The organism is Paraburkholderia sp. BR13439 (assembly GCF_040948805.1).
Lineage (GTDB): Bacteria > Pseudomonadota > Gammaproteobacteria > Burkholderiales > Burkholderiaceae > Paraburkholderia > Paraburkholderia youngii.
In genome coordinates, this window is the sequence record NZ_JBFPKN010000033.1 from 1 (window position 1) to 57,093 (window position 57,093).

Genomic DNA, 57,093 nt, shown 5'->3' on the forward strand with positions numbered 1-57,093 from the left:
GTGTCCACAGTCCGTCATCAACAATCGGCGCGCCCATCCTTGGTTCCAGTTGTTCAGGTGGCCAAGGTTAACAGCTTGCCGAGAAGGTTAACAGCCCCCAGTGGGTCTTTTTGATTCCGTCTCTAAGCGTTGGAGCCTGCGCATTTACGTGGGCGGGCGGCATGGAAAGGCCGTCCTGCAGCATTCTTAACGAATCCGTCGCGTTGGCATGGTTAATGCTCTATTAGCGCCGCCATTGCAATAAAGGTGGCGCATTGGCGCTTATGGGCGCTTTATCTCGCCAACGAGCCGACAGTGCTGCCGTAGTCTTTTCTAATCGTTCCGAACGTCGTCTGCGGACATCCAATTAGGACTCCGCACGGCAAAACTCGTTCTCTAATTAGAGGATTCCACGCAAATGAAAAGCCTTTTACTTCCTGCCGCAATCGTCGCCTTCTTCGCGGGAAGTTCCGCTCATGCACAGAGCAGCGTCACCTTATACGGTGTCCTCGACACAGGTATCAATTTCACATCGAATGCGGGCGGCCACCATGCGTGGGCAATGGTCAGCGGCGATGTGTCGGAGACGCGCTTTGGTCTGAAGGGAACCGAAGACCTGGGTGGCGGGCTGAGTGCTATTTTCACTCTGGAAAATGGCACGAATTTGAACAACGGCCAATTGAATGAGGGCGGCCGCCTTTTCGGGCGTCAAGCCTTTGTCGGTTTGAACTCGGCGAGCTATGGCACATTTACGATGGGGCGGCAGTACGACGCAACCGTTGACATGTGGAGTTCGTTTACGGGGGCAGGCAACGCTATCGGCGACCTTGCCGCTCACCCATTCGATAACGACAACGCCGACTACGACTATCGCTTGAACAATTCGGTCAAGTACCTCAGTCCAACGATTGCGGGCTTCCAGTTCGAAGGCGTGTACGGCTTCAGCAACTCGACGAACTTTGCTGACAACCGGGCATACAGCGCAGGGGTCACCTACGCAACGGGGCCGTTCTCCGCCGCGGTGGCATACATACGCCAGAATGGCAGCAACCTCACCACCACAGGTGCGGTAGCAGGCGACGGCGTCTTTACCGGTTCGCATCAGCAGAACATCGACGCCGGCGTCAAGTGGACGTTTAGCGACGGGTCGAACGTCGCGCTGGCTTACTCGCACGTCGACGTCTACAACCCGACGGCCAACGGGTACGCGCCGAACATCGGCACGCAGACATGGACCTCCTGGAAATTCGATAACGTGGAGGTCAACGGGACATATTTCTTGAACCCCGCGTTGTTCCTCGCCGGCGCGTATACCTATACGCACGGGAATCTGAACGACACAGGCGGCGGCTCGAGTCAGAACTGGCATCAGGTGTCGCTGATGCTGAACTATTTGCTCAGCAAGCGGACGTCCGTGTATGTGCAGGGTGCTTATCAGCACACGAACGGAAAAACCGGTACAGACCTGGACTCGGCGCATATCATCGGCTCATCAGACCTCTCTTCCACAGGCAATCAGATGGTCTATCGCGTAGCCTTGATGCATACGTTCTGACGAGTCTCAATGCATTGTGAGACGGGGCAAAGGCTCCGTCTCAATGCTGCTGCGGCGAAGTCGCAAAATTGAGACAAACGCATGAGTTCCGAGAAGTGATGCCAGCTGCACCCATAGAATCAAAGACTTGCAGGGAGACGCGCCGCTTGGCACGATGCTTGTATGTATAAAGTAGAAGACAGTGTAGCGCTCCCAGCAGCGCTTACGGAGTGCGCGGAGACGACTGCCAGCGCTAATGCACGAGGCGGCCGATGCTTTTCTTAGGAGGGTTTTGTGGTTGATTACATTGTTGTCGGAGGCGGCCCAGCTGGTTGCGCAACCGCCGGTCGCTTGACCGAGGATTCGAATGTCTCCGTCCTGTTGTTTGAGCAGGGGCCGCGCGACGTCAATCCCTACATTCACATGCCGGCAACGTATTTCAAGACAGCCAAGGGCAATCTGCTGACCCGTTACCGCCTGCAGCCGCAGCGACAACAGAACATGGTCACACCAGAGATGGTGCAAGGCCGCGTGCTTGGCGGTGGAAGCTCCGTCAACGCGATGGTCTACATGCGCGGATGCCCGGAAGACTACGACGGCTGGGCTTCGATGGGCCTCGATGGCTGGAGCTATGCCGATGTTTTGCCTTATTTCCGAAAGGCAGAGGACAACGAGCGCTTCGCCGGCCCAGAGCATGGTACGGGCGGCCCGCTGGGAGTTTCTGACCAGCGCTACACCCACTATCTGACCAAAGCCTGGTTGCGAGCGTGTCAGGAAATGGGCATCAACTACAACCAGGACTTTAACTCCGGAAAGCAGGCGGGTTGCGGTCTCTACCAGACGATGACGCGGGATGGAAAGCGATGCAGCGCCGCGGTCGCGTATCTCAATCCGGCGCGCAACCGGAAGAACCTGACCATCAAGACCGATTCCCGCGTGGTGCGCATCGTCGTCGAGAACGGACGGGCGGTTGGCGTGGAGCACGTCGAAAATGGTCAACGGAAGATTGTCCGCGCGGAGCGCGAAGTCATCATCTCCGCTGGCGCAATCGGCTCCCCCCATCTGTTGATGCTTTCCGGCATCGGTCCGGCTGAACAACTTCGCAAGGCCGGCGTGTCGGTGGTACATGACCTCCCGGGCGTGGGCGAGAACTTCCAGGACCACATGGATATGTTCCTCATTTACGACCTGACCGGTGAGCACAGTTACGACCGCTACAAGAAATTCCGCAACCAGGTCAGCGCGGGTCTCGAATACGCGCTGTTCCGTAGCGGCCCGGTGAGTTCCAACATCTGCGAAGGCGGACTCGTCTGGTACGGCGCCGAGGATGACCCTCTTCCTAATCTGCAGTATCACTTTCTGCCGGGCGCTGGCGTCGAAGAAGGTGCAGACGAGACACCGAGCGGCAACGGTCTGACGCTGAACGTGTACCAGACACGTCCGCGCTCACGCGGCACGATACGCATCGCCAGCGCCGACCCTGCAGTGCCGCCTCTCGTCGACCCGAACTACCTGTCGGACCCGTACGATGCCGAAGTGCTGGCGGAAGGCGTCCGGATTGGTCAGGAGACGCTTGCACAGAAAGCCATGAGCAAGTACGTGAGGGCACCGTATCGTCCTGGCGGTATTCTTCGCACAAAGGAAGAGCGAATCCGTTTCGTCCGCGAGACGGGGCAAGGCGCACTTCACCCGTCAGGCGCCTGCCGGATGGGCACGGACGACATGTCGGTTGTGGATACGACGTTCCGTGTTCACGGGCTGGAAGGCCTCCGTGTAACCGACACGTCGGTCTTGCCAGCACTCGTCTCGGGGAACACGACTGCTCCGACGATTATGCTCGCCGAACGACTCGCCGACTTCATCAAACGGGGCGCGACATCGGCGGTGTCGGAAACGACCGAGATGCCGAGCGTCGACCTGGAACGATTCCGACGCGCCAAGATGCCTTCCTGAATTGAAAGCCGAAGGCGAAAAACCGTGACGCTCGGACCGGATGCGTTCAGGGGTTTCGCCTGCGGTGCAGCACTGATATCTCATTGCGAACACGGGAGAGACCGCTGATTCAACAGCGGCGCCGACGGAGCAACCGCCCCGGAAACTCTCAGGCCAAAGGACCGTGTCGCATCAACATCTGGAGAGCGGCGCATCAGGCGCCCACCGAAGGAGATTCTCTGGTTGAAACCCCGGAGAAGGAAACTCTCAGGTACATGGACAGATGGGGCATGCGGATTACGCCGCATTAGCTTTGACTGGACGTGTGCAAATGAAAAAAGTTGCAGTTATCGGCGCCGGCATCACCGGGGTGACCACCGCTTACGCACTCGCGAAACGCGGTCTCGACGTGACCGTGTACGAAAAGAATCGCTATGCGGCCATGGAAACGTCGTTCGCGAATGGTGGGCAACTTTCGGCGAGTAACGCGGAAGTCTGGAATAGTACGGCCACCGTACTCAAAGGACTCAAATGGATGACGACAGCGGACGCTCCGCTCTTACTCAACCCTGCGCCTTCCTGGCACAAGTACTCGTGGATGGGCGAATTCTTGCGCCAGATTCCGAATTACAAGTCCAACACGGTCGATACAGTGCGCCTCGCCATCATGGCGCGCGAGCATCTGTACGCAATCGCCGAGCAGGAAGGCTTTGACTTCAACCTCGAGAAGCGGGGCATTCTGCACATTTACGCGGACCGCGCCGGTTTCGAGGCTGCGTCTGCGGTCAACGTCCTGCTGCGTGAGGGTGGCCTCGACCGCAGGTCGGTCACCCCACGGGAAATGAAGCAGATTGAGCCGACCCTCCGGGGCGAGTTCTACGGCGGCTTCTTCACACCCTCGGATTCCACCGGTGACATCCACAAATTCACGCGGGGTTTGGCCGAAGCTTGTCGTCGCAAGGGCGTCCATTTCCACTACGACACTGACATCACCTCAATCGCCCGCGAAACCGACGGCTTACGGATCCACTCGACTGCTGGTGGCGACCGCCGACGAAACGATGTGGTCGACGGGGTGGTTGTATGTGCAGGGGTTCACAGCCGCCGATTTGCAGCCATGTTCGGGGACCACGTGAACATCTATCCTGTGAAGGGATATTCGATTACGGTCAACCTCGATGACGAAAAGAGTCAACAGGCAGCCCCTTGGGTAAGCCTGCTCGATGATGCGGCCAAAATCGTGACGAGCCGATTGGGTGTCGACCGCTTCCGGGTCGCAGGCACCGCGGAGATCAACGGCTTCAACAAGGATATCCGGGCTGACCGCGTCGCGCCCCTCACCGACTGGGTACGGCGCTATTTCCCCGACTGCTCGACCGCACGCGTTATTCCATGGGCGGGGCTGCGCCCGATGATGCCCAACATGCTTCCCAAGGTTGGTCCTGGCAAACAGGACGGCGTGTTCTACAACACCGGACACGGACACCTCGGCTGGACGCTCTCGTGCGCAACAGCGGAGTTGCTGGCAGACAGCGTTGAGTCCTCCCACCTCCGCTCAGTGCGTGCGGCCGTAAGCGCCTGACCTTGCCCGACGTATCGCCACTCGCCTGACCTTGTCTTTTGACGCGGTCACGCGGGTGGCGCTCGCGTATCTGAACTCAATCCAAAGACTACGGGACCGCGTCCCGTCGAACGCCGCTCAGTCGCCAGCGGCCAGAACAGACGACGCGCAAAACGCGCGAGGTGACCTATGTATAACAAAAAAAAGGTGACGCTCAAGGCCAAAATGCTCGCGGCCGTCGCGCTTGCCGTAACAGCCGGATTCTTTGTTTGCATCGCGAGCATCAGTATCCGTGTAGGTGCCTCCCAGAAAGATGCGGCTGTTCGGTACGCACAGGAGCTTGCTCGCACCAACGCCGTTCAGGTCGCCGGGGAACTCGACGCGACGATGGATATCGCAGCCAACCTGGCTGATTCGTTGGTGGCAATGCGAACCCGGGGCATTGCTGACCGCCATGTGGCGGATGACATGCTCCGGTCGGCACTCGAATCCCACAAGTCATTCCTGGGCATCGCCGGAGCCGAATGCGTTCGATGGCAAAGACCAGATGTACGTCGGCACACCCGGGACTAATACTACCGGACGGTACCTGCCCTACTGGAATCGCGCCGCTGGCTCCATAGCGGTGGAGGCCAGTACGAACTACGACTCGCAAAATCAGGACGGCGAGTAATACCAGATTCCGAAGAAAACAGGCCACCCGCTTGACACGGAACCGTACACCGGACAAGCCGGCGGCAAGCAGGTCATGATGACGACCCTGTGACGCAGCAGTACGCGGATGAGCGCGCCCCCGAATCAGGCTTCCTGGACGGCGGGTTTGCCGAAGCGCGCTGCAGAGAATCGCCCAAGTTGGTCCCTCTGCGGCGGCCGGCCTGTCACGCAGTCCGCGATAATCTTGGCTGTGGGAGCTGAACCAGTCAGCCCAAGGTGGCCGTGTCCGAAGGCAAGCCAGAGATTTTTTCGGTCAGGTGCCTGACCCAGAACGGGCATTGAATCGGGCATGCAGGGACGGTGTCCCATCCACGTGGTCGCGCCACGCGTCGTATTCAACGATGGCAGTCCTGCCCGGGCATGGTGTTCGAGAAGGGTTGCTCGCCGCTCATTACCCGGGCGCTGAGTGCCGCCAAATTCGACTGTGCCTGCAATACGCAGACCGCTTTCCATCGGCGTGATAAAGACCTTCCTGTCAGCAAGCACGATTGTGCGCGAGAGATGCGTATCCGATTGGGGGACATGCAGGTGGTACCCGCGCTGAGTTTCCAGCGGCACTGAAAGGCCGACAGAGCGCAGTAGTACGTTCGACCACGCGCCCGACGCGAGAACCACGTGCGTGGCGCTGAACACGCGGTCGCCCGCGCGAACCACCCAGTTCAGCGCGTTCGATTCAAGCGTCGTGACGCTGGCCCGTTCAAACGCGACACCACGCAGACGGGCCGCGTCTGCGATTGCGCGCGCATAGGCGAGCGGGTCGCGAAGCCAGTGGTCGTCCGGAAGGAGGAGGCCGACAACGTAGTCTGGCGACACATCACGCTCAATTTCTCGAATCGACTTTCGGTCGAGCTTCTGCATACGCATCCCAAGCTGGGACTTTAGCGCCCAGGCAAACGCGTCTTTTGCTAGCGATACTTCTGAGGGGTAGAGATGCAACTGCCCAGTCTGGCGCATCTGCTGCGCAAAGCCGACATCGGTTGCCAGCTCTTTGTGGTCGCGTGGCGCATGGTGAAGCAGCCATTCCAGTGACTCGGCAGTTTTGTACACGCGAGCTGGCTCGGCCGACTTTACGAACTGGAACAACCATGACGCAGCGAACGGGAAATAGAGCGGTGGGACATACAGCGGCCCCTTCGGGTTGCACATCATCTTGATGGCACCCGACAGAACTCCGGGAAGGGCGAGCGGCGCAAAGGAATGATACGAAAGCGCGCCTGCGTTGCCGCCCGAACATTCACCGGCGGGCTCTCCTTTGTCCACGACCGTTACAGCCAGGTTGCGCTTTGCCAGTTCGTGCGCGATAGCGAGGCCAACGATTCCGGCGCCCACGACTATCACATCATTTTTGTTTGCATACATGAATGAGAGGGGCTATTCAACAAGAGCGGCTGCACGTGAGCAACCGGCTGATTAGATCGTTGTGTGTCTGTGCCGGATGAACCGACGGTTCTCAAACCTAGACGGGTTCGAAATCGACGTCAGTCCTACGCGCGAAGGCGAGCAATGCCCCGGCTCAACGAAGCTCCGGCATCGGGCCGGTACATGCACGTCAAGCCGCACGTTCGATGGCCAGAAAGGCCGGACGGCCGCCACGCTGCGGATAAACCTGCCAGGAGCCGTCACCGTGTCTGAAGAAAATGATGGCGTACGGACTGTCGATGCGTGACACGGTGACGCTCCTCTTCTGGTTAGTGGCGCCGCGTGAGATACGAATCGAGGTCCGCTGAGCACCGCCAAACCATTTTTCGATTTGCCCGTGAAGCGAAGTTGAGGCGGTAGTCATTGCAATCTCCTGAAGGCCGCAACCGGAAGCATTCGAGGAGGACTCGAACCTCGCGGTTGGCGTGAGGATTTCTGCAAGCTTTATGCCGATTTCGCGAGGAGATGCGGAATGGTGATGTGTGAGAGCCCTTGGGCTTCGCCGGCTAGGGGCCGGCGAGTTTCATTGAATGTCCCGTTCGAGGCTCACCGTGAGATTTCTCAGGCATGAGACGAGTCAGGCAGCGACGGGCGTCTCAAAGATGATTTCGTAAGACTCCGACAATTTGCCCCGAACTCTCGCGAAGCCCCGCGGAGCGGGCAGGCACAAGCAGAGAAGGATTTAGGGACGCATCAAAAGCAGATTGGCATGGACGTTGCAGTAGAGACGCATAAAAAAGGCGTAACGAAAACGTCTTCCCTTTCTGTGTCGCGGTCGAATTCTTTTTTGTCAGGCCGTGGCCCTACACTATCAGGAGATGCTGGAATGTCGTCAGGAGATATTGTGAGCGAGCGTCGTACAGAAGATATCCTGCGTGAAGACGCAGAGACGCTGCACCGCTTCGGCTATGCTCAGGAGTTGTCGCGGCGTATGTCCGCGTTCGGGAATTTCGCCGTTTCGTTTATGGTTATCGGCGTGTTCTTCGGCGTCTCGGTGAACATGCAACAAGGACTCGGCACGGCCGGGATGTTCGGGCTGACCGTGATGTGGCTGGTGGGCGGTGTTATTGCACTCGCGACGGCCCTTTCGCTAGGTGAAATCAGCTCGGCCATCCCCACGGCAGGCGGCCTCTATCACTGGTCATCTGTTCTCGGTGGTCGCGGCTGGGGATGGGCGACGTCGTGGATAAATCTGCTTGCCTACGTCTTCTCGATGGGCGGTACGGCCGTCGCCACGTATCTGGTCTTCAACCAGATGATTCTCAATGAGATTTTCCAGATTGATACGTCGCACTGGGGCTACTGGGAACAGTTGCTCGGCGTGTCAGTGCTGATGGTGACCTGGGCGATTTTCAACCACGTAGGCGTGAAGACGCTGTCCCGGCTCGTGGAGATTGGTGCCTACATCACCTTCGTCGGAGCGACTGCGCTGTGCGGGATGATGCTTTATAACATTCACCCCGCGAACCTCACGCACCTGTTCGACTTCGTCAACAACACGGGTGCAGCCGGCGGCGATGTCGTTCCGCGTACAACGAATCCCCTGCTCATCTGCGGATACGCTTTGCTGCTCCCGATGTGGCTGGTTACCAGTTACGACGCATCTGCGCACGTTTCCGAAGAAACTGTGGACGCTACTCGCGCCGTTCCTCGTGCGATGAAGAACTCGGTGCTGTTCTCCGTCATCCTCGGACTCGCGCTGTTTGTGATTTTTGGCCTCGCAATGCACGACCCCGCTGAGATTGCGAAGAAGGGGCCCGATGGATTCCTGAAGCTCTACCAAGAAGTTGTGGCACCGCAATGGCTAAAGCACTTCGTCGCGGCTTCCATCACGATTTCTGTGTACATGTGCGGTGCAAGCTGCATGACCGGCTTCTCGCGGGCACTGTATTCGTTTGCTCGCGACGGCGGACTCCCCAAAGGCTTTGCCAAGGTCTCGCCCAGCTTTCGTACGCCGGCCTCGGCAATCTGGTTTGGCGCGATTGCCGGGGTGGCCGTGACGCTCTATTCGTCGGCATTTGCGGCCCTGACAGCTGGCACGGCGCTCTTTTATCAGATTTGCTACGGTATGGCGATTCTCGCGGCGCTGTTCGCGAAGAATCGCAAATATGGTCCGTTCCGCCTCGGTGTCTGGTCGAAGCCATGCGGAATCGTCGCCGTTGTAGGTGGCGTCTTTATCGTCTGGGTTGGATTGCAACCGCCGACCGAAATCCTTCGTCAGTACTTCATCGGCCTCTTCGCCCTGCTCATCGTTGGCTGGTTCGGACTTGAGCGCCGCCGCTTTCGCGGGCCCCCCGTCGGAGTTGGGGCGGTCGAACAGTGCCAGCGCGAGGTTGAGTTGCAAGAGGTGGCGCTGAGTCACATGAAGTCGTAATGCAGAACGAGCGTGTGGACCACCACACGCTCTTTTTTGCTGACGAGAAACGCGCCGCGCAAAGCGAAGACCTACATGTCTGCCTTCCGAGACGCCTGTAGCGTTCCAGACTCAAAATAAGCGCCGCTCTACAAGTTCGCATGGACAAGACGTTACTCAAGGGACTGCACGTCCTTGAAGCAGTAGCAGATACGAATGGACGAGGTCGGACCGCCCGTGAGATTGCTGAGTTGACTGGCCTCTCGCTGTGCAATGTGCATCGAACCTTGCGGACCCTCGTTCACGCCGACTTCATCTCCCGCGAGGAAGCGACGGGCCGCTATTTCACTGGATTCAAGGTCCTCTCGATGGGCGGTCGCGGGATTGTTGATATCGACATACGACGCCTCGCCGCGCCACTCCTGGCTGAGCTTTCGCACCTTACTGGGGAGACTGCGTTCCTTGCGCTTCTTCAAGGAGACTCGATTTGTTGTGTCGATAGCGTTAGCGCGCGTGACCGTGTCTCTGCATCCCTGAGCATTGGGACCTCGGCGCCGGCCGACTCGACCGCGGCAGGTTTGGTCATCTTGGAGGCAAAGGCTGGCGGACCTCGAACGCCTGAAAGTCGCGACTGCTACCGACCAGGCGGCACGCCGGAAACCGCAATGTCGCCGTGGTCAGGCGCATTCGTCTGTATGGGAGGGTGGCGCCCTGCAATCGGGGAAATTGCCGCTGCCGTCTTCGACGGTCTCGGCGAGGCCAAGGCATCTGTTGGAATCTTCGCACCTGCGGACAGGATTGATGACGCTCGAGCGTCCATCGTCGCTCAGCATGTGCTGGGAATCGCCGCTGCAATATCTGAACGTTGGGGCTTCACGCAGCGTTCGTGAGGCCCAACCCCGGCTTTTCCTTGCATTTGCCTGCCTTTTGCGTACTGGAGAACAAAACTCCCTGCTTCCTCTGCGTCAGTACATGGCTGGGCGCTTGCCCCCGCCATCGCTTCTAGCGACGTCATCATCGGTTCGCTTGCCTTCGTCCATCTATGTCGCGTTTCACGGAGCCGCGCGCGCTCTGCTTTCAGTGCCGGTGAGTCACCCACGCGAATCGTCCCGCAACCACAATCTCGATAGCTGAACCAGAACAGGCTTAAGCATCTTACGCCGGCTGCCGTCCCGAAGACGGGGCATTCATCTCAGGGTAGGCCGAGATGCCGGCCCATCTCTCAATTCTGGCGTCTCACCTCTGAGATTTCTCACTGCCAGGCTCAATGCTTTCCTCAAGCAACGTAGCGAATAGCCCGACACAGCGGTGCCGGTGAGTGCAGAGATACTCAAAAGAAAGTTGGCATGCTCTCTGCAGATAGTCGAGCGGGTAACACTGAAACACGGTAATCGAAATGTGCTATTTAATGCGACAGAATTGCTGGGAAAGCGATATTCAACTGGTAGTTGGCTTGCATCCGGTCACGCGTCGCCGCGGCTACACGCATCACGGAATCTACGTGGGCGAAGGCAAGGTGGTCCACTACGCCGGTCTCTGGACGTCGCTTCGCAGGGGCCCCCGTTTGCGAGTCGTCAATCGAAGCGTTCTGGAATGGGAACGCAATCTGGATTGAACTTCCCGACGATGCGCCCTGCCGGGGCGATGAAGTGGTCCGACGTGCTTATTTGCGCATTGGCGAAAACCGCTATCGGCTCTTCACAAATAACCGCGAGCATTTTTGCACGTGGTGCTTATACGGACAGGGTCGGAGCACCCAAATTGAGCGAATTACCAAGACAACCGCGTACCAATAACGTCCGCCTTGCTTCCCAACGTAGCCGTCGGGTTTCACGGACAAACGTAGCGACACAGATTGAAAGGTGGATTAATGAGTTCGTCGGTAAAACGCTCGGTTGAGTTGGATTTTCTAAGAGGAGTCGTTCTGATAATCATTGCGCTCGACCACAATCTTAGCGGCCTTCTTCAGCACGTAATGCTGCACACCTATGCCTATTGCGATGCCGCCGAAGTTTTTGTCTTTTTTGGTGGCTATGCATCGGCTTCCGCCTATCTCAGTGTTGCGTCAAACAAGGGAGAAGCCGCGGCGCGGCTGCGCTTCCTGAAGCGCGCCTTCGAGATATACCACGCTTACCTGCTAACCGCCGTATTGATGCTTGCCTGTAGTGCGGTTCTCACGCTCATGCCGGTTCCATACATTGTTGCTGGCGCCAGTTGGCCAAGCTTCTTATTGCACCCAATGCGAACGCTGTTTGACATCGCACTCTTCCGTCAACAACCGTTTCTCTCAGCCGTTCTGCCGATGTATGTGGTCTTCGCGCTCTGTGTCCCGCTAACCGTGCCCCTGGCACGACGCTCGCAGTCGACAGCGCTTGTCATAAGTTTCGTAGTCTGGCTTGCAGCGCCATGGCTGGGGACGACAATGCCCAGTGCAAGCGGAGAAGGCTGGCCCTTCAATCCCTTTGCCTGGCAATTGATGTTCACCTTCGGTACGTTGTGCCGCCTGCGTCCGATTCCGTGCGATGTTCATATCTCGGACCGGGGCAAGCAGTTGACCAGTGCCGCCCTCGCGGTCGGACTAACGATAGCGTTGGTAAGGCTCTGTGGCGATGTGCATCCGACGCCGGGCTATATGAAGCAGAACTTGTCGAGTGTCCGCATCGTCAGCTTTCTCTCAATTGCTTGGCTCTGCGCGCAGGCGGTACGCTTAGGATGGGTTCGGGCACTCGCCGAACGTATGTCATGCGTAGTTACCGTGGGTAGGCAAGGATTGGTCTGCTTCGTAGGCGGTACGATATTATCGATATCGGCAGACGTTAGCCTTCATGTTGCAGAATTGAACACGAGGCACTGGCACACGTTCTGGCCGATGCGGCTCATCGCGGACGGTTTGGTAATCGCGACATTGTTAGCGTTAGGGAGCGTTGCTAGCCGATTTAAGCATGCACGGGCGATTGCTCTAGTTCAACAAGGCACCAACAATCTGCCGCCCGGTATGAATGCACCTGCGACCCAGTATAGCGACAACAGAGGAATAATTCCCCCGACTTGATGCGGCGGCAGATCGCGAGCCCCACATCGGTTCTGTAAGTGAAGGTTCCACTTTTCCAGTCCAGTGTAGCTCGAGGCGCTTGCCTGACGTGATCGGAAATGGGCGGCCGGCACGTCGTTGATGCGCACATTCCTGCGAATCGAAATGTGCACCACCGACGCCTGTTGGGACTGAGCGGTGGGCGGCCGTGGTGCTGGCTCTATCAAGGCGTCGATGGTCAGTTTGTTGCCCGCTGGGAAAACGCCCGCCTGCAGGTCTGCGCCGCGACGCCGGCTGCCGCCATCGCGGGACTGCGGCGCTGCGCGACGAGATGCCCGCACATTGGTGGTAACGCACTCCCCTACCCCGCTTTGGCGCCAGTTGTCAGAGCCAGCCCGATGTCCACGACCCTCGCAGCCGACTATCGGCTGTTCATCCACTGCGCGAAGGCCCGTCGCGGTTGGTGGAGCGAAGCCGGGAAACTGGCGGCCGGCGGCTATCGTTGTGCGCGCGCGGTGGCGGACCAGACACGGCGTAGCCGCGGGATAGCCTAAACAGGGTAATCACGTTGATCGACCGGCCGCGCCGGGCGGTAGTAACACCCATTAGACAGTATGACTCCGCGAGGCAGGGGCTGGCCCCTCGTGAGGAATCAGACGCGAGTTAGCATCTCTGCCAGAGCCGCACGATGTGGACTGGGCCACACCCGGCAATGCCTGAGACGGAGGCCAGCATGGAACACGATAGCATTTTGTACGTAGGTCTGGACGTTCATAAGGACTCGATCACGGTTGCCTATGCACTGGGCGCAGGTGAAGTTGAGGTGCTCGGCAAGGTCGGCGCGACGAAGGCCGATTCAATCGCCTGTGCAAGCGCCTGCAGTCCAAAGCACGCGATATACGCCTCGTCTACGAAGCCGGACCGTGCGGCGATGGGCTGTACCGCCAGCTTGTACAAAAGGGGTTCGACTGCATGGTATGCGCGCCGTCACTCATTCCGCGCAAGCCCGGTGAGCGCGTGAAGACCGATCGACGTGACGCCATCAAGCTCGTGCGATCATTGCGCGCCGGAGATCTTTCAGCCGTGTACGTGCCCACCGTCGAGGATGAGGCATTCCGCGACCCGGCGCGTGCGCCCGAAGCGCCTGTGACGAGAACATATTGACCATGAAGTTTTTGATTCAACTGCCCTTCCTTCCAAAGACGGTGGACTCGCATGTCAGCGCACAGCACCGGAATCCTTCTGCATATCGCTGCCGAGCAGCAGCACATCCCCGCTTCCCGCTCTGACGCGTACCCGGACATACCGATAGCCGATCGTCGAAAAACAACCTCAAGCGCCCTGCGCATCTCGCGCCGATTACAACAGCGCGATCGATTCCGTCATGTTCTGACGCATGTAGTCGAGGAAGCGCTTCTGGAACAACATCGTGTGCTCGTGCGCAAGCCGTTCCGCCGCCTCAGCGTCCTTGCGTGCAATCGCGCCGATCAATTCCGCGTGATCACGCCCGAGCTTCGTCGCGGTCTGTGACGTTACCGTGTAGTCGAAATGCAGATGCAGCAGCCGTTGCCCCTCGCCGAGCAGACGCTCGTAATAGCCCACGAAGTACGGATTGTTCGCGGCATGCGCGATGGCCATGTGCAATGCCTTGTTTGTTTCCGACATCGCCTGGAAGTCGCCGCTATCGACCGCCTGCATGTAGACGTCGTCGGCCTTCTGGATGCGTGCAAGGTCCGCGTCCGTGCGGTGCTGAGCGGCAAGCCGGGTTACCGCGCGCTGGATCAGGTCCAGCGCGGAGATGTACTTCGGGAATTCTTCGATTTCGAACGGTGTGACGAGTGTCGTCCGGTTGGGGAGGATGGTCACGAGACCTTCGCTGATCAGCCTGGCGAGCGCATCGCGCACGGGTGAACGCGACAGGCCGAACTGCGCGGCCAGCGACACTTCGTCCAGCGGCGCACCCGGCTTGAGCTGCAGCGTCAGGATCTGCTTTCGCAACTCTTCGTAGATGTACCGTCCGCCATGCCGGCGACCCTGTGTCTCTGTCTCGCTCGTACCTTTGCTCATCGTTTCACCGCAGTCGTCGTGGGCCCGGAAAGACGGGCGCGCGGTCAAGTTTACCATCGCGCGCATCTCCCCTCAGACCTTCGGAAAACCCGAGCCCCACGTGTCGCTGAGCATGAAACCGGCTGCCAGCGGATCGTCGGGATCGACTCCAATCTGCTGGATGCCATATATCCACGCGCGGCCGCGTACTCGCGGGAGCACCGCCGGCCTGCCTCCCACCTCGGTTTTCCCCAGCAGTTCGATGTCGAACTCGCCGCCGATCGTCGAGCGCGACTTCAGCCGGCTGCCGATGTCCGCCAGGCCGCGCGCCGCGAGCGTCGCGAGGTTGGCCGAGCTGCCCGTCCCGCACGGCGACCGGTCGACGCGTCCCGGCGGCAGCGTCGTGCAGGTCTGGTACAGCGTGTCGTTGAGCCGGTTGCGGAACATCACGTACGCGACCTCGTTGATCTGCGGATACAGCGGATGCTGGATCCGGATCTGCCGGTTGATCACGTCCTTGAACGCAACGCCAAGCTCGGCGAGTACGCGTGCGTTTTCGGGCGCGATGGTGAGCCCTGTTTGCGCCACGTCGATCAGCGCGTAATAGACCCCGCCAAAGGCGATGTCGGCCTTGACGGCCCCGAATTGCGGTGTCTCGAAAGCGAAGTCCAGTTGTTCGACGAACGCGGGCACCATATCGAGCGACACGCTCACGCAACGTCCATCCGCGCACGTTGCACGAGCGGTCACCAGACCCGCCGGCGTATCGAGCACCACAGTCGTTTCCGGCTCCTGCATCTCGACCATGCCGAGTTCGAGCAGCGCCGTGACCACGCAGATGGCGTTGCTACCGGACATCGGATGCGCCTTGTCCGCCTGCAACACGATGAAGCCGGCGTGCGCCTCGGGACGCGTCGGCGGCGGCAGCAGATTGACCGACATCTGCAGGCAGCCGCGCGGTTCGAGCACGACGAGTCTGCGCAGGCTGTCGTCGACCTCGTTGATGTAATTCATCTTGTCGAGCATGGTCGCACCGGGAATGCCGACGACGCCTCCCGTAATGACCTTGCCGATCTCGCCCTCGCAATGCACGTCGACGAGTTGCAGCGTTTTCTTCCAGCGCATGATCGCCTCGACTTACTTGATGTACCAGCCCCACGGCTTGTCACTGTTGAAACGCGTGATCTGTTTGGTCTCAAGATAATTGTTCAAGCCCCACACGCCCAGTTCGCGTCCGATGCCGCTCTGCTTGTAGCCGCCCCAGGGCGCTTCCGTGAACGTGGGCTGCGAGCAGTTGATCCACACGATGCCCGCGCGCAGCGCTCGCGCAACGCGTTCGCAGCGCGCGTCGTCGCGCGACATCACGGCTGCGGCAAGACCGAAGCGCGAGTCGTTCGCGGATTGCACTGCTTCGTCTTCGGTATCGAACGGCCGTACGCACACCACGGGTCCGAAAATCTCTTCGCGCCAGATCCAGCTGTCTTCGGGCACGTCTGCGAACACGACGGGCTCCATGAAGTAGCCCGTGTCGAGATGCGCAGGCCGCGCGCCGCCCGTCACCAGCCGCGCGCCTTCCTGCTTGCCGCGCTCGACCGCTTCGCGCACCTTGTCGTACTGCCCCTTGCTGACGATCGGTCCGAGCAGCACGCCGTCATCGAGCCCGTTGCCAATGGTGATTTTGCGCGTTTCCTCTTCGAGCCGCTCAATGAGCCGCGCGTAAATGCCACGCTGTACCAGTACGCGCGAGGTCGCCGAACACACCTCGCCCTGGTTCCAGAAAATGCCGAACATGATCCATTCGGCGGCCGCGTCGATATCGCTGTCGTCGAAGACGATGAACGGCGACTTGCCGCCCAGTTCGAGGCTGACGTTCTTGATGTCCCGCGCGGCCGCCTGCATGATCCGGCTGCCCGTCGGCACGCTGCCCGTGAACGCGAGCTTGTCGATGCCGGGATGTTCGCTGAGCGACGCGCCCGCGTCCTTGCCGAAGCCCGTGACGACGTTGAGCACACCGGGCGGCAGGTCCGCCGTCGCCGCAATCCCGGCGAGTTCGAGCGCCGTCAGCGGCGTCAACTCGGAAGGCTTCAGGACCATCGTGCATCCCGCCGCCAGCGCCGGCGCGACCTTCCACGCCGCCATCAGCATCGGGAAATTCCACGGAATGATCGCGCCCGCCACGCCGATCGGCTCCTTGCGTACCACTGACGTGAAACGGTCGTCGGGTAGCGCGACGGGTTGCTCGGCATTGTCGTCGAGTGTTTCGGCGAGGTTCGCGTAGAACTCGAAGCAGCCTGCCGCGTCGCCGAGATCCCACAGCGCTTCGGGCAGCGGTTTGCCGTTGTCGCGCACTTCGATTTCGGCCAGTTCGTGCAGACGGTCGCGAATGCCCTTGCCGATCCGTCGCAACACGGCGGCCCGCTCGGCGCCGCGCATGCGCGGCCACGGACCTGCGTCGAACGCCTTGCGCGCCGCCTGCACGGCGAGGTCGACATCCTCTGCCGTCGCAGCGGCCACTTTGGCGAGTACCTGCTCGCTGCTGGGGTCGATGGTGTCGAAGCTGCCGTTGTGGACGGGCGCGACCCAGCGGCCGTCGATGAAAAGTCGATCGTAGGATTTCATGTTCAGTTTGAAGTTGATTGACGCGATTTGATGAGCTTGTCGTCGACTGCTTCCAGCCATGTGTCGGCCACGGTGAAACCCGTCTGGAAGCGGTCCGTCGGATCCACTCCGATCTGCGAAATGGAGGTGATCCACGCCTGACCGGACACGACGGGCACCACGGCCGCGTAATTGCCGACCTTCGTTGTCGCAGCGACGCGGCTTTCGAATCGCGATCCCGTGATCGATTCATGGACGAAGGTTTCGCCGACGTCGATCAGACCGCGCGCGTGCAAGACCGCAAGGCGTGCCGAGGTTCCCGTGCCGCACGGAGAACGGTCGCAACGCCCCGGCGACACGACGACGGTGTTGCGTGCAAACAGCTTGCCGTTTTCCCGCCGCAACGGGCCCATGAACTGCGTATTCGTGACGCCCTTGATCAGAGGATTGAGCGGATGCGAGAACGGCAACTGCTCGACGGCTGCCGCCTTGATTTTCTGGCCGAGTTCGCAAAGGTCTCGCGCTTCGTCGGGTGCGATATCGAAACCGAGCGCCTGCGCGTCGACCAGGGCATACGTCATGCCGCCGTATGCAACATCCATCGCGATGCTGCCGACGCCGGGCACCTCGACATACGCATCCCGATGCGCGACGAAAGCGGGCTGGTTCGTGAACTCGACGCGCGTCACTTTGCCATTCGAGCACTCACATTTCACATGAATGACTCCGGCGGGCGCCTCCAGCACCAGCTCCGTGACGGGCTCGCGCATCGGCAGAATGCCCGTTTCGAGCAGCACAGTGGCGACGCACATCGTGTTCGAGCCGGACATCGCCACGTACTCCGTCGATTCACCGATCACATAACCCATCTGCGCACGAGGATCTGTGGCGGGCAATATGAAGTTGACGTTGTGATTCACCGAGCCGCGAGGCTCGAAGAGACAGATCCTGCGCAGCTCGTCTGCGTGCTCTTCGAGATACAGCATCTTCTCGAACATCGTGCTGCCCGGCACGTCGATCAGCCCTCCCGTTACGACGTTGCCGACTTCACCTTCGGCATGGCATCCGACCATCGTGAACGTCCTGTTCCAACGCATCGTGTTCTCCGTGATGGTGACTCTAGAAGCGGTAAGCACTGAACGGCGCGAGGTCCTGTTTCGTCGGCCGTCCCGCGACCAGATCGGCAATCAGTCGTCCCGTCGTTGCGCCGAGCGTGAGGCCGAGTTGCCCGTGACCGAATGCCATGAACACGTTCGACAGTCTGCGCGAACGGTCGATGATCGGCTTCGTGTCCGGCAGGAACGGGCGATAGCCGACGCCGTATTCGACATTCGACGTGCGCATCTGCGGCAACACGCGTTTCGCCTTGTCGAGAATGATGTCCGCGCGCCTGAAATCCGGTTTGGCGCCGTGGCCCGCGAACTCGATCGTGCCGCCGATCTGCAGACCGCGCGTCATCGGCGTGAAGCAGAAGCCGCCGTCGGCATAGATCGTCGAGTGGCGGATTTCCACGCCCGGGTCGGAGACGACGGCCTGATATCCGGCGATGCCCGTCAACGGCACGTCGATCCCCAGTGAACGGAAGAAGCGCCGCGCGCCCGTGCCCGCGGCGACGATCACATGCCGGGCGGCAATGCGCTCGCCGTTGGCCAGCGTGACGCCCGTCGCCTGGCCATTCGATTCGTCGATGCGATCCGCTTCCGTGCGAATCCGGCGGCCGCCCTGCGCGATGAAACTCGCCGTGAGCGCCGCGATGAAGCCCATCGTGTCGCTCACTGCACGCCAGTCCGGAAACATCAGCCCGTGTGAGAACCTGCCTGCGAACGCCGGTTCCAGATCGCCGATTTCCTTCGCGTTCAGCCGCTGGGACTTGAAGCCGAGCGACTCGCGCAGATCCAGATGCGGCTGCTCGTGCACGAGCGCGCTGGGATCGTCGAATACTTCGAGGATCGGCCGCTCGCCCATCAGCGTCTTGTCGTCACAGGCGTCGAGCAGCGGCGCGAAGTCTGCGTAGACGTCGTGCGTCAGCGTCGCCATCGACTGCGCAATCTCGACGATCTTCGCGTGCCGCGCGCACATCAGAAAGCGCACGAACCACGGGACGATGCCCGGCAACGCGCTGGGACGAAGCGACAGCGGTCCCTTCCGGTCGAACAGCCAGCCGGGCACTTTCATCAGCACGCCGGGCTTCGAGAGCGGAATGACTTCGCTCACGGCCATCTGGCCGCAACTCCACTTCGCCGTGCTGTTGCCGGGCGCTTCCGGGTCGATCAGCGTGACGGCGTATCCGGCGCGCTGCAGATAGAGCGCGCAGCACACGCCCACGATGCCGCCGCCGATCACGACGGCAGATTCCAGGCCAGCAGGCAGCGTGTCACGCGAAACAGTGTCACGAGGAACGGCGTTCAATTCGCGTACTCCTGCAGGCTGAAACCATGAGCATAGGGCTGGGTATCGTCGACATAGTATTCTGCCCGCCCGGTGATCCACGCACGTCCTTCGACGCTCGGGAACACCGCGTCCAGACCGTTCCCGAGTCTCGTCGTGGTTTCCACGCGGCCCGTAAAGCAACTGCCGATCAGGCTCTGATGCCGGAAACCTTCACCTTGCGCGAGCAGTCCGCGTGCGTAGCGCTGCGCAACGCGGGCGGAGGTGCCCGTGCCGCATGGCGAGCGGTCGATCAGACTGTCGCCCGCGATCACGACCGCGCGCGCATCGGCGTCATCCGAGATCGGCGCGCCCGTCCACATCGCGTGTCTGATGCCGCGTATGGCCGGGTCGTCCGGATGGACCACGTCGAGCGTTTCGTTCACCGCCTGTTGCAGCTGGCGACCCCACATAAGCAGTTGCTCCGGCGAGAAGTGTTCGCAGCCGGGAAAGTTGGGCTGGACTTCGACGATCGGATAGAAGTTTCCGCCATATGCGATATCGAGCGTGAGTCGTCCGAAATGCGGGTGCACGATCTCGACATCGCGATGCAGCAGAAAGCTCGGCACATTCGTGAAGCGCACCGACGCTACCCGCTCGCCGTCCATCTCGTAGCGCGCGTGAAGCTTGCCCGCAGGCACGTCCACGACGACGGTGCCGGGCGACTTCGGCCGCACGAGTCCCGCTTCGAGCGCGAACGAGATCGAGCCGATCGACGCATGGCCGCACATCGGCAGACAGCCTGAAGTTTCGATAAACAGCAGGCTCATATCCGCGTCGGCGGAAACGGGCGGATACAGCAGCGTCCCGGACATATGTGCATGTCCGCGTGGTTCGAGCATCAGCGCGCGACGAATCCAGTCGTGGCTCTCGACGAACGACTTGCGGCGCGCGGCCATCGTCGCGCCTTCGAGGGCCGGCATGCCGTCGATCAACATGCGCACGGGCATACCTTGCGTATGTCCTTCGATGCTCACGAAACGGTGTCTGCTCATTCGATTGTCCCGAAAGAGGAAAGCCGGCGGCCTGAGCCGCCGGCACAGTCGTCAGGCCTGTACGGCTTCGAAGACAGCACGGAAGTCGGCCTTTTCTTCGTCGGTCAGCGGCTTCAGCGGCATGCGCGCAGCGCCGACCTTGAAGCCAGCCAGCTCGCAGCCATACTTCACCTTCTGCACGAACTTGCCTGCTTCCATCGTCGCCATGACGGGGAACAGCGTGCGCATCACGTTCTGCGCACCGCGAATATCGTCGGCAGCGAACCTGTTATAGAAATCCACGACCTGCTTCACGAAGCAGTTTGCGGGACCGCAAATCCAGCTCGTTGCGCCCCACAGGAAGAAGTCGAGCGCCTGATCGTCGGAACCGCACGACAGCTGGTAGTTGCCCTTGTACTTCTCGCCGATCTCGATGGCACGCAGCAGATTGCCGCTGCTTTCCTTGATACCGACTACGCGCGGATGGTCCTTGAACGCATCGAGCACGCCGAAGCCCACTTCGACGTTGGTGCGCACCGGATAGTTGTAGAGGATCACGTTGACGTCGGGCACCGCTTCGAGAATCGCCTCGTAATGGCCGATCAGTTCTTCCTGCGACGGCAGCGCGTAGTACGGCGGCGCGATGAGCACGTTCGTGTAGCCCGCATCGCGCACCAGACGTGTCTGCTCGATCACTTCGCGTGTGCTCGAACCGTTCGCGCCGCCGATCAGCGTGCCGCGCCCGCCGACCACTTCGCGCACGGTCTTCAGGATCGCACGGCGTTCGTCGTGCGTCAGTGCATAGTATTCGCCCGTCGAACCCAGCGGCACGAAGCCCGTCACGCCCGCCTTGAGCTGGAATTCGAGGATGTTGGCAAGGGTGTCGTGATCGACGGCGCCCGAGGCATTGAACGGCGTCACGAGTGCGGGCAGGATTCCCTTCATCTGCATGATTGTTTCTCCACTTAACGATGGACTGGTTGGGGTATCAGGCAAAACGCGAAAGCAGGCGTGTCTCGACCACGCCGACGAGACGCGTCAGCGGGAATGCGACAAGGAAATAAATGATCGCGACGGTGGTGAGAAACTCGACCGGCCGCGCGGTGCTGGTCGAAATGCTCTGACCGACGAACATCAGGTCCGCGACGCCCACGGACGAAATCAGCGCGCTCTCCTTGAACAGGCTCACGATGTTCGACAGCAGCGGCGGAATCGCGCGCAGCAGCGCCTGCGGAAAAATCACGTAGAGAATCTTCGCGTGCGCCGACAGACTCAACGCGATGCAGGCGTCATGCTGCTCGGCCGAAATCGACTTCAGCGCGCCGCGGAACGTTTCGCTGGTGATAGCCGCCATGTACAGCGTCAGCGAAATCACTACCGACAGATACGGCGGAATCTCCACGCGGAAAACCACGGGGAAGCAGAAATACACCCAGAAAAGCTGGATCAGCAAAGGCGTGCCGCGAAAGAACTCCACGTAGAGCGACGTCGCTGCTTTCATCCAGCGAGAAGGCGACATTCTCAACAGGCTCAGCACGAACCCCGCGAGGCTTCCGATCACCGCGCAACTGCTCGTGAATGCAACCGTGAGCGCAAGCCCTTTGAGCAATACCAGCCAGTACGGCAGCACGGCGGAAAATTCGAGGTGCATGGTCTTCTCCTCAACGGCGGACGGCAAGGTCCTGACGACGCTCGATCACATGCACCAGCCTGGCTATCGGCAGTGAGAGCGCGAAGTAAATGAGTGCGACCAGCGTGTAGGTTTCGAGCGGACGATACGCTTCCGTTGCGAGGCTCTTGCCGACATACATCAGGTCCGCGACGGCTACGATGGCCACCAGCGCGCTCTGCTGCAGGCTGCCGATGCCGTTGGTCATCAGCACGGGCATCGCACTGCGCAGCGCCTGCGGCAGCACCACATAAAAGGTGCGCTGCCAGGGCTTCAGTCCGAGCGCGATGCAGGCATCGAGATGCTCTTTCGGGACTGCCTGCACACCGGCCCGATAGGCCTCGGCGTTGAAGGCCGTCAGGTTCAGGCCGAGCGCCAGCACGCCCATCATGATCGGGTCGATGAAAACGTCGACCATCATCGGAATGCAGTAGAAGAACCAGACGATCTGCAGCAGCGCCGGCGTGCATCGAAAGAACTCGATAAAAAGCTGAGCGGGCCAGCGAACCGCGGTCCACCGGCTCATCGCGAGCAGACACAGGAAGAAGCCCAGCACGAGCCCCATCGCGTTGGAGGCGATGGCCAGTTCGAGCGTGACCTTGAGCCCGGCGAGCAACGCGCCCGCGCTTCCCGCCAGAAAACCGAAATCGAAGTGATAGTTCATCGCGGACCTCAGTCGAGATGCAGCACTTTCTCGAGGAATTCGCGGGTGCGTGCTTCCTTTGGGCACCTGAACATGTCGGCGGGTGCGCCCTGCTCCACGATTTTTCCGCTCGCGCAAAACACCACACGCGTAGCGATATCGCGGGCGAAATGCATGTCGTGCGTCACGATGATCATCGCCATCTTCTGTTCAGCGAGTTGCAGCATCACGTTCTGCACTTCGATGACCATTTCCGGATCGAGTGCCGACGTCACTTCGTCGAATAGCATCAGCTTCGGCTCGAGCATCAGCGCACGCGCGATCGCCACACGCTGCTTCTGACCGCCCGAAAGCTGGCTCGGATACGCATGCAGCTTGCTCTCCAGACCTAGCCGCGCGAGATACATCCGGGCCCGCTCGGTTGCTTGCGCTTTCGACAGGCCACCGACCTTCATCGGCGCGAGGACGAGATTGCCCAGCACGGACAGATGCGGAAACAGCGTGTAGTGCTGGAACACCATCCCGATCTGCTTCTGCAACCGGGCGTCGATGCGCTTCGAGCGGCCCGAGTCCGCACCGTAGATATACGGCTTGCCCTGGAAGCCGATCCGTCCGCCCTGAATGCCTTCCAGTCCCATCATCACGCGCAGCAGCGAGCTCTTGCCGCTTCCGCTCGGGCCGATGATGACGAGCCGGTCGTCGGCGCGCATGTCGAGATTCATGTGGTCCATGACCACCAGGTTCTCGCCGTAGGACTTGTACACATCCTCGAATTGCACGAAATCGCCCATCGTGGACGGCGTGAAGTCCACCACAGCCGGTGGCGTGTGAGATTGGGCAACCATGGTTTGCGATGACAGCATGAAGTCTCTCCAGCGGGACGCGCCTTACGCGCGCGAAGGTGAGTCGAACCCCGCGACCGTGGATGTGCCGATGTCGTTGCGTCTGGTACCGGCCACATAAACGCAAATCGCGATGCCAGCCGCGAGCGAGCGAACGCGCTCACTCGCGACATGGCAGCAAGCGTCACTTGTTCGAAGCGAGCATGGATTGAACGGAGGTCTTGATGAGGCGATTGACCGCGCCGGAGCTGACCTGCTCGCTCACGTACTTGTTAAGTACCGCGATGTCGGCAGCTGGCGTGTCTTTCCTGATACCGAAAGCGACTTCCTGCTGCGCGAGCGGCGGATTCGGCTGAATGGCGACGGCCCAGTCGGGATGCGCCTCCGTCAGCAGCATGTTCGTGATGTTGGCGTCGGCGAGAAGGTCGGCGCGTTTGGACATCAGTGCGAGGCGGGTTTCGTCGTTACCCGGCAAGCGCATGATTTGCACCTGTTTGAAGACGGCCGTGATCGCCTTGTCCTGCGCGGAACCCGACATCACCGCGACCGTCACACCCGGCTTGTCGATTTCGGCGATGGAATGGGCGCCCTTCGCGATCTTCGGGTTGTTCCTGTTGTAGACGAACGAAACGTTGTAGTCCGTTGCGGGCGCGGAAAACGAGATCGCTTTCTCCCGCTCCGGCGTGTCGTTGAGCGCCATCGAAAGATCCCATTTGTTCGATTGCAGACCCGCGACGATGTTGTCCCACGTGGTATCGACGAACTCGACTTTCACTTTGAGCACGTTTTGCCCGAAGTTGCGACATAGCTCCGAGAAGAAGCCGCTGTATTCGCCGGTCTTCGGGTCGCGCATGACGTACGGCGGCGCAACTGCGGCGCCGCAACGCAGGACGCCAGCCTTCTTCACACTTTCCCAGCCGGCGGTTCCGTCGGCGTGCGACGGCGCGCTTGCAACGACGCAACCCACCGCTACGAACGACAGGAACGTTTGACGGACAAAACAGGACAGCCGAACCATGGTGACCTCTCCTTTAAGGGTAATTCCGAGGACGGAACACATGTGCCACACACCATTGCGTGTTTATAGGTGTGCAGCGATGTATGCATCCTAGAAAATCATAAATGGAGCTGTCAACCAGGAAATTGCCCTAGTCGATATTTCATGCCGCATAGCGGTTTCGTCAGACAAAAAAGAGCTCCTCCAGACCGCGCGGCCGACCTCAAGCTCATCGATTCCTTCCCATCGAGTCAGGAAACTCGCTCGGCAGGCTCAAGATGAACCTGGTAATGACGATCGCCGCGTCTGCGGGAGAGGCGAGTAGGGATTCACTTGCGCGGCCGGAGGCGCACTGCGCTGTTTGGGGGAAGGGGGAGAACAGCGGTCGGACACCGAGTGGGATGCGGCAGCGGAACCCGCTGCCGCATCCCACTCCTTCATGTACTTGCGAGTGCCTCCGCGCTGACCGCCGTGAAGAAGTCAACCAGATTGCCGTCCGGATCCCGAACAGCAGCGAGCGATCTCCCCGTGGCTGAGTGGTAAGGGCCTGTACAACGTCTTCGAGTTACCCACACCGCAACAAGCAGCTTGAGTAAAGAAGTATGTGCATCGGATCGAACCGCGAGGTTCCAAAGCCTCAACGTACTTCGCTTTAGGCGTGACGACTACTCGTCGCGCCGAGCTCTCGCGCAAGGTCGAGAAACCCCGCGATGTAAGCGATTTCCTCTTCTCCGTTCCGCACACCTACGTTGATGCATTTGCTGATACCCGGCTCGCCCAGACGAATGGCCCGTACAGGCAACCCTTCGCCCTCTTCTGCTACGAGCCAGTCCGGCAACACCGCGACGCCGCGTCCAGCCGCGACGAGTTGCAGCATCAATTCCGTCTGCTCCGCCGTCCGGTGATACTTCGGCTTGCAATGCGCGGGCACGAGAAACCGCGTGAAGATATCCAGACGCTCCTTGCTGACGGGAACGGTGATGAGTTCCTCGTTCATCAGATCCTGCGGCAGCGCAAACTCGCGCGCGGCGAGCGGATGCTCGTCCTGCACGACGAGCATCAGTTCATAGTCGATAACAGGTGCGAACACGATGTCAGGCACGTCGATGGGGTCGGGCGTGATCAGCATGTCGATCTCGTAGCCGAGCAGCGCAGCGACGCCATCGAAGCGAAAAGCCGTGCGAACGTCGAAATCGACGCCAGGCCACGCGGTTAGGTATTGAGGCGTCAGGCGCGTCAACCATTTCTGGCACGGATGACATTCCATACCCACGCGCAACGCTCCGCGGCGACCTGCAGCGAAATTGGTCAGCGTGCGTTCGGCGTGTTCCATCTGGGGGATCACGCGTTCCGCGAGACCCAGCAGATATTCGCCAGCGTGCGTGAAACGCAATCCGCGGCCGTTCTTCGTCCACAACTTGACGCCGTGTCGCTCCTCGAACTTCCGGACCATGTGGGACAGCGCGGACCGCGTGACATTCAGGCGTTCGGCGGCGGCCGTCACACTGCCGAGACGGTCGACTTCCATGACGATCGACAGATACTGGAGGTCTAGCATGTCTTGCTCCTTCAGCTGCGGTGCGTCCCGAAGGTTCTCACCGATGCGCGGGTGGGCCGCGACATCGCAGCGAATGCGGCCAATCCGAGCATGGGGCCTGGCACCAGCAGCCAGGTCGCGTCCAGGCCGACGCGTTCGAAGAGCGACGTCGTGATCGCAATCGAAACCACCGTCACGGCGAAACCGATCGAGTTCTGGATGGCGAGTGCGCTTCCGACGAGATCAGGCGGACAAGCCCTCGCAGCCAGCGCGGAGAACTGTGGCGAATCGGCGACGACGGTTGCCCCCCATATCGCCATGAGCGCTGCCAGCCATTCAGGAGACAGGAAGCGCCAACCGAGCGCAAAGGTCAGAGAGCAAAAGCCCGATATCGCGAGTGCGCCTGTCCCCACCTTCGCGCTCCCGATGTGTCGCGACAGCACACCGCCCACCAGCGAACCGACCGCACCCATACCGATGATCGCGAACGACATCGCTGGCGCGGTGTCGATGGTCATCCTGTGCAGGCGCCTGGTGGTCAAGACCAGCGAGTGATCCGTTGCAGAACTAACCGTGACAGAAAACCGTAACCGGTATCTTGCAGATGGGGACCGCCACAGGCCGATTTCCTTTTCACAGGCCTGCCGGTACTTTTCCCGACCTAGACGCTTGCACCACTCGTCTCCGTGCAAGAGACTTCACCCTGCATGGCGGGCCGCTCTGGACCAGGTGGATAAATGCACCATTTGCCGTCTCGGTGACGAAAAAAGAACATCGCCTTCGATCCGCTCCCATTGTCTGCGACGACGCAAACATAACGTCCCACCCCGGATCGTCCGTAATGGCTGACCCGGAATCCTCGCTTCGGGTCGGGCGCCAACCAGTCGTGGACCAAGCTTCTCAACGACATTCCTGAAATCGCCATAAACGTCCTCCTCCTTTGTAAAGGTTCGCGCCCGGGATCATCCCGACGCGCGACAGCGGCTTCGGCTCGACCGGGTCGAACTGCCAGTCGACCCTCGGCCATGGCAGCAGATCGAGTGCGCAGCGCGTCGACGTGGCAGCTACTTCCCGGCACCGCGCGCCGGCTTGTCATCACACCTTTCACGAAGCCGTGATGCCGTCCCTTGGCGATGCGCCCTTTCGGAGCAGAACCCCAGGACGCCTGCGTGTTGAGCATGTAGCGTCCGACCGGCGAAAACATCACCGTAGCGCCACAAGCCCCCTTCAACGGGTCTCCTCATCCCTCCGGGCCGGCTGAACCAGGCTTCGCCGCGCCGCCGCCATGACCAGTGCGCTGATCGTCGCGAGCGGCTCTGGCTCCTGCTCCCAGTGATGCCAGTACAGATCGATCAGCAGATCGTGCCCAGGCGCGAGTGCAACCAGTCTGCCGCTGTCGATCAGCAGCTCCGCCTGCATCGCGGGCACCAGCCCGTAGCCGAGCTCGTCCAGGATCGCATTGAGCAACGCCACCGGCGAAGGAAAATAGTGTCGCGGGTACCTGCCGACCGTCACACCGAAATGCGACCGGAAAAACACGTCATGCAAGGCGTCCTTCCGGTCAAACAGGATGGCGGTGGCCTGAAGCGCGTCGGGCAAGCTCAGGCCACTGGCGAAATGTTCGCGCGCGAATCCCGGTGTGGCGACACACTGATAGCGCATCCGCCCGACCGGCGCGGCCACGAAACGATCGACAACCGGTTCCGGTTGCGTGGACAGGAAGCCCTTGACGTCGCCGCGCGCGAGTGCCTCGAGCGTGTGGTCCTGATCGTCCACGACGATCTCGAGCGCCACATGGTGTTGCGCCAGCTCGCGCGTCACCGGTTCGAACCAGGTGGCAAGGGAATCGGCATTGACGGCCAGCGCCAGCGCTGTGGTCGAGGCTCTGCCCGGCATGACACGCCGGAGCAGATCGTCCTCGTGCAGCCGGACCGTCATGAAATGACGAAACACCGCTTCGCCCGCTTTCGTCGGCAGCACGGCCGGCTCCCGCAGCGGGAGCAGCGCCCCGATCGACTGCTCGAGCCGCCTGACCCGTCGTGTCGCTGCTGCAGAGGAGCTATTCAGCGCAACCGCCGCTTGCGTGAAACTGCGATATTCGACAACCGCGGCAAATGTTTCCAGCTCCAGCATGTTCAGCATCGCGCTCACTTTCGCCTTCGCTCCTCGTTCTTCGGTAGTGCACCTGACACGGGAATGTCAACCAGGAAGTGGTTATGCTGTGCGGTATTGATGTTCGCATTTATTTTGTCACCCGGTCGTCAAGCCCGGTTCGATAATCCGCTGCAGAACCGGGTACTACGGAATACGATAATCGCCATCCCACCGACGACGGCAACCACAGGGCGACTTCCTTTGCACAGACTCGCGTGACTTTCGCCGACCTGGACTAGAACCGCGGAGACTTGGCCTTTGCTTCTAGCCACCTAAGGATGCCGCGATGGCACAGTGTAGAGCCGATCCTGGAGAGAATCCCGCACAAACTTCCTGCGGTCCTCACGGGGAGTCAATCCAAAACGCTCACGATAGACATTTGAAAAGTGGGCCGCCGATGAAAAACCACAACTAAGGCTGATTTGCATCATGGATTTTCCGGTTCGCTGAACCTGCGACCTCGCCTCGGCAAGGCGCAGGGCGAGGTAGTGCTTCGACGGCATCGATCCGAGACGAGCCTGGAACATTCGCTCCAGGTGCCTTCTTGAGACACCCACGGAGCGAGCAATCTCGTCCAGCGGAAGCGGATCCTCCAGATTGGAGGCCATTAGCTGCAGTGCTTTGCGCAATCGCGAGTCAAGGTGCTCGGCTTCTCTTTGAAGCGGGCCGCGTTGCTGCTCGTCGCCAACTCGCAGGGGCGCTGCAATGAGTATCTCAGCAACACGCTCACTCAAGGCACGTCCGTGTTCACGGCAGATGAGTTCGAGCAGAAAGTCGACCGTGGCACGACCTCCGGCGCATGTAGCCCGATCCCGGTCAATTTCGAAGATCTGCCTTGTCTTAATCAAACATTCGAACTGCTCCACAAATTGCTGGTAGAAGCTCCAATGCACACTCACACGATAGCCAGAGAGCTGACCTGTCCGTGCAAGCCACCAAACCCCGTGCTGAATGCCGATAACAAGTGCAGTCCTCTGGACAACCCTGAACAACTGCGATAGAAATAAATTGTCGTCTGAAGACTGATGAAATCGCTCGCCTATTACAATCAACCAGTCACAACGAAGGGAATCATCGAACGCCAGGCCAACTGGCAAATTCGCCCCTCCTGGAACTACTACTTGGATACCCTCACGTGAATACACATCTACCTGGAATAGAGTGCCACCCGTTAGCTCATTGACCAGGGCGAAGGTGTCGACAATGGCTCCAATACCGGACATCGAGACGGGTGACACAATGACGACGGCTACCTTGCCGGTGCCTTGAGTTGATATAGCAGACATTTCCTTACACTACTCGTTCACGAATCCCGGCTATTCGGTTACCACCAAGTCCCAAGTCACGACACGGCGCCCCAACGCCTTCGCCCCTTTGCGAAGCCAGCTCTCATGCGCCGGCGCCCACGTCAATCGCCATAGTGTCGTTACATGCGACATATCAGGCGCCCGTCACATATGCCAGCAGTCACTTCGATCCACGGAACAAAAATCTATCGACATCCGGTAACGGACAAGAGGCGGACCCCATAACTTCGTGACGACCGCCTCGATCCACTTAAAACTTGTGGCTTATTCCGACTAGAGCGACGGTCTGGTTTTGACCAGACGACGGATCAACCGCAGCAATGTTAGCTACAGCAGGCAGGCCGCGCGAATCGGTTCCCGCTGCATGCTGATACACCACACCCCCATAAAAGTCGGTACGCTTCGAAATGCTGTAGTCAAATCCGAGGTTCACCTGATGATAAGTGGCAGATGTGACGCCCGACGAATGCGTATAAGCATACGAGACCCCGAGCAGCATCGCAGGCGAAAACTGATATGTCGCATTGAGTTCGCCGATATTAAATGTTTGCGTGCCACGGTATGCATTTTCCGTGTCTGTCAGCCCTGCTACCGGCGTCTTCCCCAAATCTCTAAACTGGGTATTGCTGTAGACGACGCCAAGTGTTGCGGGGCCGAAACTATAGGATGCACCAGCAGAAAATATTCGCTCCGACCCCGCCGAGGCAAATCCCGAATCAACGGGACTCCAGAAATTCGATCCGGTCGCACTGGATCCCGCATTATTACCATAGAATGAATAATTCGGATTGTTAACTACGAGATAGCCGATCCCCACGCGTAGGTTTTCATTATTGAATCCTGCTCCTACCCCGATGATGCTGTTCTCTTTTGTCGAACCGGGAACACCGCCAGGGCTATACATTACTTTCCCGCTCAGCCCCCTGTACTCCGGGGTGGCGTAGATGATCGCATTGTTTATCCACCTGAAGTCGTCCAGATTGTCGACATCTGCCGGGTGCGCCCCGGCTCCCGAACCGTTGAACGCCCAGGTACCACCCGCCGACAGTTCACCGGTGTAAGAATCGCCAACGGAGTATTGACGTCCTAACGTCACCTTGCCGTAGGGGCCGGAAAGGCCGACAAACGAATTTCGACCGAACAACGTGTTGCTGTTCCCCATCGCCCCCGAATTTAAGGAGAAGCCACCCTCCACGGTAAACAGCGCCGCCCATCCGCCGCCGAGGTCCTCATTTCCTTTCAATCCCCAACGGTTGGAATTCATCGCGCCGTCCAACAGGGCGTATTGATGTTTTCCGCCGTCGTTGGAATTGAACATGAACGCATCGTCCACGACCCCGTAGAGTGTTACGCTGGATTGAGCATGACATACTGTTACAGACAACCCAAGTACAGCTGCAGCAAAAATCCTAGTCATCACATCTCCTCCGATTCCGATATCGCCAAGTGACATATCAAGTCGGTTAAAAATATTAGTTATACTAAGTTAATAGGATAAAAAGAAGTTACCAATCAAATTAGATCGCATCGCCAAACTAAGTTGGCGACGGTTCCAATTGCGTTACTCATAGAAAAAATGGCCAGAAAATCAATAATTTCACTGCCCGCACAAGCAGGCAGTCAATCCAACTATTAATGCCTTTTTACACCACCATCAAACCCGTCAACACAAATTGACTAAAGGGCCGACAAAAATCGCTCGATATCGCGCCAGAGATCGAGCGGACTTTCCAATCCGACGCTGAATCTCAAATACGTTGTATTACAACTGCCTACCCCAAAGCTACGTTGCCCATCGAGCGACATCGGTGCAACGAGGCTTCGCGTCCCTCCCCACGATGCGCCGATTGCGAACAATTCAAGACGACCCAGTGCCCGGTCGATTTGCGCCGTGTCTTGCATCTGCAGTTGGACAGAAAATACGCCGGTACTCCCCTGAAAGTCCCGTTTCCAATACTCGTGTCCGGGAGACTCCTGAAGCGCCGGGTGAATAACACGGGCAATTTCAGGTCGGTCCTTCAAGCGCAGTGCGAATTCCAGGGCGGTCGAACCGACGTGTGCCAGGCGCACTGACATGGTTTCAATGCCACGCAGCGCTAGAGAGCAGTCATCAGGCGATACACCTATGCCCAAATTTGCGAGTTGCTCTCTCACCTGCAGATAAACACCCATCGACGCAAAGCTCAACGCTCCCAGCAAAAGATCGGAATGTCCGCCTACATACTTGGTCAACGCTTCAGCTACGACGTCCACACCTAGCGAAATCGGCTTGCAAAAAATCGACGTTGCCCATGTGTTGTCGCAACCGGTCAACACACCATTTTCTTTCGCAATACTTACGATTTCACGGATGTCACAGACTTCCATTGTTGTCGAACCCGGAGCTTCTATCCAAATCAGCTTTGTCCGCCCGACTCTTATAGAGCTACGCAGAGACTGCAGGTTCATCGGGTCGTAGATGTCGAACGCAACTCCATAGCGCTGCAGGACCTCCTCCGCAAACTGCTTCACCGGCGGGTAGACGCTATCGGGAATCAGGACATGATCGCCGTGCGCCAATAGAGTCAACATGAGGACTGATATAGCGGCTTGCCCTGACGGAACAAGGACGGAACGAACGCCCCCTGCGAGTCGAGTCAGTTGTTCCTCGAGTGAGCGGGTCGTTGGTGTCCCCATCAACCCGTAGCTATATCCGTCCGGGAACTGAAGGGAACGATCGCGATAACTTTGTGCGTTTGGGAATACGATCGTGGAAGCCCGATACACTGGCGTAGAAAAGCTCCGAAATCCTTCGGTGCTCGCGCCAGTCCTATGAACGCACAGAGTCGATTGTTCAAAAACATGATCTGCCATCTTTGCGCTACCTCACAACACTTTTGAGAGAAATTCGCGCGTTCGTTCTTCACGCGGATTGCCAAGCACCTGGGCCGGCGGTCCAATTTCCAGGATTTTCCCTCCGTGCATAAACGCGACGCGCTTGCTTGCCTCACGAGCAAACCCCATTTCATGGGTAACAACAACCATCGTCATCCCATCACAGGCGAGATTCCTGATGACGTCCAGTACCTCACGTACCATCTCAGGGTCAAGCGCCGACGTCGGTTCGTCGAAGAGAAGTGCCCGCGGCTTCATGGCCAGCGCGCGGGCGATTGCGACGCGCTGCTTCTGCCCGCCGGACAGTTTATGCGGCACTACACCTGCCTTCTCAAGTAGGCCCACCTTAGCCAATAGCTCCTCAGCTTCTTCCCTCGCCTGCAGCTTTGACATCCCCAACAACCTCGTCGGCCCGAGAGTCACGTTCTCGAGTACCGTCATATTGCTAAACAAGTTAAAGTTCTGGAACACCATGCCGATCTTTCGACGCAATTTGTTTACGTCGTACCGCCTGCTTAGCACATCTTCGCCATCGATATGTATGGTTCCAGCGTCCGGCGTTTCGAGTAAATTCAGACAGCGGAGAAACGTTGATTTTCCAGACCCAGATGCACCAATTAAGGAAACCACCTCACCCTCGGCGACCGACATGCTAACGCCATTGAGGACTTGAACGGATCCAAACGCTTTTTCGACACCGCTCGCAGAAATCATGGCGACACTTTCGGCTGCAACCTGGTGCGCGCTAGCACCCGGCTCGGATTGACCTCCGAGCTCAGAAAGAAGACGAATTGGCGCGTTCATCGAGAAACCCTTTGTTCGAGATAGCCAGTCATGCGTTCGGCTATGAGGTATATGACAAGATACATGCCGCCCACTATCGAGAGGACACGGATCATGTCAAAATTCTGCATGTAAATGTTCTGCCCAGCGAGTGTGAGTTCCGTTACGCCTATAACAGACAAAAGCGACGTATTCTTGAGCGTGATGCTAAGCTGATTCGCCAGGTTGGGAATCATGGTTCGAAATGCTTGCGGGATAATCACCAGTCTCATGGTTTGCCAATGCCCAAACCCGATTGCACGTCCAGCCTCCATTTGCCCTCGATCGACGGCCTGAATCCCCGAGCGAAAGACTTCGGCCAGAAACGCCGCCGTGTATAGCGCCATGGCAATTCCGCCGGCAATTGTTGCGGGTGTCCGAATTCCCGTCAACACGGGTAGACCAAAGTAAACTAGCAAAATCTGGACGAGCAGCGGCATTCCGCGGATGACGGTTCCATATGCTCCGGCAATCGAAGCCGCCAACCGGAACTTGGACATTTTCATAAACGCGAGGGGCAAACCTAGTACGCCGCCGAAAATCATCGATGTCGCTGTCAGGATCACCGTTAGTTTCAATCCCTCCCAAAGAGAAGGAAGGTAATCCCAAAGCCAATTCAAATCTTTCATGAGTAGCTGCGCCTCAATTCATGTTGTAAGTCTTCGCAATGGCATCCAATTCGCCGCTGGCTTTTAATTTCGCGATGCCACGATTGACGATTGCGACCCACTTGCTACCTTTCGGGAAGGCGAACGCGATACCTGTCGGATCCAGCATGGGACTCACAATCTTGATCGTAGGCTTGGCACCTTCGATCCGCAATTGATAGTTCACCAGCGCGGAGTCGTAGATCATCCCGGCCACGTCACCCGATCTCATCGCAAGTTGCATACTTGCCGGATCCTGGAGGATTCGCAGCGTGACGCCCCATTCAGCCGCGTGCTCACGCGCTACTTTCAGTGCGGCAGAGCCCTGTTCGCAAGCGATCGTTTTGCCCTTGAGTTCGGAAAGGCTCTTGATTCCACTGTTCACCGGAACTACGACGAGAGCACCTTCGACGAAATAGGGCGTCGAAAAGTCAACAATTGCCTGACGTTCCTTCGTAATGAAGATGCCGCTTACGGCGATATCGAGTTGTCCAACCTGGAGTGCCGGAATCAAACCGTCGAATGCCATCTGCTGATAACGCATATCAAGATTTTCTAGCTTCCCTACCCTCTGCAGGATGTCGTTGCTAATTCCAAGAAATTTGCCCCCATGGATATACGAGAAAGGTGGCGCATCGGGCGCGGCTCCGACAGCCAACTTAGCGTTCGTCACGTTGCCGTCCGCCAGCGCGGCCGCCGAATGCGCGAACACTGCGGCCGCGACGCACACGAACATCGCAGTACCAAGTCTCTTTTTGAACATCGTCGATCTCCTCCAAAAAAGTAAGTGACAGGCCCACGTCCTGGGGGTCAGCCTGTTCCTAATATCGGTTCACTGTTCCGTTATTATCGATGCCGGGCACAACGAGCGTTATGGGGGTTAACGAGCACCGACACACGGTTTACTTTATCGGAACGTCGTTCCTATAATAGGCACAGCCACTACGACGGAGAAATCCATGAGCTTTGTCGACACTCTCGAGCAACACACTCTCAGCCTTGCCTTCTCGTGCAGGCAAAAACTCTTCTCGGCTGCGCCGGAACTTGACGTCATCGTCACTACGGACCCGGTCCATGTCGGTTACCTGACAGGCTACCGGAGCATCCTTCAGGACGCTGGTCCGTATGCGCAAGCGGCGATCGCGACACGCGATCGGGTGGCCCTGATCACTGGCGCGAGCGATGCAGCTGCTGCTTTAGAGGAATTGGAAGACCCGTCGTGCATCTGGCGATACGGCATCTTTTACGTCGGCGCAACGGCAACAGTGGCGGGCTATGCGGACATGCCGACACCAGGTGACAACTTTGTCGATACGATCGTGTCCGCATTACGTAGCTTCGAAATCCGCGGCGGCCGCGTCGGCCTGGATACGCGCGACGAAAAATTGGCACGGACAATTTGGCAGCAATTCCCTCACGTGGCATTCCAAAACGGGGCGCCTTCGTTAAAGCGAGCGCGCGCAACGAAATTGCCAGGCGAACTCGCATTGCTGCGTCATGCCTCGCGCATCACCGACAAAGCGCTCGAATTCATCGTGCCGATGATTCGAGCTGGCGTCACGGAACTCGATATCGCAAGCGAAATTAACGGCGCTATCGTTCAAGGGGGAGGCATCCCGCGCTTTGTCGTAGTTACGTCCGGCGAGCGCAGCTCACGGGTTGATGCCTACGCCCGCGCCAAACGCCTAGAGAACGGAGACCTCGTGCGCATGGACATTGGCTGCACCGTACAGGGATACTGTTCAGACATGGCCCGTACTCTGACGGTTGGGGACCCAAGCGATCAGCAAGCCGAGCGCTACGCGGCACTGCTTGCCGGCGAACAGGCGCAAATTGCGGCCTTGAGACCGGGCGCGTTGGCCAGCGACATTTACAAGATCGCTATCGACACTGTTCGGCAAGGTGCGCTGCCGGATTACCAGCGGAGTCACTGTGGCCACGGTATTGGTTTGCATTCCCATGAGTTTCCCCCCATCGCCGCCAATTCAAACGTCCTACTCGAACCAGGCATGGTCTTCTGCGTCGAGACCCCCTACTACGAACTCGGTTGGGGCGGCATGATGGTGGAGGATACGGCTATCATCACGGATGACGGACACGAGCTTTTGACCCATTCGACTCGGGAACTATGCCAAGATCGGGTAAAGTAAGGGCCCATCGCCCAACCTGACCATCCATAGGCCGCCAGGCTTTCGTATAGACAAGACCCAATGAAGAGTCAATCACTTGAGCGAGGCCTCGACGTCATGGAGCTACTCAATGCGTCGCAAGAGCCGATGGGGCCGCGGGAAATAGCCCGTCGGCTCGGTTTAAGTCCGGCCATCGTTCAGCGTCTCCTCAATACCTTGACGGCAAAGCATTATTTGAGACGAGACCCTGTTACGCGCCGGTACAGTATCGGGTACCAGACGTTGAATATGGGGGCGGCGCTGATGGCGCGAGATACGTTGTTGTTGGAGGCCCGCAAAGAACTCCAGTTGCTGGCTGACAGCATGCGTATCGATGGTTATCTTGGCGTGCTTCAGGACAAAACCCCAATGTATCTGCTTAGTGTCGACGGCAAGGGACCAGTGACCGTCAGGGTACAACCCGGGTCTCCTATTGGATTACACAATACGGCCATTGGTAAGATCATCCTTTCGTCTTTCCCTGACGATCAAGCCCTTGAACTGCTGCGACTAGAACCGCTGGAGCAGAGCACGGCCAAGACGATTACCGACCCGGAAAAACTCGTTGCGTCCTTGCATAAGATTCGGACCGACGGATATGCTCTGATCGAGGACGAACAGGTTATGGGGATCTCCTCAGTAGGTGCCCTCGTCGGGGATGTCAGTGGGCAGATGCGGACAGCGATCAGTGTCGCTTATTCGAAGCACTTCAGCCCTGAACTCGAACAACAAAACGTGATTGAGGCTGTTGTCGCCGCAGCGAGTCGGATCACGCGCAATTGCGGGTTTCATTGTGGCTGAGACAGCCGACCACAATGCAGCCGAGAGCGGCTCCTTGGCTGGAGCTGCCCAGCTCCAGCACAACGAATCCGACACCTCAACGTGGACAGAGATCGAGTCCGGAATGACATTTCTGCCTGAACGTTACACAAGCTTCGATTCATACCTGATAGACTTCGGTGGCACGTCGAAGACGCAGGTGCGGAAAAGATCGCGGCTGCAGGGTTCGACTTAGCGAATCACTGCTCGTCCCGACCCACACCGCGACAGCGCTGACCAAACCTCTGCCCCGGTTCCGACCTGAACGACTGCTTCGACTGGCTGATCGTAAGCGCCCGGGGAACACATCTAGACAACGAGTATTTCGTGGCACCCTCTCAGCTTGCCAAGCTGACGTGATCTAATCGCGTATCGGTGTCACCGAGTTCGTCTCTCGGGCCGTCCGATTCCAGTGAGTTGTTTCCCATGCGTCTTACAGATGCCGAAGCTAGGGGAGCGCGCTCGCCAACACCCAGCAACGCAACGAGCAGCTCGTTGGCGACGTGCAACGCCTCGCGGCTGACGCTCCGATGAGCGGCGCCTCGCTGAGCGGCACGAGAAGCAGCTCGCTAGCGTAATGGAGCAAGTGCGGGAGATGCCTCCATCGCTGCTCTCAGAGTTCGAAGCGTGGGCCGAGCAGCGCCCCGTATCAGATCTTCTCCCTCCTCCAAATACCGGCCGCAACGATGCAACGATCGGTGCCGTTTAGCTACTTCCTTGGAGAATACGTGGCAGCGATCTCCTCGAGGCGATGCGACAACCGGGTAAGCCAGTCCCGCCGCTCCAGTAGACATACTGATACACGCCGTCAATCCGCTGGACGTAACCGCCACCGCCACAGAATCGTTGCGCTGGAGCGACAAAGCGGCGTGTTTTTTAGACAGCAACAAATGAGTACGTCAGCGAGTACATTGTCGGAGATAAATCAGAAAACATCCTCGTTAAATCAATCACCTAAGCGTGAAATCAGAGTCCTCTTCTGGAGTCCAAAATCGTACGAGGAAGTCTCGTAAAGCTTGAATACCTGATAAACGTTTGATTCGATGAGATTTTTCCGAGTGCCGCTCGGTGCGCAACCGCGCATGGTGGGCCATGCAGTGCATCCACGGCACATCAAAGTTCGAGTGCTGGAAACGTACTCGTATCCTTTCTCTTTCGCACGCTCAGGCACTGCCAACGATCGACAACCGGTTCCGGTTGCGTGGACAGAAAGCCCTTGACGTCGCCGCGCGCGAGTGCCTCGAGCGTATGGTCCGGCGTGTTCAGCATCGTCCACTTTCCCCCTCGCTCTTCGAGCGCGTCTGACACGGGAACATCAACGCCATGCAGCGTCCGGTAGTGGCGCGGGTCGATGGTCGTCTTGCCCGGGCGCCCGGTGGTCAAGAACGACGCGTAACCCGTTGCAGAACTAACCGTGACAGAAAACCGTAACCGGTATCCAGCAGATGGGGATAGCGACGGGCCGATTTCCTTCACAGGCCTGCCGGTACTTTTCCCGACCTAGACGCTTGCACCACTCGCTTCCGTACACGAGACTTTACTGTGCATGGCAGGCCGCTCTGGACCGGAAGGATAAATGCACCATTTGCCGTCTCGGTGACGAAAAAAGAACATCGCCTTCGATCCGCTCCCATTGTCTGCGACGACGCAAACGTAACGTCCCGCCCCGGATCGCCCGTAATGACTGACCCGGAATCCCCTCTCAGGGTCGGGTGCCAGCCAGTCCTGGACCATGTCTCTCAACGACATTCCTGAGATCGCCATAAAACGTCCTCCTCCTTTGTGAAGGTTCGCGTCCGGGATCATCTCGACGCGCGACAGCGGCTTCGGCTCGATGGGGCCGAGCTTCCAGTCGACCATCGGCCATGGCAGCAGATCGAGTGCGCAGCTCGTCGACGCTACAGCTGCTTCCCGGCACCGCGCACTGGCTTGTCATCGCACCTTTCACGAAGCCGTGATGTCGTCCCATTGTGATGCGCCCTTTCGGGGCAGAACCCCAGGATGCCGCGCGTTGAGCGTAGCGTCCGACCGGCGAAAACATCAGCGTAGCGCCACAAGCCCCCTTCAACGGGTCTCCTCATCCCTCTGGGCCGGCTGAACCAGGCCGCGCCGCGCCGCGGCCATGACCAGTGCGCTGATTGTCGCGAGTGGCTCGGGCTCCTCCTCCCAGTGATGCCAGTACAGATCGAGCAAAAGATCGTGCGCGGGCGCGAGCACGACCATTCTGCCACTGCCGGTCAGCGGCTCCGCCTGCATCGCGGGCACCAGCCCGTAGCCGAGCTCGTCCAGGAGCGCATTGAGCAACGCCACCGGCGAAGGAAAATAGTGCCGCGGATACCGGCCGACCGTCACCCCGAAATACGACGCGAAAAACGCATCGTGCAGCGCGTCCTTCCGGTCGAACAGGATGGCGGTGGCCTCGAGTGCGCCCGGCAAGGTCAGGCCACCAGCGAAATGTTCGCGCGCAAATCCGGGGGTGGCGACGCACTGGTAGCGCATCTGCCCGACCGGCGCCGCAACGAAACGGTCGACAACCGGTTCCGGTTGCGTGGACAGAAAGCCCCCTTGACGTCGCCGCGCGCCAGCGCCTCGAGCGTATGGTCCTGATCGTCCACGACGATCTCGAGCGCCACATGGTGTTGCGCCGGCTCGCGCGTACCGGCTCGAACCAGGTCGCTAGGGAATCGGCATTGATGGCCAGCGCAAGCGCTGTCGTCGCCGCTTTACCCGGTGTGACACGCCGAAGCAGGTCATCCTCCTGAAGCCGGACCGTCATGAAATGACGAAACACCGCTTCGCCCGCTTTCGTCGGCAGCACGACCGGTTCGCGCAACAGGAGCAGCGCCCCGATCGACTGTTCGAGCCGCTTGACCCGCCGTGTCGCCGCTGCAGAGGAGATGTTCAGCGCAACCGCCGCCTGCGTGAAACTGCGATGCTCGACCACCGCGGCAAATGTCTCCAGCTCCACCATGTTCAACAGCGCGTTCACTTTCACCCTCGCTCCTCGCTCTTCGATCCCGCATCTGGGACGGGAACGTCAATGCCAGGAAGTCGTTATGTAGGCAATGAATGCCGTCATCGCGTCGGAGATGACGGCGAGCGGGAGTTCGCTCAGGCTGTCGGCTCGGCTAGCCAGGCGAGTTGGCGTTCGAGGACTGATTGGGCGGTCTCGCCGACCAGTTTCTGATACGTTGCGGGAGCGGTTGCGCCTTCCGTATTGACCAGCAACACGCGGGACGAGCCATCGAGGCCCACTTTGCTGGCCAACTGCGCGTCCTGAAGCAAGACGATAAGCCCGGCGAGACCCGCCACGCCCGACTCGCCAGCAACAACAGGCGTATCGGTATCGCTGCCAGCGGCCAGGATACGCATGGCGTTCACTGCATCGTCATCGCTGATCGTCATGAAATCATCGACAGCGGGTTGCAGAAACTTCCACGCAAGCGGCGACGTCTCGCCGCAAGCGAGCCCGGCCATCACGGAGTCGACGGAACCCGTTGCACGCGCTGCGCGTCCCGCCAATGCGCTCTGATACAGACAGTCCGCCTGCTGCGGTTCTACGACGACAAAACGGGGACGATGTTCGCCATGGCATTCCCACAGGTAGCTGATCAATCCTGCTGCAAGGCCGCCGACACCGCCCTGAAGGAACACATGCGTGTACGCCGGCCGATCCGGCTGGCTGTCGCTCTGCTCGACAATCTCCGCTGCAATCGTGCCGTAGCCTTGCATCACATCGCGCGGGATGTCTTCGTAACCGTCGTATGACGTGTCGGAAACGACGTGCCAGCCGTTCAACGAAGCAAGGCGCGCCGCCTCTTCGACCGACTCATCGTAGTTTCCGGTGATCCTGACGATTTCCGCGCCATACGCCGCGATGGCCTTCTCGCGCTCGACGCTGACATTGGCGTGCAACACGATCACACAACGGCAACCGAGCGTTTGCGCGGCAGCGGCAAGACCCTTCCCATGGTTGCCGTCCGTGGCGCTCACTACCGTGAAATGCGTCAGCAGATCCCGATAGCGCCCTTCGAACAGGCCACGCGCGTCGAGATCGTGATTCGGCCACAGCCGCTGAATCAGGCGTACCAGCGCAATAGGCGCGCCTAGTGCCTTGAAGCTGCCCAGCACAGAGCGCGTCGACTCGTCCTTGATGCTGATGCTGCCGACCCCGAGCCTCACGGCCACCCCAGGCAAATCGCGCAACGGCGTCGCATCGGGCGAAATCTTGTCCCAGCATGAAAGCCAGGCACGGCTTTCCTGTGCCTTCTCGATGCTGAGAATGGCCTTCAATTCAGCGGGGTACGCAGCGCGCGTTGCGCGTGGATTGGCTACCAACATGACCGTGATACTCCAGTAACGAATGATGTGAATGGGCGAAGTCGTGAGCGACAGTCGCGCTCACTTCTGTGCGAGGCGTTTGAGCACGACATCCAGCAAGACGTTTGCGCCGTCGATAAGCTGATCGCCGTCCGTGTGTTCGCGCGGGTTATGACTGATGCCGCCGCGGCTCGGCACGAAGATCATCGCGGCGGGCGCGATGCGCGCGATCATCTGGGCGTCGTGTCCTGCGCCGGACGTCATCCGGCGATGCGTGAAGCCCATGCGCTCCGCCGAGGCTTCGATTGCATCGGCCAGCGTTGCATCGAATACGACTGGCTCGAAACGGACCAGGCGTTCGGTCGTGATCTTCACGCCTTCCTTCTCCGCGACTTCGATGAGGAATCCGGCAAGACGACGCTCGGCGTCCTGCAGGCGTTGTTCGTCCGGGTCGCGCAGATCCACCGTGAACACCGCCTTGCGCGGAATCACGTTGATGACGTTCGGCTCGATGCGCAGCATGCCGATCGTCGCCAGCGTGGTGCCTGTGGTCACGGCCAGCTCACGCAGGAACGTCGACACGGCAGCAGCCACCCAGCCCGCATCATGACGAAGCCGCGTTGGCGTCGTACCCGCGTGATTGGCATTGCCCTGAACAGTGATCTGCTGCCACGAGATGCCCTGAAGATTCTCGACTACGCCGATACGGATGTTCTCTGCTTCGAGTATCGGACCCTGCTCGATATGCAGTTCCAGATATTCGTGCGGAACCACCACGCCGGGCTCCAGATCACCCGCATAACCGATGCGCGCGAGTTCGTCGCCAAGACGCGTACCGTCGATGCCAACCGTATCCAGCGCTGCATCGACCGACAGGCCGCCCGCGTAGACCAGCGAGCCCATCATGTCCGGCTGATAGCGGATGCCTTCCTCGTTGGTGAATGCGCCGATGGTGATCGAACGCTGCGGTTTGATGCCCGCCTGACGAAATGCTCTTGCAACTGCGAGACCAGCCAGCACGCCGTAACAGCCATCGAGCGCACCCGCGTTTTTAACCGTGTCGATATGCGAACCCATCATCAATGGACGCTCGTTGCCGTCATCCGAATCGGAACGCAGCGTGCCGAAAATGTTGCCGATGCGATCGATGCGGACATCGAGATCGAGTTCGCGCATCCATCGGACGACGAGATCGCGACCGGCTCGCTCGTCATCAGTCAGCGCGATGCGCGTCCGTCCACCCACTTCACGATCAGCACCCAGTTCACCAAGCTGACGTAGTTGCTCTAAAAGCAATGCGCCGTCGAGCATCAGCGATGAAGATACAGACATATTCATTTATTACCTTTGATCGTTAGCCGACCGGCAATTCGAGCCGCGCGATCTCAGCGAAATAACGCGCTCCCGTCAAAAGGATGTCGTCGTTGAAATCGTAGGTGGCGTTGTGCAGCGGCGTGCCGCCCTTTCCCGCCGACTCGCCGTTGCCGATGAAAATAAAGTTGCCGGGCACGGCCTGCAGGAACGCACCGAAGTCTTCCGAAATCATCATGGGCTGAATGTTGTCATCGACGCCGTCGCTTCCCGCCACATTGCGCGCCGCCTCTACCGCGACGCCGACGAACTGCGCCGAGTTCACCGTCGGTGCGAACTCATGTGTGTACTCGAAGGTGCAATCGGCGCCGTGCGTGCGGCAGATGCCTTCGCATACTTCGCGCATGCGCGTCTCGAGCAGCGTCTGCACTTCGCGCGAATAGCTTCGCGTATCGCCCTTGATGATGACATTCGACGGAATGACGTTTCTCAGGCCGTCAGTGATGAATTCTGTACACGAAATCACCGCCTGCAGGCTCGGATCGAGATTGCGCGACACGACGGTCTGCAATGCCATCACAATCTGTGACGCGATGACGATCGGGTCCACGCCCATATGCGGACGTGCAGCATGTGTGCCCCGCCCCTTGATATGAATGACAAAGTTGTCTTCACTCGCCATGATGCCGCCCGCGCGCGTTGCAAACGTTCCCGCGCGCATGCCCGGCATGTTGTGCGCGCCGAAGATGGCATCGACGGGGAAGCGTTCGAACAGGCCGTCGGCCATCATCGCCTTCGCGCCCCGGCCATGCTCTTCCGCCGGCTGAAAGATGAAGCGGACCGTGCCATTGAAATCGCGTCGTTCTGCAAGGAGTCGCGCCGCCCCGAGAATCATCGACATATGCCCGTCATGCCCGCACGCATGCATTTTTCCGGCGGTGCGCGAAGCATGCTCGCGATCGGGCGCCTGCTCGGCAATGTTCAGCGCATCCATATCGGCGCGCAGGCCAATAACCCGTTTCCCGTCCCCGGCCGTCAGGTTCGCAACGAGCCCCGTTCCCCCGATGCCGCGGTGAACTTCCAGCCCAAGCGTCCGGAGAATGTTCGCCACATAGTCGGACGTGTTGACTCCTCGAAGCCCGTTTCGGGATGTTGATGCAAATACTGGCGCCAGCTCTTCAAGTGGCCCTGCAGCGTGCTTTCCATTGTCGGACGTCCTTGCTGATGATTTCGGGGAATGCGCCTGTCGAACCTGTCGGCTGGGGAAATAATATTGTTTGCGGTGACAGAAAAAGTCTCCAAATCGTCCCCCCTCATGCAAAAATATCTTTGTTTCGACCTTCCGGCCGCAAAACCATGACACTCAGCCTGGACGATTTTGATCTCAAGCTATTGATGGAAGTCCAACGCGACGCGCAGATTCCTCAGAACGAACTCGGCGCGCGCGTCAATCTGTCTACAGCGGCCGTCAATCGCAGATTGCGACGCCTGTCGGACGAAGGCGTCATTCGCAACTATGCCGCCATCGTCGCGCCCGAGAAGGTCGGCTATCCGCTGACGATCATCGCAACAGTCGAGGTCGAGAGCGAGCAGATCGATCTGCTCGACTCGATGAAGCGCATCTTCGCGCAATGCCCGCAAATCCAGCAGTGCTACTACGTCGCGGGCGAATGGGACTTCGTGCTGATACTGACGGTTCGCAACATGGACGAGTACACGGCCCTCACGCGGCAACTGTTCTTCTCGAACAACAACGTCAAACGCTTCAAGACGCTGGTGAGCATGAGCAGCGTGAAGGTGGGGCTTGGTGTACCCGTCGCGCCCGAAAGCGCGTGACGCCGTCAACGCACGACTGACTTGTCGGTCCAGTTGCCCTGATCGAACTGACGAACGGTAATCGCGCCGTTACGGATGTCCCCCTTCTCGTCGAACTGGATCGCACCCGTCACGCCGTCCAGCCTGGATGCGCGCAGCTTCGGGAGATACACCTTCGGGTCGGTCGAGCCCGCAGCCTGCATCGCGTCCGCCATCGCGAGCACGGCGTCGTAGGCATAAGGCGCATAGAGCTGCACGGGAACGCCAAAGCGCTGCTGATAGCGTTTGAAGAACTCCGGTCCTTGCGGCATCTTTGCAGGCGGCACACCCGCCAATGTGCAGTACGCGTCCTTGCTCATCGAAGACCCGGCCAGCTTGATGAACTGCGGGGTGCACGCTTCATCGCCGGCAATGAACTTGACCTTCAAGCCGAGCTTTTGCGCCTGCTGCACGAATGCGGCGGCTTGCGTGTCGCCGCCCGTGAAAGCGATCCCTTCCGGCTGACGGCTCTTGATGGTCGTGAGCACCGCCATCCAGTTCGTCGTCTTGTCGGTGCCGTATTCGCGGGCGACGACGTTGCCTCCGGCAGCCTTGACGGATTTTTCGATCTCGTCGGCGAGACCTTGTCCGTACGCCGTGCGATCGTCGACGATGGCGACCTTGCGCGCGCCAAGATCGTGGACCAGATACGAGCCGATGACCGAGCCCTGTCTCACGTCATTCGCAACCATACGGAACACGTTCGTGAATCCTTGCTGCGTGAGCTTCGGGTTGGTTGCCGATTCGGTGATCATCGGGACGCCTGCATCCGAGTAGATTTTGGAAGCGGGTATCGACGTCCCGGAGTTCGCATGACCGACGACGCCCGCCACGCCATCGTCCACCAGCTTCTGCGCGACGGTCACTGCTGTCTTGGGGTCGGCCGCATCGTCCTGCGAGTCGAGCACGAACGTCACGCTTTGCCCCCCTATGCGAATCTTTTTGCTGTTCAGATCTTCGATCGCCAGCCGCACACCGTTTTCATCATCCTTTCCGATGTGGGACAACTCGCCCGTCAGCGGGGAAACTTGCCCGATCTTGACCGTCAAATCCGCGTGAGCCGCGAGAGGTTGCAGGGCAAGCGTCAAGGACGCGAGGGATATCAATGGCCGGGGTGATCGCATGGTCGTGCTCTCGATAGGTTGGCTTGAAATCGGATCGGCAGAACCCGCGACCCGTTGGGCCAGGCAACACTGTGCTGACCCTCCAACCATCGTAATGACGCGCGATAGTAGCCAAAATCGGCTGCGACGACCTTTCTGCAAATTTCGATTGAAAAACGAGCAATTTTCGATAATTTTTCTCGGTGCCTGGATAGCAGTGTTTGCCATGGCCGCTGCCGATCTTTCCGCGGCTCATACTGCGGTCGACGCCATCCAAGAATGGCTCTTGTTGTTCCCCGATTTACTGGCGAACGAGAGATCCTTGTCCCAGGAGCGCCAGATACAGCACTAGGCGGCTTGGTAGGACATGCAAGGCAATGCAGTGAGCTCGGGCGCGAGATTGAAGCGCTGGGAATTGCTGTGTGCGGTGGCGGGTCGAGTTCCGCTTCGGAGGCCTACTGGAAGGCAACTGCGACTTGACTGGTCAAGTCATCGTAGCTGACCAACTGATATAAAACGGCTTCAGGTTCATCGAGGATTAGCGGGAACGCGGCGCGGTGGATTTTGAGGGACAAGTACTCCTCGTCGCGATAGCCGTACGCGCGGCGTTTGATGACCTTGATGGTGTTGTTGACCCCTTTAACGACGCTGGTTTTGAGTGGATGACGATAGCGCGCCTGGATGCCATGCCAGTAGCCGCGCAGGCGCCGGGCAAACAGCTGCAGGGCCGCTATCCCGCTTTGCCGGGCCTGTTCGACCTACCCAGCAAGCATCGGTCAGCGACCGCAGTACTTCGCTTAACGCTTGATGACTACTGGACGCCGAGGTCACGCGCCAGAGCGAGAAATCCTGCAATGTACGCGACCTCCTCTTCTCCACGCCGCACACCTACGTTGATGCATTTGCTAATACCCGGCTCGCCCAGACGAATGGCCCGTACAGGCAACCCTTCGCCCTCTTCTGCTACGAGCCAGTCCGGCAACACCGCGACGCCGCGTCCAGCCGCGACGAGTTGCAGCATCAATTCCGTCTGCTCCGCCGTCCGGTGATACTTCGGCTTGCAATGCGCGGGCACGAGAAACCGCGTGAAGATATCCAGACGCTCCTTGCTGACGGGAACGGTGATGAGTTCCTCATTCATCAGATCCTGCGGCAGCGCAAATTCGCGCGCGGCGAGCGGATGCTCGTCCTGCACGACGAGCATCAGTTCATAGTCGATAACAGGTGCGAACACGATGTCAGGCACGTCGATGGGGTCCGGCGTGATCAGCATGTCGATCTCGTAGCCGAGCAGCGCAGCGACGCCATCGAAGCGGAACGCCGTACGCACGTCGAAATCGACGTCAGGCCACGCGGTTAGGTATTGAGGCGTCAGGCGCGTCAACCATTTCTGGCACGGATGACATTCCATACCCACGCGCAACGCTCCCCGGCGACCTGCAGCGAAATTGGTCAGCGTGCGTTCGGCGTGTTCCATCTGCGGGATCACGCGTTCCGCGAGACCCAATAGATATTCTCCGGCGTGCGTGAAACGCAATCCGCGGCCGTTCTTCGTCCACAACTTGACGCCATGTCGCTCCTCGAACTTCCGGACCATATGCGACAGCGCGGACTGCGTCACATTCAAACGCTCGGCAGCGGCCGTCACGCTGCCGAGACGGTCGACTTCCATGACGATCGACAGATACTGGAGGTCTAGCATATCTTGCTCCTTCAGCCGCGGTGCGTCCCGAAGGTTCTCACCGATGCGCGGGTGTTTCGCGACATGGCGGTGAATGCGACCAGTCCGAGCACCGGGCCAGGTACCAGCAGCCAGGTCGCATCCAGGCCGACGCGTTCGAAGAGCGACGTCGTGATCGCGATCGAAACCACCGTCACCGCGAATCCGATCGAGTTCTGGATGGCGAGCGCACTTCCTACAAGCTCCGGCGGACACGCCTTCGCAGCCAGCGCGGAGAACTGGGGCGAATCGGCGACGACGGCTGCACCCCATATCGCCATGAGCACGGCCAGCCATTCAGGAGAGAGGTAGCGCCAGCCGAGCGCAAAGGTAAGACAGCAAAAGCCCGATATTGCAAGGGCGCCTGTTGCCACCTTCGCGCTCCCGATGTGTCGCGACAGCACACCGCCCGCTAGCGAGCCAACGGCACCCATGCCGATGATCGCAAACGACATCGCCGGCACGCCGATAGCGGGAAAACCTGATACGAGAGATGAATGGGAAACCAGCAGCGGCACCGCAGTCCAGAAGGTGTACAACTCCCACATGTGACCGAAATACCCGAACGTCGCCGCCCGGAATGACGGGATGCGAAACGCGTCGATCACTGAGGGTTGAGTCGCTGCTGGCGCAACCGCGTCGTCGAATGCACGCGCCCTGACCGCAGAATGCGGCCCTTCTGCCAATGCCCCGATAACGATAGCACCGCTCACAGCCAGCAACGACGACGCGGAGATGATGAGCTGCCACGGAAAGCCTGTGCCCATGACGCGCATCGCATGCGGTAGCGCCGTGCCCAGCACGAGCATCGCGACGAGTTGCGCCAATGCCTGGCCCGTGCGGTTCGGCGCCCAGCCGACGATGAGCTTCATCCCCATCGGATAAATCCCGGCAAGACAGACGCCCACGCCGAACCGGTACACGCCGCCGCTCACGAGCCCGGTCGAGAGCCACGCAAAACCGAGATTGAGGATTGCACCAGCAAGCGCGCTGCACACGAAGATGCTACTCGCACGGAAGCGATCCGCCGCGCCGCTCAACGAGATGATGAGCGTACCCAGAATGAATCCGAGCTGGACTGCATTTGTCAGCCAGCCGATATCGGCTGCGCTCGCGTGCCACAGCTTCATCAGGTCGGCGGCGGTGCTGTTCGCGCTGAACCACAACGCCGTGCCGAACAGCTGCGCGAGCGAGATTGCCGCGACGGGGCCGAGACTATCGACCAGCAGTCTGCGCAGTCCCGTCGCGTTCATCGTGATACCCGAGTCCATTTCGCTTTCCCGAGGCGCCACCATTAGCCATTCGATAAACCGCTCGCCGTTTCCGCAGCCAGCAGTTCGTTCAGCCATCGGGTATCGCGGGGCGACGGGCGGCGGTGCAGCCGCCTGTCGAGCAGCGCGTGGGCTTTCTTCAGTTCCCCGCTTCGCATCAGGGCAACGAGCAGTGTGTCTTCGACGATCTCGCGCTGTGCGCCGCTTCCGCCTATGCGCACCACATCCCGCTCAACCGGCTCGAGGATCCGGACCGCGAGCGCATATTGCCCGCCCGCAAACGCAAGCGACGCCCGGCAAATTTCAGGGACCACCGAACCGGCAGGCAGCCGGCCTTCATCGACGAGCTTGTTCAGCGCGTTGACCCGCTGCTCGACCGCCTGCGTGTCTCCCGTCGCGGCGCCGACAAGCGCCATGTGGAAATCCGCGAAAGGGAAGCCCGCGTCCCTGAAGTAGCCCGATGCGTAGCGCGCCGCATCATTCCACATTCCTTCAGGAACAGCATGGCCGTATGCCTGCATGCGCCACAGAAACGACGACGTGTCGCTGACGATGTTGATGGGCGTGCCCTTCGACGCCGACGGCGCAACATGATCGCTGTAGATCGCGATCGCGCCGTCAGTGTCTCCGCGTTCCAGCGCGATGAGCGCCCCGTGCCACGCAATGTGACCGTGCAGCACGCCAGCCTTCGGATACGCCGGCAGCCAGCCGGCAATCAAGTGCTGGGCCTCGTCGTTCGCGCCCGACTCGTAGAGAACGTGAGCGACGGCATGTGCCGCATTCACGTTATGACGACGCAATTCGAGTGCGCGCTGCGTGAGCGTACGACCAAGTCCGACATCGCCATTCTCGCCATGCGCCCAGCCGCGATAAGTGAGGAACCACCAGTCGTCGGAATCGAAATGGCGTGCGTGCCGCTCGCACAGATCGACTCGCGCCTGATCGTGGTCGGCCATGCCAGAGAACGCGTAAAGCCCAAACGCGCCGAGCGGCATCGAGAGAATCACAACGTCGCGCGGCCATCTGTCGGTATGCGCCAATGCACCGGCAAGCGCTTTCGGCGCCTGCCCTTCTATCGCGAGCCCTAGCACCTCGACATGACTGCGCTCACGCTCGGTGCCGCGATGCGCAACGAGAGCCTGCGCTGTCGCGATCTTATCGCGCGCTTGCGACGGTTGTGCGCTGATCGCGTGCAGCCGGGCGCGCGCCGCGTGCGCCAGCGCAAAGTCCGGGTCCGCCGCGATCGCCGCGTCCAATGCTTCGCTGGCACCGGGCCATAGCGACAGCAGCAGGTCGATACCCGTTCGATATCGCTCCGCTGCAAGGTCGGAGTCGGTCGAAAGTGGCAGATCGTATCGGTCGTGGCGAGCCATAAGGCGCAATACTCCAAGTTTCCTGGGCCGTGGTGCGCAGCGCATTCTTCATCGCGCGCGGGAACCCAATGCGGGGGAACCTTCATTAAAACAATTTTTGGGATGACAGTCTTTCGACGAGTGGTCAAAATATGTCGAATAACTGCCAACCGGATGACATGTGATGTGGAAAACAATTGAAGCGCCCGCTGACGCGGCGCCGCCGAACCCGTTGACGGTGCGCGCGCAATTCATTCCCGCCCAGCGTTTTTTCCCGGAGCACTCGCACCAGTGGCATCAGATGGTGTATGCGATCTCGGGCGCGCTGACCGTGATATCGGAAGGCGGGTCGATCGTCATTTCGCCCGAGCAGGCAGTGTGGCTGCCGACGGGCCTTCGTCACAGGGTGGGCTCGCTGCTAGGTTCGGAATTTCGCAGCCTTTGGATTGCCGACGAAACCGGCAGCACTCTGACGGGCGCGAGTCCCATGGTGTTCGCCGTATCGCCGCTGCTGAGGGCGCTCATAGTCGAAGCCACCGCGATAGCTGGACAGCCGGACGATGACGGTTATGTCGGGCGAATCACGCAACTGATTCTCGATCAGTTGCGTCGGGCGCGGCCACTTCCGACGGCTCTACCCTGGCCGCGCGATGACACGCTCGCGCAGCTCTGCGAGACGCTGCACGCGGACCCGGCGGATCCGCGCGGACCCGATGAGTGGGCGCAACGCCTGGGCATGTCCGCGCGCACGCTGGCGCGGCGCTTCGTCGCGGAAACGGGGATGAGTCTGCGTTCATGGCGCCGCAGGCTGCGGCTCTTTCGGGCGATCGAACTGCTGGGCGGAGGCATGGATGTCACCCGAACCGCGCTGGAACTCGGCTACAGCTCGACATCCGCTTTCATCTACGCATTCCGGCTTGAATTGGGCAGCAGCCCGCAGGCCTTCATGCGCGGCCGTAGTGAGCGGGCCGCATCGGATCTTGTGGCACCGTCGCAGCAGGATTCAAATGAGTAAGCCGTTGGCGCTTGCCAACGGAATCAGGGCGAATCACCGCGGATCTTCCGTGCAATTCGCCCCGCCTTTCAATTGCTTTCCCGCTTGTCACGCAAGCTGATCTTTCGGCTCGCGCAGTTCTGCCTCACTATCGGACCGCATCGCACCCTTGCCGACGAAGAAGCGATACGCGACATACACGACCGCAACCCACACTGCCGAGACCACGAGCGACATGCGCATGTCGGGCAGAATAGCGATGCCAGCCAGCACCGCTGCGATAAAAAGCAGCGCGATGTAGTTGCCGTACGGGAAGAACGGCATGCGGTACGTGATCTGGCTTGCCTCTCCTTTGAGAACCTTCAGCTTTCTGAAACGCAGGTGGCTGATGACAATCGAGCCCCACGCGCAGACGAGCGCGAAGACGGTCACCGAGGAGAAGAGTTCGAACGCCTGCTCGGGCATGAAGTAGTTCAGCAGCACGCCTGCGAACATCGTGACGAAAACCATCATGATCGCGCGATGCGGCACTTTCCGCGCATTGGTGACGCCAAGGAAGGCGGGTGCGTTCTTCTGCAGGGACAGATTGTAGAACGTCCTGCTGTTGGTAAAAACGCTCGCATTTACCGCAGACAGCACGGCCATGATTACCACCAGATTCATGATGCTCGCTGCTGCCGGAATGCCGATCTTCGTGAACACCTGAACGAACGGGCTGCCCTTGGTGGTCAATGACGTCCATGGGAAAATCATCAGCAGTACGGCCATTGCGCCGACATAAAAAATCAGCAGACGCCAGAACGTCGCGTTGATGGCCTTGGGCATCGTCGTCTTCACGTCCTTCGTTTCTCCCGCCGCGAGGCCGAGATTTTCAACGCCACCGAACGAGAAAGCGACCATCACCACCGCGAGAAATGTTCCGCCCGCGCCCTTCGCGAAGAAGCCACCGTTATCCACCAGGTTGTGGTATCCGATCGGCACACCGTTATTGCCAATGCCGAAGACGATCATCCCCGCGCCGAACGCAATCATTGCGACGATGGCGACGACCTTGACGAGCGAGAACCAGAATTCGGCCTCCCCGTAAATCTTCACGCCGATGATATTGACGAGGAACATCACCGATACCGCCGTCCCGGCAGTGACCCAGATCGGAATGTGCGGGAACCAGAAATGCACGTAGTTCCCTAGCGCGTTCAGATCCGCTGCGCTGGTTGCCAGCAGAAAAATGAATGCGTTCCATCCGTTCAGAAAACCTGCGAAACGGTGAATATAGCGGTTGGAATATGAGATGTAAGAGCCCGACACCGGTTCCTCGACGGCCATTTCACCGAGCGCCCGCATGACGAAATAGATCGCGATGGACGCCAGCAGGAACACGAGAAGGATGGCCGGCCCCGCCGTCCTGATCGCCCACGACGATCCGTAGAAAAGGCCGGTTCCGATTGCGCCGCCGATGGCGATCATCTGGATGTGCCGATTCTTGAGATCTCGTTTCAGATCCTCGTGTTCGTAGGTCTGTATTTCGATGTCGTGACTCATGTAGTCTCCAAAGATTGTTTGCGATGTTGTAGTTCTCTTGATTGGGGAAATTGATTCAGTGCCAACCCCACACCCTCGACGCGGCCGGCCGAATGTACCGAGCTTAAAAGTGCAAAGCGGGAAGGCATGTGCCTACGCGGTGGTTATGTCGACCGCCTTCTATAGGGCAGCGAGCGCGTTTGTTAGCCGACGAATGGCTTCATCGATCGTGGACCGGGGACATCCGAGGTTTGCCCGCATATAGCCGTGTCCTTCGACACCGAACTTCTGCCCTTTGTCGAACCAGAGCCTCGCTTCCGTCAGCATGAAGCGGTTCAGCACATCCGGGTCCATACCCAGTCCGCGGCAGTCCATCCACGCGAGATACAGCGAGTCGGCGGGCAGCATCTCGATCTTCGAGGTCAGTCCGTGCACTGCATTGCGGAAGTGCGTATGGTTGTCGCGCAGGTACACAAGCAGTGCCTCAAGCCACGACTCGCCACCCGTATAGGCCGCCTCGGCGGCGACCATGCCCAGCGTGTTCACGGATTGATACATGTTGCGGTCGACCTGCCTGCGCAGTTCATCGCGCAGCCGTCTATCCGGCACGAAGAGATTCGCGCTCTGCAGTCCGGGCAGATTGAAGGTTTTGCTGGGCGCCGTGCACGTGATGCTGTTCGCTGCGAATCGTTCGCCAAGCGACCCGTAAGGGATGTGCTTTTTGAACGGATTGATGATGAGGTCCTGATGGATCTCGTCCGAAATCACGAGCACGCCGTACTTCAGGCAGATTTCACCCATAGTCCGCAGTTCGTCCTCCGACCAGACATTGCCTGTCGGGTTGTGCGGATTGCTCAGAATGAAAAGCTTCGTGTTGCTTCTGATTGCTGCCTCGAATGTCGTTGCATTGAAGCGGTACGCGGTGCCAGCCCGTTCGAGCGGCGCGTAAACGAGCTGCCGTCCGTTCAGCAGAACATCGTCATGAAAGTGCGCGTATACGGGCGGCTGGATCAGGACAGAATCGCCCGGCGCGGAGAACGCCTGAATCGCATTCTTCAGCGCGGTGATGATGCCGCTGGATTGCATCACCCATTCTCTCTCGACTTCCCAGCCGAAGCGCTTTGCCTGCCACGCGATCACCGCATCGACATAACGCTTCGTCGCTCCGTGCGAGTAGCCGAACACGCCGGACTCGACCGCTTCGTGAAGCGAATCGATCACACACTGTGGCGCGCGGAAATCCATGTCGGCGACCCACATCGGCAGCGGGTCTGCAGCAAACTCTTCCGGGCTCAACAACGTTTTACCGAATGCCCACTTCAGCGAATTCGAGTGTTTCCGGTCGATGACGTCATCGAATACAGATTTGACCCTCACGGCAGATGCGCCGCTTCCCGACGTTTCACGATGAATCTTCACGATGCCTTCCGTTCGCAATTGACTGTCACACCGACGGGGTGACTTCGTATTGCGGCCAAGAGTAGCAGCGCTAAATTCGGGGCAACAATGGTAAGTTCTCACGCGATAATGAGCGCAGTTCATGGATGCTGCCGAGAGCCGGCGCGCCGGTCATCAGGGCGGCGTCCGGACCGCCATCGTGAACAGAGAGAAAACGCGACGTCATGTATCGTCGCGACCGTCTTGACCGGTTACCATCTGCGTTCCAACGGAGCGGACCTTCAGCTCCTCGCTCACTGCGACATCAACGGCAACCCGTCGCGCCGACTGATCGGAGCGCAACAAGGTCATTCCGTCCTCTCCTGCAGACTTCGCGTCAACCGTCGAACCCTGTAGGCTGCCACCGACCCTCGCGGCGGTACCGACCACTTCGAGACAGGGCGTGATAGCGTACCCTTCATTCGAATTCAGCAAACAGCCACCGGCGAAACCAACGTGCTTGGGGTCTTCGCGGTCACACAGGCGACGCTGCCGCTGCTTCGAAAAGCACCGACCGGCCGCATCGTCAACGTGCCGAGCGCAGGTGGCTCTTTCACGCTCAAAGACAACCCGTCCGACTACTCGCGACAGTACGTCGAGGAGTACCAGACGTCGAAAACCGCGCTCAATGCTGTGACGCAGGCGTTCGCCATTGAGCTGGAGGGCACTAGCATCAAGGTCAATGCAGTCTGTCCAGGGATCACCGCAACAGGTCCGAGCAACTATGCCCCCGATGCTGGATCGGTTGAGGATGCGGCACGGCAACCCGTCCGCCAGGCCGTCCTTGATGCGAATGGACCCCGCCGACAAGGTTCTGGAACGCCACAGGTCCACTTCCTTGGTAAGGTGCTTTGCGGGAACGTATCAGGGATTGCTGAACCATGATGGTCTGACCGAACGCCCTGCCGTGCGCCTGGTCTGGCGCGCCTCGTCGGCAATGAAACGCGCCGCCCCGCGGGGCAGACAAACTGGCAACATTCAATCTTCGCCAAACCCGTGTCCTTCGAGCGGCTCGAGGATCGCCTGGCTCGCGCGATCTCTATGAAAAGCTCGTTCATCCGGTCGGGCGCGTCCAGTAGTCGATCGGACAATTTGTCCGCGTCGCGACGCTGACCTGATTGCGCCGTTCAATACGAGTATGCGATGCCGTCGATCTCAAGCAGGTCACGAAGCACACTCACCTTCCCACGCGTAGCTGCATCTCCACGTAACTGACACCAAATCGCGAACGGTTCGGCGTCGACGGAGAGTCGACGCTCTAGCTGCCGTCCAGCTAAAACCCAAGGCACGAAAGTACCAGGTACAGGAAAACCCTTGTTGATATACCGAGCATACCAAGTATGCTTTAATGGTGCATTGGTAAGGAGTGCGGGATGGACAGCAGCGGAAGCTCTCTGCGCGCGATTGTTACAAAATGGCTCGCGCCTACGGCGTGTTCACCGGTAGCCTTGACGCGACTCCGGTACTCTAATGCCGGGTCACTGCGATGTGTTCGCGCCGCGCGTGTTGGTTCACAACATACGGTGGCAATCTACTTCTTTCGGCACGATGATGGATGGTGGTCGGTATTTCCTCCCGCACCTCCGCGGCCGACAATGCGGGCAGTTGCAATGGCTGATTAAGGATGGCTGATGGACGATCGGCAATGAAGGGGAAGGCAATGGACTTGGAACAGAAGGCGCGCGAGTCGGGTATGTTGATCGTCCCGGACGGCCGCATCGGCTGCGAAGAATACAAGAGCGTCTACGGCTCACTGGATGCGCTCCAGCGATTTGCGAATAGCGTTGGAGAGGAGGCTGCAAACCGGCTTCGATTGTATGACGTTGGCGCACGATCGCCGGACCTGACCTGACTGGGCCTGCGCGCGGTCCGCGGGGGTCCCGAGCAACGCTTGACTAGCGCTGGGAAACCCGTCGAGTTCAGGGATCGTCGACAACGGCTGTCGGTTCATGCCAGAGAAGCCGTCTATACACCGATCATTGAGTGGCCGATTGGTCGGCTCACATGCACTGGCTAGCATACGCCGATCGGGAATGGCTCGAACAAGCCGTTCAGTGACACGAGGGAGGCGGCACACGGATAGACATTCGAGCTTTTTCAACTCCACGAATTTGTCCGAGGGCTAAGGGGCGCTGACGTCGTTCTACTTAAAATTGCGGTAGGCTACGAACGAGTCGTGCGCCGTCTCGAAAACATTAGCCTTGGGTGCGTGGGAAATTCGTTGCTGGCCGGTCTCTGTTCATCTTCACTCTTCTCCTTGAGCGTTGCACTAGCTCATCGATCGACAATCGCTCTTCAGGAGGAGCGTTGATATTCCGGTCTGCCCGCCGATGTGCTTCAATCAGTTCGTTGAGCGGTGCTGCCTGAAGCTGAGTATCGAAGAGCGTCAGCAGCCGGGCGGTAGGCTCAACCGCGTGCGCACTCAAGCGGTAGCTGGCCTGAAGGTTGCGCGACATGGCAAGCTCGCTCAGCCTGAGATCCGCTTCAGAATAATCCGCCAGATTTCCGTCGCCGTAGCCTGCGTCAAACAGATAGAACGACACAAACAATGTGCGCACGATCGTTCCCAAATGAAACGCGCATCCGTATTCATCGCGTAGGGCACTGAAACAGAGATGGTTGCGGAGCGATAGATCAATATAGCCAGCAGCGGGGAGTCGAGCATGCTTGCTTGGTCTCATATTTATGATGCGAATTGCCATGTCGATTAGTTCAATCTCAAGTCCGGAATAGTCATGCTGCCAATTTGTATCGAGGGCTAGGGACGCCGGATAAAGCATACTTCGGCAGCCCAGGCGGGGCGCCGGATTTACGCATCCACAGTTCCCGTTGCGGAATCCGAGTACCCGCCGCGAAGTTGCGCCGCCTTCCTTTCAGGCAAAGCATATGAGCCTTTCGACTCAATACAGCTATCGCCTACCCCGTTTTCTCGGCCACCGTGCGTGATCAAGTTCGGTCGCTGTGCTTTGTGACGCTGCAGGCGGATCGCGCGCGACCGGGCTACTCGACAACGTCAAAGCCTGCACCGGATAGTCGGTAAGCACCCGGGGAAGGCATCTTGACTGGGGCGATCGCTCAAACGATCAAACGATCAAGCAGCGGTCGGCGTCCAGCGATGAGGAAGCAGTTGCGCTATGTCGGCGGCACGGTGTGTCGGCAAGCG

At 59.4% G+C, this 57,093-nt stretch carries 44 protein-coding genes, 7 pseudogenes and 1 riboswitch; of the genes and pseudogenes, 16 read left to right on the forward strand and 35 right to left on the reverse strand.

Features of this window, described 5'->3' with window-relative positions; genetic code table 11:
• The first annotated feature begins 397 nt into the window (after window positions 1-397).
• From AB3X96_RS37655 to AB3X96_RS37670, 4 genes are all read left to right on the forward strand, one after another.
• Complete coding sequence (locus tag AB3X96_RS37655) at window positions 398-1,534, forward strand: porin (protein WP_368593731.1); 1,137 nt, start codon at window positions 398-400, stop codon at window positions 1,532-1,534.
• 273 nt (window positions 1,535-1,807) lie between these two features.
• Window positions 1,808-3,466 (forward strand): GMC family oxidoreductase, encoded by a 1,659-nt coding sequence (locus AB3X96_RS37660; RefSeq protein ID WP_368593732.1) that lies wholly within the window; start codon window positions 1,808-1,810, stop codon window positions 3,464-3,466.
• Window positions 3,467-3,548: 82 nt separating this feature from the next.
• Window positions 3,549-3,640: riboswitch (glycine riboswitch) on the forward strand.
• 136 nt (window positions 3,641-3,776) lie between these two features.
• Window positions 3,777-5,027: a D-amino acid dehydrogenase gene (locus tag AB3X96_RS37665; RefSeq protein WP_368593733.1), complete on the forward strand. Its 1,251-nt coding sequence runs from the start codon at window positions 3,777-3,779 to the stop codon at window positions 5,025-5,027.
• 168 nt (window positions 5,028-5,195) lie between these two features.
• Entirely contained in the window at window positions 5,196-5,579 is a 384-nt protein-coding gene (locus AB3X96_RS37670; RefSeq protein ID WP_368593734.1) for a hypothetical protein, read from the forward strand.
• Between the two features lie 225 nt (window positions 5,580-5,804).
• On the opposite strand, the gene AB3X96_RS37675 is transcribed toward AB3X96_RS37670, so the two are convergent.
• Entirely contained in the window at window positions 5,805-7,049 is a 1,245-nt protein-coding gene (locus tag AB3X96_RS37675) for an NAD(P)/FAD-dependent oxidoreductase (RefSeq protein WP_368593735.1), read from the reverse strand.
• A 220-nt stretch (window positions 7,050-7,269) separates the two neighbouring features.
• Window positions 7,270-7,503 (reverse strand): hypothetical protein, encoded by a 234-nt coding sequence (locus AB3X96_RS37680; RefSeq protein WP_368593736.1) that lies wholly within the window; start codon window positions 7,501-7,503, stop codon window positions 7,270-7,272.
• Between the two features lie 462 nt (window positions 7,504-7,965).
• Between AB3X96_RS37680 and AB3X96_RS37685 the strand changes: the two genes are divergently transcribed.
• The 6 genes and pseudogenes from AB3X96_RS37685 to AB3X96_RS37710 form a co-directional block, all read left to right on the forward strand.
• Window positions 7,966-9,513, forward strand: coding sequence for an APC family permease (locus AB3X96_RS37685; protein ID WP_368593737.1), 1,548 nt, complete (start codon window positions 7,966-7,968; stop codon window positions 9,511-9,513).
• A gap of 140 nt (window positions 9,514-9,653) precedes the next feature.
• Window positions 9,654-10,382 (forward strand): IclR family transcriptional regulator, encoded by a 729-nt coding sequence (locus tag AB3X96_RS37690; RefSeq protein ID WP_368593738.1) that lies wholly within the window; start codon window positions 9,654-9,656, stop codon window positions 10,380-10,382.
• 518 nt (window positions 10,383-10,900) lie between these two features.
• A pseudogene (locus AB3X96_RS37695) lies at window positions 10,901-11,288 on the forward strand (lecithin retinol acyltransferase family protein).
• Between the two features lie 74 nt (window positions 11,289-11,362).
• Window positions 11,363-12,544 carry an OpgC domain-containing protein gene (locus AB3X96_RS37700; protein WP_368593739.1) on the forward strand — a complete coding sequence of 394 codons (1,182 nt, stop codon included), beginning with the start codon at window positions 11,363-11,365 and terminating at the stop codon, window positions 12,542-12,544.
• A 377-nt stretch (window positions 12,545-12,921) separates the two neighbouring features.
• Window positions 12,922-13,077 (forward strand): hypothetical protein, encoded by a 156-nt coding sequence (locus tag AB3X96_RS37705; protein ID WP_368593740.1) that lies wholly within the window; start codon window positions 12,922-12,924, stop codon window positions 13,075-13,077.
• Window positions 13,078-13,256: 179 nt separating this feature from the next.
• Window positions 13,257-13,657 (forward strand): annotated as a pseudogene (locus tag AB3X96_RS37710) (transposase); the annotation flags it as partial.
• A gap of 225 nt (window positions 13,658-13,882) precedes the next feature.
• Here the strand turns inward: AB3X96_RS37710 and AB3X96_RS37715 are convergent.
• From AB3X96_RS37715 to AB3X96_RS37810, 20 genes and pseudogenes are all read right to left on the reverse strand, one after another.
• Window positions 13,883-14,590, reverse strand: a complete 708-nt coding sequence (locus AB3X96_RS37715; protein WP_368593741.1) for a GntR family transcriptional regulator — start codon at window positions 14,588-14,590, stop codon at window positions 13,883-13,885.
• 72 nt (window positions 14,591-14,662) lie between these two features.
• Entirely contained in the window at window positions 14,663-15,694 is a 1,032-nt protein-coding gene (locus AB3X96_RS37720) for a proline racemase family protein (RefSeq protein ID WP_368593742.1), read from the reverse strand.
• A gap of 12 nt (window positions 15,695-15,706) precedes the next feature.
• Window positions 15,707-17,188, reverse strand: coding sequence for an aldehyde dehydrogenase family protein (locus AB3X96_RS37725; protein WP_368593743.1), 1,482 nt, complete (start codon window positions 17,186-17,188; stop codon window positions 15,707-15,709).
• A gap of 2 nt (window positions 17,189-17,190) precedes the next feature.
• Window positions 17,191-18,264 carry a proline racemase family protein gene (locus tag AB3X96_RS37730; protein ID WP_368593744.1) on the reverse strand — a complete coding sequence of 358 codons (1,074 nt, stop codon included), beginning with the start codon at window positions 18,262-18,264 and terminating at the stop codon, window positions 17,191-17,193.
• 22 nt (window positions 18,265-18,286) lie between these two features.
• Entirely contained in the window at window positions 18,287-19,576 is a 1,290-nt protein-coding gene (locus tag AB3X96_RS37735; RefSeq protein WP_368593745.1) for an NAD(P)/FAD-dependent oxidoreductase, read from the reverse strand.
• Window positions 19,573-20,589, reverse strand: coding sequence for a 4-hydroxyproline epimerase (locus AB3X96_RS37740; RefSeq protein ID WP_368593746.1), 1,017 nt, complete (start codon window positions 20,587-20,589; stop codon window positions 19,573-19,575). The genes AB3X96_RS37735 and AB3X96_RS37740 overlap by 4 nt, the downstream gene beginning before the upstream one ends.
• A gap of 51 nt (window positions 20,590-20,640) precedes the next feature.
• Complete coding sequence (locus AB3X96_RS37745; protein WP_223958371.1) at window positions 20,641-21,519, reverse strand: dihydrodipicolinate synthase family protein; 879 nt, start codon at window positions 21,517-21,519, stop codon at window positions 20,641-20,643.
• A gap of 37 nt (window positions 21,520-21,556) precedes the next feature.
• On the reverse strand, window positions 21,557-22,219 hold the full coding sequence (locus AB3X96_RS37750; RefSeq protein WP_201647675.1) for an amino acid ABC transporter permease: 663 nt from the start codon (window positions 22,217-22,219) through the stop codon (window positions 21,557-21,559).
• Between the two features lie 10 nt (window positions 22,220-22,229).
• Complete coding sequence (locus tag AB3X96_RS37755; RefSeq protein ID WP_368593747.1) at window positions 22,230-22,901, reverse strand: amino acid ABC transporter permease; 672 nt, start codon at window positions 22,899-22,901, stop codon at window positions 22,230-22,232.
• Window positions 22,902-22,909: 8 nt separating this feature from the next.
• Window positions 22,910-23,725, reverse strand: a complete 816-nt coding sequence (locus tag AB3X96_RS37760) for an amino acid ABC transporter ATP-binding protein (RefSeq protein WP_368593770.1) — start codon at window positions 23,723-23,725, stop codon at window positions 22,910-22,912.
• A 181-nt stretch (window positions 23,726-23,906) separates the two neighbouring features.
• Window positions 23,907-24,740, reverse strand: coding sequence for a substrate-binding periplasmic protein (locus AB3X96_RS37765; RefSeq protein WP_368593748.1), 834 nt, complete (start codon window positions 24,738-24,740; stop codon window positions 23,907-23,909).
• Window positions 24,741-25,371: 631 nt separating this feature from the next.
• Window positions 25,372-26,277 (reverse strand): LysR family transcriptional regulator, encoded by a 906-nt coding sequence (locus AB3X96_RS37770; protein WP_368593749.1) that lies wholly within the window; start codon window positions 26,275-26,277, stop codon window positions 25,372-25,374.
• An 11-nt stretch (window positions 26,278-26,288) separates the two neighbouring features.
• Window positions 26,289-26,750: pseudogene (locus AB3X96_RS37775) on the reverse strand (MFS transporter); the annotation flags it as partial.
• Window positions 26,751-27,483: 733 nt separating this feature from the next.
• Entirely contained in the window at window positions 27,484-28,398 is a 915-nt protein-coding gene (locus tag AB3X96_RS37780; RefSeq protein WP_368593771.1) for an HTH-type transcriptional regulator ArgP, read from the reverse strand.
• A gap of 284 nt (window positions 28,399-28,682) precedes the next feature.
• Window positions 28,683-29,696, reverse strand: a complete 1,014-nt coding sequence (locus AB3X96_RS37785; protein WP_368593750.1) for a GlxA family transcriptional regulator — start codon at window positions 29,694-29,696, stop codon at window positions 28,683-28,685.
• A 271-nt stretch (window positions 29,697-29,967) separates the two neighbouring features.
• Window positions 29,968-31,170 carry a porin gene (locus AB3X96_RS37790; protein ID WP_368593751.1) on the reverse strand — a complete coding sequence of 401 codons (1,203 nt, stop codon included), beginning with the start codon at window positions 31,168-31,170 and terminating at the stop codon, window positions 29,968-29,970.
• Between the two features lie 224 nt (window positions 31,171-31,394).
• Window positions 31,395-32,570, reverse strand: coding sequence for a PLP-dependent aspartate aminotransferase family protein (locus tag AB3X96_RS37795; RefSeq protein WP_368593752.1), 1,176 nt, complete (start codon window positions 32,568-32,570; stop codon window positions 31,395-31,397).
• Between the two features lie 12 nt (window positions 32,571-32,582).
• Entirely contained in the window at window positions 32,583-33,305 is a 723-nt protein-coding gene (locus AB3X96_RS37800) for an amino acid ABC transporter ATP-binding protein (RefSeq protein ID WP_368593772.1), read from the reverse strand.
• Between the two features lie 86 nt (window positions 33,306-33,391).
• Window positions 33,392-34,042: an amino acid ABC transporter permease gene (locus AB3X96_RS37805; RefSeq protein WP_368593753.1), complete on the reverse strand. Its 651-nt coding sequence runs from the start codon at window positions 34,040-34,042 to the stop codon at window positions 33,392-33,394.
• A gap of 13 nt (window positions 34,043-34,055) precedes the next feature.
• A complete protein-coding gene (locus tag AB3X96_RS37810) occupies window positions 34,056-34,823 on the reverse strand; it encodes a substrate-binding periplasmic protein (protein ID WP_368593754.1) in 768 nt (255 codons plus the stop codon).
• A 196-nt stretch (window positions 34,824-35,019) separates the two neighbouring features.
• Between AB3X96_RS37810 and AB3X96_RS37815 the strand changes: the two genes are divergently transcribed.
• Both AB3X96_RS37815 and AB3X96_RS37820 read left to right on the forward strand, forming a co-directional pair.
• Window positions 35,020-36,210, forward strand: coding sequence for a M24 family metallopeptidase (locus AB3X96_RS37815; protein WP_368593755.1), 1,191 nt, complete (start codon window positions 35,020-35,022; stop codon window positions 36,208-36,210).
• A gap of 60 nt (window positions 36,211-36,270) precedes the next feature.
• Entirely contained in the window at window positions 36,271-37,029 is a 759-nt protein-coding gene (locus AB3X96_RS37820) for an IclR family transcriptional regulator (RefSeq protein ID WP_368593756.1), read from the forward strand.
• 1,197 nt (window positions 37,030-38,226) lie between these two features.
• On the opposite strand, the pseudogene AB3X96_RS37825 reads toward AB3X96_RS37820, so the two are convergent.
• From AB3X96_RS37825 to AB3X96_RS37845, 5 genes and pseudogenes are all read right to left on the reverse strand, one after another.
• Window positions 38,227-38,316, reverse strand: a pseudogene (locus AB3X96_RS37825) (LysR family transcriptional regulator); the annotation flags it as partial.
• A 795-nt stretch (window positions 38,317-39,111) separates the two neighbouring features.
• Window positions 39,112-40,018 (reverse strand): annotated as a pseudogene (locus AB3X96_RS37830) (HTH-type transcriptional regulator ArgP).
• Window positions 40,019-40,158: 140 nt separating this feature from the next.
• Window positions 40,159-41,388, reverse strand: a complete 1,230-nt coding sequence (locus AB3X96_RS37835; RefSeq protein WP_368593757.1) for a diaminopropionate ammonia-lyase — start codon at window positions 41,386-41,388, stop codon at window positions 40,159-40,161.
• A 60-nt stretch (window positions 41,389-41,448) separates the two neighbouring features.
• Window positions 41,449-42,705: a Zn-dependent hydrolase gene (locus tag AB3X96_RS37840; protein ID WP_368593758.1), complete on the reverse strand. Its 1,257-nt coding sequence runs from the start codon at window positions 42,703-42,705 to the stop codon at window positions 41,449-41,451.
• Window positions 42,706-42,721: 16 nt separating this feature from the next.
• Window positions 42,722-43,884: pseudogene (locus AB3X96_RS37845) on the reverse strand (M20 aminoacylase family protein).
• A gap of 150 nt (window positions 43,885-44,034) precedes the next feature.
• Between AB3X96_RS37845 and AB3X96_RS37850 the strand changes: the two are divergent.
• On the forward strand, window positions 44,035-44,514 hold the full coding sequence (locus AB3X96_RS37850; RefSeq protein ID WP_368593759.1) for an Lrp/AsnC family transcriptional regulator: 480 nt from the start codon (window positions 44,035-44,037) through the stop codon (window positions 44,512-44,514).
• 5 nt (window positions 44,515-44,519) lie between these two features.
• On the opposite strand, the gene AB3X96_RS37855 is transcribed toward AB3X96_RS37850, so the two are convergent.
• The 5 genes and pseudogenes from AB3X96_RS37855 to AB3X96_RS37875 form a co-directional block, all read right to left on the reverse strand.
• On the reverse strand, window positions 44,520-45,656 hold the full coding sequence (locus AB3X96_RS37855; RefSeq protein WP_368593760.1) for a branched-chain amino acid ABC transporter substrate-binding protein: 1,137 nt from the start codon (window positions 45,654-45,656) through the stop codon (window positions 44,520-44,522).
• Between the two features lie 515 nt (window positions 45,657-46,171).
• Window positions 46,172-46,390 (reverse strand): annotated as a pseudogene (locus AB3X96_RS37860) (transposase); the annotation flags it as partial.
• A gap of 56 nt (window positions 46,391-46,446) precedes the next feature.
• Window positions 46,447-47,337 (reverse strand): LysR family transcriptional regulator, encoded by an 891-nt coding sequence (locus AB3X96_RS37865; RefSeq protein ID WP_368593761.1) that lies wholly within the window; start codon window positions 47,335-47,337, stop codon window positions 46,447-46,449.
• Window positions 47,338-47,348: 11 nt separating this feature from the next.
• Window positions 47,349-48,626, reverse strand: a complete 1,278-nt coding sequence (locus AB3X96_RS37870) for an MFS transporter (RefSeq protein WP_368593762.1) — start codon at window positions 48,624-48,626, stop codon at window positions 47,349-47,351.
• Window positions 48,627-48,649: 23 nt separating this feature from the next.
• Window positions 48,650-49,999: a tetratricopeptide repeat protein gene (locus AB3X96_RS37875; protein WP_368593763.1), complete on the reverse strand. Its 1,350-nt coding sequence runs from the start codon at window positions 49,997-49,999 to the stop codon at window positions 48,650-48,652.
• Between the two features lie 163 nt (window positions 50,000-50,162).
• Between AB3X96_RS37875 and AB3X96_RS37880 the strand changes: the two genes are divergently transcribed.
• Window positions 50,163-50,993, forward strand: coding sequence for a helix-turn-helix domain-containing protein (locus AB3X96_RS37880; RefSeq protein WP_368593764.1), 831 nt, complete (start codon window positions 50,163-50,165; stop codon window positions 50,991-50,993).
• 87 nt (window positions 50,994-51,080) lie between these two features.
• On the opposite strand, the gene AB3X96_RS37885 is transcribed toward AB3X96_RS37880, so the two are convergent.
• Window positions 51,081-52,514, reverse strand: coding sequence for an amino acid permease (locus AB3X96_RS37885; protein ID WP_368593765.1), 1,434 nt, complete (start codon window positions 52,512-52,514; stop codon window positions 51,081-51,083).
• A 159-nt stretch (window positions 52,515-52,673) separates the two neighbouring features.
• Complete coding sequence (locus tag AB3X96_RS37890) at window positions 52,674-53,912, reverse strand: MalY/PatB family protein (protein ID WP_368593766.1); 1,239 nt, start codon at window positions 53,910-53,912, stop codon at window positions 52,674-52,676.
• 474 nt (window positions 53,913-54,386) lie between these two features.
• Between AB3X96_RS37890 and AB3X96_RS37895 the strand changes: the two genes are divergently transcribed.
• Window positions 54,387-54,815, forward strand: coding sequence for an SDR family NAD(P)-dependent oxidoreductase (locus AB3X96_RS37895; protein WP_368593767.1), 429 nt, complete (start codon window positions 54,387-54,389; stop codon window positions 54,813-54,815).
• 775 nt (window positions 54,816-55,590) lie between these two features.
• Complete coding sequence (locus tag AB3X96_RS37900; protein WP_368593768.1) at window positions 55,591-55,782, forward strand: hypothetical protein; 192 nt, start codon at window positions 55,591-55,593, stop codon at window positions 55,780-55,782.
• Between the two features lie 343 nt (window positions 55,783-56,125).
• Here AB3X96_RS37900 and AB3X96_RS37905 read toward each other — a convergent pair whose 3' ends face one another.
• The gene (locus AB3X96_RS37905) at window positions 56,126-56,632 is read right to left on the reverse strand and encodes a hypothetical protein (RefSeq protein WP_368593769.1); all 507 of its coding nucleotides are present in this window, start codon (window positions 56,630-56,632) and stop codon (window positions 56,126-56,128) included.
• Window positions 56,633-57,093: the final 461 nt, after the last annotated feature.

Bases quoted from the DNA above. Each gene is read 5' to 3' on its own strand.
- AB3X96_RS37885 (WP_368593765.1), bottom strand. From the start codon at position 52,514: ATGAGTCACGACATCGAAATACAGACCTACGAACACGAGGATCTGAAA.
- AB3X96_RS37855 (WP_368593760.1), bottom strand. From the start codon at position 45,656: ATGCGATCACCCCGGCCATTGATATCCCTCGCGTCCTTGACGCTTGCC.
- AB3X96_RS37810 (WP_368593754.1), bottom strand. From the start codon at position 34,823: ATGTTCAAAAAGAGACTTGGTACTGCGATGTTCGTGTGCGTCGCGGCC.
- AB3X96_RS37850 (WP_368593759.1), top strand. From the start codon at position 44,035: ATGACACTCAGCCTGGACGATTTTGATCTCAAGCTATTGATGGAAGTC.
- AB3X96_RS37740 (WP_368593746.1), bottom strand. From the start codon at position 20,589: ATGAGCAGACACCGTTTCGTGAGCATCGAAGGACATACGCAAGGTATG.
- AB3X96_RS37815 (WP_368593755.1), top strand. From the start codon at position 35,020: ATGAGCTTTGTCGACACTCTCGAGCAACACACTCTCAGCCTTGCCTTC.
- AB3X96_RS37805 (WP_368593753.1), bottom strand. From the start codon at position 34,042: ATGAAAGATTTGAATTGGCTTTGGGATTACCTTCCTTCTCTTTGGGAG.
- AB3X96_RS37820 (WP_368593756.1), top strand. From the start codon at position 36,271: ATGAAGAGTCAATCACTTGAGCGAGGCCTCGACGTCATGGAGCTACTC.
- AB3X96_RS37840 (WP_368593758.1), bottom strand. From the start codon at position 42,705: ATGAATATGTCTGTATCTTCATCGCTGATGCTCGACGGCGCATTGCTT.
- AB3X96_RS37905 (WP_368593769.1), bottom strand. From the start codon at position 56,632: ATGGCAATTCGCATCATAAATATGAGACCAAGCAAGCATGCTCGACTC.
- AB3X96_RS37750 (WP_201647675.1), bottom strand. From the start codon at position 22,219: ATGCACCTCGAATTTTCCGCCGTGCTGCCGTACTGGCTGGTATTGCTC.
- AB3X96_RS37720 (WP_368593742.1), bottom strand. From the start codon at position 15,694: ATGCGCTGGAAGAAAACGCTGCAACTCGTCGACGTGCATTGCGAGGGC.
- AB3X96_RS37900 (WP_368593768.1), top strand. From the start codon at position 55,591: ATGGACTTGGAACAGAAGGCGCGCGAGTCGGGTATGTTGATCGTCCCG.
- AB3X96_RS37730 (WP_368593744.1), bottom strand. From the start codon at position 18,264: ATGCGTTGGAACAGGACGTTCACGATGGTCGGATGCCATGCCGAAGGT.
- AB3X96_RS37745 (WP_223958371.1), bottom strand. From the start codon at position 21,519: ATGCAGATGAAGGGAATCCTGCCCGCACTCGTGACGCCGTTCAATGCC.
- AB3X96_RS37880 (WP_368593764.1), top strand. From the start codon at position 50,163: ATGTGGAAAACAATTGAAGCGCCCGCTGACGCGGCGCCGCCGAACCCG.
- AB3X96_RS37800 (WP_368593772.1), bottom strand. From the start codon at position 33,305: ATGATTTCTGCGAGCGGTGTCGAAAAAGCGTTTGGATCCGTTCAAGTC.
- AB3X96_RS37770 (WP_368593749.1), bottom strand. From the start codon at position 26,277: ATGCTAGACCTCCAGTATCTGTCGATCGTCATGGAAGTCGACCGTCTC.
- AB3X96_RS37725 (WP_368593743.1), bottom strand. From the start codon at position 17,188: ATGAAATCCTACGATCGACTTTTCATCGACGGCCGCTGGGTCGCGCCC.
- AB3X96_RS37765 (WP_368593748.1), bottom strand. From the start codon at position 24,740: ATGGTTCGGCTGTCCTGTTTTGTCCGTCAAACGTTCCTGTCGTTCGTA.
- AB3X96_RS37870 (WP_368593762.1), bottom strand. From the start codon at position 48,626: ATGGACTCGGGTATCACGATGAACGCGACGGGACTGCGCAGACTGCTG.
- AB3X96_RS37790 (WP_368593751.1), bottom strand. From the start codon at position 31,170: ATGTCACTTGGCGATATCGGAATCGGAGGAGATGTGATGACTAGGATT.
- AB3X96_RS37680 (WP_368593736.1), bottom strand. From the start codon at position 7,503: ATGACTACCGCCTCAACTTCGCTTCACGGGCAAATCGAAAAATGGTTT.
- AB3X96_RS37795 (WP_368593752.1), bottom strand. From the start codon at position 32,570: ATGGCAGATCATGTTTTTGAACAATCGACTCTGTGCGTTCATAGGACT.
- AB3X96_RS37690 (WP_368593738.1), top strand. From the start codon at position 9,654: ATGGACAAGACGTTACTCAAGGGACTGCACGTCCTTGAAGCAGTAGCA.
- AB3X96_RS37670 (WP_368593734.1), top strand. From the start codon at position 5,196: ATGTATAACAAAAAAAAGGTGACGCTCAAGGCCAAAATGCTCGCGGCC.
- AB3X96_RS37760 (WP_368593770.1), bottom strand. From the start codon at position 23,725: ATGGTTGCCCAATCTCACACGCCACCGGCTGTGGTGGACTTCACGCCG.
- AB3X96_RS37755 (WP_368593747.1), bottom strand. From the start codon at position 22,901: ATGAACTATCACTTCGATTTCGGTTTTCTGGCGGGAAGCGCGGGCGCG.
- AB3X96_RS37705 (WP_368593740.1), top strand. From the start codon at position 12,922: ATGTCCACGACCCTCGCAGCCGACTATCGGCTGTTCATCCACTGCGCG.
- AB3X96_RS37685 (WP_368593737.1), top strand. From the start codon at position 7,966: ATGTCGTCAGGAGATATTGTGAGCGAGCGTCGTACAGAAGATATCCTG.
- AB3X96_RS37865 (WP_368593761.1), bottom strand. From the start codon at position 47,337: ATGCTAGACCTCCAGTATCTGTCGATCGTCATGGAAGTCGACCGTCTC.
- AB3X96_RS37700 (WP_368593739.1), top strand. From the start codon at position 11,363: ATGAGTTCGTCGGTAAAACGCTCGGTTGAGTTGGATTTTCTAAGAGGA.
- AB3X96_RS37785 (WP_368593750.1), bottom strand. From the start codon at position 29,696: ATGTCTGCTATATCAACTCAAGGCACCGGCAAGGTAGCCGTCGTCATT.
- AB3X96_RS37780 (WP_368593771.1), bottom strand. From the start codon at position 28,398: ATGCTGAACATGCTGGAGCTGGAAACATTTGCCGCGGTTGTCGAATAT.
- AB3X96_RS37665 (WP_368593733.1), top strand. From the start codon at position 3,777: ATGAAAAAAGTTGCAGTTATCGGCGCCGGCATCACCGGGGTGACCACC.
- AB3X96_RS37835 (WP_368593757.1), bottom strand. From the start codon at position 41,388: ATGTTGGTAGCCAATCCACGCGCAACGCGCGCTGCGTACCCCGCTGAA.
- AB3X96_RS37875 (WP_368593763.1), bottom strand. From the start codon at position 49,999: ATGGCTCGCCACGACCGATACGATCTGCCACTTTCGACCGACTCCGAC.
- AB3X96_RS37655 (WP_368593731.1), top strand. From the start codon at position 398: ATGAAAAGCCTTTTACTTCCTGCCGCAATCGTCGCCTTCTTCGCGGGA.
- AB3X96_RS37715 (WP_368593741.1), bottom strand. From the start codon at position 14,590: ATGAGCAAAGGTACGAGCGAGACAGAGACACAGGGTCGCCGGCATGGC.